56 protein-coding genes and 2 tRNA genes (2 of these 58 running past the window's edge) are annotated in these 57,671 nt (G+C 36.9%); 28 read left to right on the top strand and 30 right to left on the bottom strand.

Going from position 1 to position 57,671, the window contains the following annotated elements:
• A protein-coding gene (locus B0I22_RS09490) for a M1 family metallopeptidase (RefSeq protein WP_133944420.1) crosses the window boundary here: on the top strand, positions 1 to 296 show its end. 1,564 nt of this gene lie to the left of the window's left edge; the window shows 296 of its 1,860 coding nt (coding positions 1,565-1,860); its start codon lies beyond the left edge, outside the window; it ends in the stop codon at positions 294 to 296.
• A 109-nt stretch (positions 297 to 405) separates the two neighbouring features.
• Positions 406 to 1,164 carry a type III pantothenate kinase gene (locus tag B0I22_RS09485; protein WP_133944419.1) on the top strand — a complete coding sequence of 253 codons (759 nt, stop codon included), beginning with the start codon at positions 406 to 408 and terminating at the stop codon, positions 1,162 to 1,164.
• Here the strand turns inward: B0I22_RS09485 and B0I22_RS09480 are convergent, their stop codons facing one another.
• The 4 genes from B0I22_RS09480 to B0I22_RS09465 form a co-directional block, all read right to left on the bottom strand.
• Complete coding sequence (locus tag B0I22_RS09480) at positions 1,165 to 1,596, bottom strand: nucleoside deaminase (protein ID WP_133944418.1); 432 nt, start codon at positions 1,594 to 1,596, stop codon at positions 1,165 to 1,167.
• A 2-nt stretch (positions 1,597 to 1,598) separates the two neighbouring features.
• Entirely contained in the window at positions 1,599 to 2,024 is a 426-nt protein-coding gene (locus tag B0I22_RS09475; RefSeq protein ID WP_133944417.1) for an RrF2 family transcriptional regulator, read from the bottom strand.
• Positions 2,025 to 2,134: 110 nt separating this feature from the next.
• The gene (locus tag B0I22_RS09470) at positions 2,135 to 3,688 is read right to left on the bottom strand and encodes an SGNH/GDSL hydrolase family protein (RefSeq protein WP_133944416.1); all 1,554 of its coding nucleotides are present in this window, start codon (positions 3,686 to 3,688) and stop codon (positions 2,135 to 2,137) included.
• Positions 3,689 to 3,703: 15 nt separating this feature from the next.
• Positions 3,704 to 4,939: an OmpP1/FadL family transporter gene (locus tag B0I22_RS09465; protein ID WP_133944415.1), complete on the bottom strand. Its 1,236-nt coding sequence runs from the start codon at positions 4,937 to 4,939 to the stop codon at positions 3,704 to 3,706.
• Between the two features lie 449 nt (positions 4,940 to 5,388).
• Here B0I22_RS09465 and B0I22_RS09460 point away from each other — a divergent pair, with 449 nt between their 5' ends.
• The 6 genes from B0I22_RS09460 to B0I22_RS09435 all read left to right on the top strand — a co-directional run bounded on the left by B0I22_RS09460 (position 5,389) and on the right by B0I22_RS09435 (position 14,407).
• Positions 5,389 to 6,849, top strand: a complete 1,461-nt coding sequence (locus B0I22_RS09460; protein WP_133944414.1) for a PSP1 domain-containing protein — start codon at positions 5,389 to 5,391, stop codon at positions 6,847 to 6,849.
• Entirely contained in the window at positions 6,842 to 7,303 is a 462-nt protein-coding gene (locus B0I22_RS09455) for a gliding motility lipoprotein GldH (RefSeq protein WP_246022182.1), read from the top strand. Before B0I22_RS09460 ends, B0I22_RS09455 begins: the two co-directional genes overlap by 8 nt.
• 7 nt (positions 7,304 to 7,310) lie before the next feature.
• Complete coding sequence (locus B0I22_RS09450; protein WP_133944412.1) at positions 7,311 to 9,668, top strand: penicillin-binding protein 1A; 2,358 nt, start codon at positions 7,311 to 7,313, stop codon at positions 9,666 to 9,668.
• A gap of 40 nt (positions 9,669 to 9,708) precedes the next feature.
• On the top strand, positions 9,709 to 11,250 hold the full coding sequence (locus tag B0I22_RS09445) for a protein adenylyltransferase SelO (RefSeq protein WP_133944411.1): 1,542 nt from the start codon (positions 9,709 to 9,711) through the stop codon (positions 11,248 to 11,250).
• Between the two features lie 105 nt (positions 11,251 to 11,355).
• Positions 11,356 to 13,038 carry a T9SS type A sorting domain-containing protein gene (locus B0I22_RS09440; protein ID WP_133944410.1) on the top strand — a complete coding sequence of 561 codons (1,683 nt, stop codon included), beginning with the start codon at positions 11,356 to 11,358 and terminating at the stop codon, positions 13,036 to 13,038.
• A 91-nt stretch (positions 13,039 to 13,129) separates the two neighbouring features.
• Positions 13,130 to 14,407, top strand: a complete 1,278-nt coding sequence (locus B0I22_RS09435; protein ID WP_246022181.1) for a DUF6080 domain-containing protein — start codon at positions 13,130 to 13,132, stop codon at positions 14,405 to 14,407.
• A 56-nt stretch (positions 14,408 to 14,463) separates the two neighbouring features.
• On the opposite strand, the gene B0I22_RS09430 is transcribed toward B0I22_RS09435, so the two are convergent.
• From B0I22_RS09430 to B0I22_RS09420, 3 genes are all read right to left on the bottom strand, one after another.
• On the bottom strand, positions 14,464 to 16,791 hold the full coding sequence (locus B0I22_RS09430) for a T9SS type A sorting domain-containing protein (protein ID WP_133944409.1): 2,328 nt from the start codon (positions 16,789 to 16,791) through the stop codon (positions 14,464 to 14,466).
• A 125-nt stretch (positions 16,792 to 16,916) separates the two neighbouring features.
• Entirely contained in the window at positions 16,917 to 18,509 is a 1,593-nt protein-coding gene (locus tag B0I22_RS09425) for a tetratricopeptide repeat protein (protein WP_133944408.1), read from the bottom strand.
• A gap of 121 nt (positions 18,510 to 18,630) precedes the next feature.
• Positions 18,631 to 19,140 carry an SPOR domain-containing protein gene (locus B0I22_RS09420; RefSeq protein WP_133944407.1) on the bottom strand — a complete coding sequence of 170 codons (510 nt, stop codon included), beginning with the start codon at positions 19,138 to 19,140 and terminating at the stop codon, positions 18,631 to 18,633.
• Between the two features lie 188 nt (positions 19,141 to 19,328).
• Between B0I22_RS09420 and B0I22_RS09415 the strand changes: the two genes are divergently transcribed.
• The 9 genes from B0I22_RS09415 (at position 19,329) to B0I22_RS09375 (ending at position 29,621) form a co-directional block, all read left to right on the top strand.
• The gene (locus B0I22_RS09415) at positions 19,329 to 20,699 is read left to right on the top strand and encodes a c-type cytochrome (RefSeq protein ID WP_133944406.1); all 1,371 of its coding nucleotides are present in this window, start codon (positions 19,329 to 19,331) and stop codon (positions 20,697 to 20,699) included.
• A gap of 21 nt (positions 20,700 to 20,720) precedes the next feature.
• Positions 20,721 to 23,780, top strand: coding sequence for a TAT-variant-translocated molybdopterin oxidoreductase (locus B0I22_RS09410; RefSeq protein ID WP_133944405.1), 3,060 nt, complete (start codon positions 20,721 to 20,723; stop codon positions 23,778 to 23,780).
• A gap of 7 nt (positions 23,781 to 23,787) precedes the next feature.
• Positions 23,788 to 25,185, top strand: coding sequence for an NrfD/PsrC family molybdoenzyme membrane anchor subunit (gene nrfD, locus B0I22_RS09405; RefSeq protein ID WP_133944404.1), 1,398 nt, complete (start codon positions 23,788 to 23,790; stop codon positions 25,183 to 25,185).
• Positions 25,172 to 25,693, top strand: coding sequence for a DUF3341 domain-containing protein (locus tag B0I22_RS09400; protein ID WP_133944403.1), 522 nt, complete (start codon positions 25,172 to 25,174; stop codon positions 25,691 to 25,693). Before nrfD ends, B0I22_RS09400 begins: the two co-directional genes overlap by 14 nt.
• Entirely contained in the window at positions 25,686 to 26,420 is a 735-nt protein-coding gene (locus B0I22_RS09395; protein WP_133944402.1) for a c-type cytochrome, read from the top strand. Before B0I22_RS09400 ends, B0I22_RS09395 begins: the two co-directional genes overlap by 8 nt.
• A gap of 12 nt (positions 26,421 to 26,432) precedes the next feature.
• On the top strand, positions 26,433 to 27,767 hold the full coding sequence (locus B0I22_RS09390; protein WP_133944401.1) for a quinol:cytochrome C oxidoreductase: 1,335 nt from the start codon (positions 26,433 to 26,435) through the stop codon (positions 27,765 to 27,767).
• Between the two features lie 75 nt (positions 27,768 to 27,842).
• On the top strand, positions 27,843 to 28,535 hold the full coding sequence (locus B0I22_RS09385; protein ID WP_133944400.1) for a 3'-5' exonuclease: 693 nt from the start codon (positions 27,843 to 27,845) through the stop codon (positions 28,533 to 28,535).
• 28 nt (positions 28,536 to 28,563) lie between these two features.
• Positions 28,564 to 29,286, top strand: a complete 723-nt coding sequence (locus B0I22_RS09380; protein WP_133944399.1) for a vWA domain-containing protein — start codon at positions 28,564 to 28,566, stop codon at positions 29,284 to 29,286.
• Between the two features lie 8 nt (positions 29,287 to 29,294).
• A complete protein-coding gene (locus tag B0I22_RS09375) occupies positions 29,295 to 29,621 on the top strand; it encodes an SUF system Fe-S cluster assembly protein (protein WP_133944398.1) in 327 nt (108 codons plus the stop codon).
• Between the two features lie 30 nt (positions 29,622 to 29,651).
• On the opposite strand, the gene B0I22_RS09370 is transcribed toward B0I22_RS09375, so the two are convergent.
• Positions 29,652 to 30,056, bottom strand: a complete 405-nt coding sequence (locus B0I22_RS09370) for an OsmC family protein (RefSeq protein WP_133944397.1) — start codon at positions 30,054 to 30,056, stop codon at positions 29,652 to 29,654.
• A gap of 116 nt (positions 30,057 to 30,172) precedes the next feature.
• Positions 30,173 to 31,021 (bottom strand): hydroxymethylglutaryl-CoA lyase, encoded by an 849-nt coding sequence (locus B0I22_RS09365; protein ID WP_133944396.1) that lies wholly within the window; start codon positions 31,019 to 31,021, stop codon positions 30,173 to 30,175.
• Between the two features lie 238 nt (positions 31,022 to 31,259).
• Between B0I22_RS09365 and pepT the strand changes: the two genes are divergently transcribed.
• From pepT to B0I22_RS09345, 4 genes are read left to right on the top strand one after another with little or no spacing between them, the layout of a single operon-like run.
• The gene (pepT, locus tag B0I22_RS09360) at positions 31,260 to 32,510 is read left to right on the top strand and encodes a peptidase T (RefSeq protein ID WP_133944395.1); all 1,251 of its coding nucleotides are present in this window, start codon (positions 31,260 to 31,262) and stop codon (positions 32,508 to 32,510) included.
• A 30-nt stretch (positions 32,511 to 32,540) separates the two neighbouring features.
• The gene (locus B0I22_RS09355) at positions 32,541 to 32,960 is read left to right on the top strand and encodes a SufE family protein (RefSeq protein ID WP_133944394.1); all 420 of its coding nucleotides are present in this window, start codon (positions 32,541 to 32,543) and stop codon (positions 32,958 to 32,960) included.
• The gene (locus B0I22_RS09350) at positions 32,961 to 33,926 is read left to right on the top strand and encodes a glycosyltransferase family 9 protein (protein ID WP_246022180.1); all 966 of its coding nucleotides are present in this window, start codon (positions 32,961 to 32,963) and stop codon (positions 33,924 to 33,926) included.
• The gene (locus B0I22_RS09345; RefSeq protein WP_133944393.1) at positions 33,923 to 34,825 is read left to right on the top strand and encodes a glycosyltransferase family 2 protein; all 903 of its coding nucleotides are present in this window, start codon (positions 33,923 to 33,925) and stop codon (positions 34,823 to 34,825) included. The genes B0I22_RS09350 and B0I22_RS09345 overlap by 4 nt, the downstream gene beginning before the upstream one ends.
• On the opposite strand, the gene B0I22_RS09340 is transcribed toward B0I22_RS09345, so the two are convergent.
• The 9 genes from B0I22_RS09340 to B0I22_RS09300 form a co-directional block, all read right to left on the bottom strand.
• Positions 34,800 to 35,264 (bottom strand): VanZ family protein, encoded by a 465-nt coding sequence (locus B0I22_RS09340; protein WP_133944392.1) that lies wholly within the window; start codon positions 35,262 to 35,264, stop codon positions 34,800 to 34,802. The two genes, B0I22_RS09345 and B0I22_RS09340, sit on opposite strands and share 26 nt — an antisense overlap.
• Before the next feature lie 296 nt (positions 35,265 to 35,560).
• Positions 35,561 to 35,635: transfer RNA gene (locus B0I22_RS09335), tRNA-Val, on the bottom strand.
• 34 nt (positions 35,636 to 35,669) lie between these two features.
• Positions 35,670 to 35,744: transfer RNA gene (locus B0I22_RS09330), tRNA-Val, on the bottom strand.
• A 44-nt stretch (positions 35,745 to 35,788) separates the two neighbouring features.
• Positions 35,789 to 37,027: a bifunctional folylpolyglutamate synthase/dihydrofolate synthase gene (locus B0I22_RS09325; protein WP_133944391.1), complete on the bottom strand. Its 1,239-nt coding sequence runs from the start codon at positions 37,025 to 37,027 to the stop codon at positions 35,789 to 35,791.
• Positions 37,028 to 37,077: 50 nt separating this feature from the next.
• On the bottom strand, positions 37,078 to 37,320 hold the full coding sequence (locus tag B0I22_RS09320; RefSeq protein ID WP_133944390.1) for a hypothetical protein: 243 nt from the start codon (positions 37,318 to 37,320) through the stop codon (positions 37,078 to 37,080).
• Positions 37,321 to 37,340: 20 nt separating this feature from the next.
• The gene (locus tag B0I22_RS09315) at positions 37,341 to 37,970 is read right to left on the bottom strand and encodes a hypothetical protein (RefSeq protein ID WP_133944389.1); all 630 of its coding nucleotides are present in this window, start codon (positions 37,968 to 37,970) and stop codon (positions 37,341 to 37,343) included.
• A 1-nt stretch (position 37,971) separates the two neighbouring features.
• Positions 37,972 to 38,613 (bottom strand): MotA/TolQ/ExbB proton channel family protein, encoded by a 642-nt coding sequence (locus B0I22_RS09310; protein WP_133944388.1) that lies wholly within the window; start codon positions 38,611 to 38,613, stop codon positions 37,972 to 37,974.
• 101 nt (positions 38,614 to 38,714) lie between these two features.
• Positions 38,715 to 39,644: a ferric siderophore ABC transporter substrate-binding protein gene (locus B0I22_RS09305; protein ID WP_246022179.1), complete on the bottom strand. Its 930-nt coding sequence runs from the start codon at positions 39,642 to 39,644 to the stop codon at positions 38,715 to 38,717.
• A 72-nt stretch (positions 39,645 to 39,716) separates the two neighbouring features.
• The gene (locus B0I22_RS09300) at positions 39,717 to 40,175 is read right to left on the bottom strand and encodes a hypothetical protein (protein ID WP_133944387.1); all 459 of its coding nucleotides are present in this window, start codon (positions 40,173 to 40,175) and stop codon (positions 39,717 to 39,719) included.
• A 223-nt stretch (positions 40,176 to 40,398) separates the two neighbouring features.
• Here B0I22_RS09300 and B0I22_RS09295 point away from each other — a divergent pair, with 223 nt between their 5' ends.
• Together B0I22_RS09295 and B0I22_RS09290 are read left to right on the top strand one after the other, a co-directional pair.
• Entirely contained in the window at positions 40,399 to 42,198 is a 1,800-nt protein-coding gene (locus tag B0I22_RS09295) for a DUF885 domain-containing protein (RefSeq protein WP_133944386.1), read from the top strand.
• A 4-nt stretch (positions 42,199 to 42,202) separates the two neighbouring features.
• On the top strand, positions 42,203 to 42,799 hold the full coding sequence (locus tag B0I22_RS09290) for an HPP family protein (RefSeq protein ID WP_133944385.1): 597 nt from the start codon (positions 42,203 to 42,205) through the stop codon (positions 42,797 to 42,799).
• Here B0I22_RS09290 and B0I22_RS09285 read toward each other — a convergent pair.
• The gene (locus B0I22_RS09285; RefSeq protein ID WP_133944384.1) at positions 42,796 to 43,422 is read right to left on the bottom strand and encodes an endonuclease III domain-containing protein; all 627 of its coding nucleotides are present in this window, start codon (positions 43,420 to 43,422) and stop codon (positions 42,796 to 42,798) included. The two genes, B0I22_RS09290 and B0I22_RS09285, sit on opposite strands and share 4 nt — an antisense overlap.
• Before the next feature lie 35 nt (positions 43,423 to 43,457).
• Here B0I22_RS09285 and bcp point away from each other — a divergent pair, with 35 nt between their 5' ends.
• The gene (gene bcp, locus B0I22_RS09280) at positions 43,458 to 43,904 is read left to right on the top strand and encodes a thioredoxin-dependent thiol peroxidase (protein WP_133944383.1); all 447 of its coding nucleotides are present in this window, start codon (positions 43,458 to 43,460) and stop codon (positions 43,902 to 43,904) included.
• Between the two features lie 3 nt (positions 43,905 to 43,907).
• Here bcp and B0I22_RS09275 read toward each other — a convergent pair whose 3' ends face one another.
• The 4 genes from B0I22_RS09275 to B0I22_RS09260 all read right to left on the bottom strand — a co-directional run bounded on the left by B0I22_RS09275 (position 43,908) and on the right by B0I22_RS09260 (position 48,344).
• On the bottom strand, positions 43,908 to 44,381 hold the full coding sequence (locus tag B0I22_RS09275) for a GyrI-like domain-containing protein (protein WP_133944382.1): 474 nt from the start codon (positions 44,379 to 44,381) through the stop codon (positions 43,908 to 43,910).
• Positions 44,371 to 44,874: a GNAT family N-acetyltransferase gene (locus tag B0I22_RS09270; protein WP_133944381.1), complete on the bottom strand. Its 504-nt coding sequence runs from the start codon at positions 44,872 to 44,874 to the stop codon at positions 44,371 to 44,373. Before B0I22_RS09270 ends, B0I22_RS09275 begins: the two co-directional genes overlap by 11 nt.
• Before the next feature lie 144 nt (positions 44,875 to 45,018).
• Positions 45,019 to 46,089 (bottom strand): calcium:cation antiporter, encoded by a 1,071-nt coding sequence (locus B0I22_RS09265; RefSeq protein WP_133944380.1) that lies wholly within the window; start codon positions 46,087 to 46,089, stop codon positions 45,019 to 45,021.
• A gap of 122 nt (positions 46,090 to 46,211) precedes the next feature.
• Positions 46,212 to 48,344 (bottom strand): S46 family peptidase, encoded by a 2,133-nt coding sequence (locus B0I22_RS09260; protein ID WP_133944379.1) that lies wholly within the window; start codon positions 48,342 to 48,344, stop codon positions 46,212 to 46,214.
• 165 nt (positions 48,345 to 48,509) lie between these two features.
• Between B0I22_RS09260 and B0I22_RS09255 the strand changes: the two genes are divergently transcribed.
• Entirely contained in the window at positions 48,510 to 48,947 is a 438-nt protein-coding gene (locus B0I22_RS09255; protein WP_166668212.1) for an META domain-containing protein, read from the top strand.
• A 72-nt stretch (positions 48,948 to 49,019) separates the two neighbouring features.
• Positions 49,020 to 49,436 (top strand): OsmC family protein, encoded by a 417-nt coding sequence (locus B0I22_RS09250; protein WP_133944377.1) that lies wholly within the window; start codon positions 49,020 to 49,022, stop codon positions 49,434 to 49,436.
• A 62-nt stretch (positions 49,437 to 49,498) separates the two neighbouring features.
• Here B0I22_RS09250 and B0I22_RS09245 read toward each other — a convergent pair whose 3' ends face one another.
• The 7 genes from B0I22_RS09245 to B0I22_RS09215 all read right to left on the bottom strand — a co-directional run bounded on the left by B0I22_RS09245 (position 49,499) and on the right by B0I22_RS09215 (position 56,360).
• Positions 49,499 to 50,086 carry a hypothetical protein gene (locus B0I22_RS09245; protein WP_246022178.1) on the bottom strand — a complete coding sequence of 196 codons (588 nt, stop codon included), beginning with the start codon at positions 50,084 to 50,086 and terminating at the stop codon, positions 49,499 to 49,501.
• Positions 50,087 to 50,114: 28 nt separating this feature from the next.
• Complete coding sequence (locus B0I22_RS09240; RefSeq protein WP_133944376.1) at positions 50,115 to 50,759, bottom strand: HD domain-containing protein; 645 nt, start codon at positions 50,757 to 50,759, stop codon at positions 50,115 to 50,117.
• Entirely contained in the window at positions 50,759 to 51,598 is an 840-nt protein-coding gene (locus B0I22_RS09235; protein ID WP_133944375.1) for an alpha/beta hydrolase family protein, read from the bottom strand. Before B0I22_RS09235 ends, B0I22_RS09240 begins: the two co-directional genes overlap by 1 nt.
• 56 nt (positions 51,599 to 51,654) lie before the next feature.
• Complete coding sequence (locus B0I22_RS09230; RefSeq protein WP_133944374.1) at positions 51,655 to 52,563, bottom strand: PfkB family carbohydrate kinase; 909 nt, start codon at positions 52,561 to 52,563, stop codon at positions 51,655 to 51,657.
• A 73-nt stretch (positions 52,564 to 52,636) separates the two neighbouring features.
• A complete protein-coding gene (locus tag B0I22_RS09225; protein WP_133944373.1) occupies positions 52,637 to 53,281 on the bottom strand; it encodes a DUF4241 domain-containing protein in 645 nt (214 codons plus the stop codon).
• 14 nt (positions 53,282 to 53,295) lie between these two features.
• Positions 53,296 to 53,715, bottom strand: a complete 420-nt coding sequence (locus B0I22_RS09220) for a GNAT family N-acetyltransferase (RefSeq protein ID WP_133944372.1) — start codon at positions 53,713 to 53,715, stop codon at positions 53,296 to 53,298.
• A 26-nt stretch (positions 53,716 to 53,741) separates the two neighbouring features.
• Positions 53,742 to 56,360, bottom strand: coding sequence for a valine--tRNA ligase (locus tag B0I22_RS09215; protein ID WP_133944371.1), 2,619 nt, complete (start codon positions 56,358 to 56,360; stop codon positions 53,742 to 53,744).
• Between the two features lie 123 nt (positions 56,361 to 56,483).
• On the opposite strand from B0I22_RS09215, the gene B0I22_RS09210 reads away from it, so the two are divergent.
• Together B0I22_RS09210 and B0I22_RS09205 are read left to right on the top strand one after the other, a co-directional pair.
• Positions 56,484 to 56,999: a DUF1573 domain-containing protein gene (locus B0I22_RS09210; RefSeq protein ID WP_133944370.1), complete on the top strand. Its 516-nt coding sequence runs from the start codon at positions 56,484 to 56,486 to the stop codon at positions 56,997 to 56,999.
• Between the two features lie 77 nt (positions 57,000 to 57,076).
• Positions 57,077 to 57,671, top strand: partial view of a polyphosphate kinase 2 family protein gene (locus B0I22_RS09205; RefSeq protein WP_133944369.1) — the 5' portion only. Its footprint extends 284 nt past the window's final position; 595 of the gene's 879 nt are visible here — the first part of the coding sequence; it begins with the start codon at positions 57,077 to 57,079; its stop codon lies off the right edge, out of view.

Here is a 57,671-nt window from a genome sequence, read left to right as displayed (position 1 = left end):
AATCTACCACAATCACTTTGGTAAACAAAGGTGGTGTTCCAATGCCCATCGACTTTAGTATTTTGACGAAAGACAAGAAGGTCATTAATTATAATATTCCATCAAGTCTTACCAGAACTTGGAAATCGAAAGATATTTATGGACCGTTCAAAACGTTGCCTTATTGGGCTTGGACGCAACAGGAATACAGCTTCACAATTCCTTACACCAAATCTCAATTGTCAGCGATGGGAATTGATTTCAGCCAGCGTTTGGCAGATGTAAGTCCGGAAGATAATTATCTGGAAGTAAAGTAGTAGAAGCTGGATGTCAGAAGTTGGAAGATTTAACTTCGATAACATAACAATTAAAGCAATTTTAAAAACTTCCGTCTTCCAGCATCGGACTTCGGACAAAAAATAAGAAATGAACAGTATCGTAATCAACATAGGAAACACCAATATCCGCTTCGGCTTGTTTGATGATGACAATTGTGACATCTCGTGGGTCATCAATACAAAACCTTACAAAACCACCGACGAACTGTATGTTCAGATTTTGATGTTGTATCAAACCTATAAAATTGATATTGATAAAATTGAAAAAATCATCATCGGTTCTGTGGTGCCTCAATTGACGAAGGTGATTGCAAGTGCGGTTAGGAAAATCCATCAGAAACCGCCTGTCATCGTGGACAGAAATACGCCTTCCGGTGTGATTCCGAAATCCAAACAAATGGGAACGGATATCTACGCGAATCTTGTCGCCGCACACAATCTTTATCCGAAACAGAAGAAAATTATTCTGGATTTTGGAACGGCGCTTACCGCAAGTTGTTTGGATGAAAATGGTGAAACGCTGGGCGTGATTATCGCTCCGGGAATCATTACTTCACTCAATAGTTTGATTCAAGGAACAGCACAATTGCCGGAAATAGAACTGGTAAAACCGAAAACTGTTTTGGGATTGGACACCATCAGTTGTATGCAAAGTGGAATGGTTTACGGGTTTCTCGGAATGGTAGAAGGTTTTATTGATAGGATTAATGATGAGGTTGAGGATAATTGTTTCGTCATCGCAACCGGCGGAGTGAGCCACGTTTACAAACCTTTGACAGATAAAATCAATATCGCAGACAGACTTCACACTTTGAAAGGATTGTATTTTTTAGGGAAAGATTTGTAACTATCTTTTGTTTCGGAAAAAATCTTTTACAATCGTTGAACATTCATTTTCCATAATTCCGGTCACAACTTCCGTTTTTGGATGAAGCGATAAACCTTTGTTAATGAAACCGCGTTGTTCATCTCTCGCACCAATTACAACCTTCGTGATTTGGGACCAACTGAGCGCACCAGCACACATCACACAAGGTTCCAGAGTGACATACATCGTACAATTCTGAAGATATTTTCCACCGAGATAATTCGCTCCGGAAGTGATGGCCTGCATTTCGGCGTGGGCGGTGACATCATTCAGCGTTTCTGTGAGATTATGAGATTTTGCAATGATTCTGTCATTTGAAACAATGACGCAACCAATCGGAACTTCATCTTTTTCAAAGGCCAGTTGAGCTTCCTGGAAAGCCATTCTCATAAAATATTCGTCGTTGAACATATTTAAATAGGGAAATTCTCAGATTTTGTCATATCTGCGATGCTAGTATCCAAGATTGGAAGCATACTGTCACGAACGTTGATTAATAATTTTCTGATGCCACAAGTCGCTTCGTCTGTGCAGTCTGCACATTTTTCATAGAAATTGAGAGAAGCACAAGGCAACATTGCGACAGGCCCATCCACGATTCTGATGACATCCAAAACCTTGATGTCTGCCGGATCTTTCATAAAAGTATAACCACCTTCTGCGCCTCGTTCGCTTTTGAGAATTTTGTTTTGCTTTAGTTCTCTCAAGATTTGCTCTAGAAATTTGAGCGGAATACGCTCGTTCTCCGATATTTTTTTGGCAGAAAATAAAGAAGCATTGTCTTTCCTGTTGAGGAAAAGCAAAGTTTTGATCGCGTATTTGACTCTTTTTGAAAGCATAGTGTAAAAATAATCAAAATTTTAGATTTTGGAAATATTATTTGATGCAATAAAAAAACCGTCCCAAAATTGACTTTGAGACGGTTTGAAAATTATTATTAAATTCCTAATTAAGGAAACTTAACTCCGGAATAAGAATTAGGACTTACCATAGGGAGATTTGATCTGTATTTGTTATTAATAGCTTTAAGGAACTCGTTAGCAATGATTGCGTAACCACGTCCTAGAGGATGGACGCCATCAAGAGAGAATGCACCACCAGTTACAAATTTCGCAGTGTATTTCACACCATCCCATTGGATTCCTGATGCTGAGTTTAACTCTTTCATTTTAGCATTAGCATCTACGAAAGCTAATCCATAAGAATCAGCTAAACCTTTGATAGCCGTGTTGTATGCTTCTGTTGCTGCTTGTACTTTTGCTGCTTCTGTTTTCGTCAAAACCAACTGATCTGCAAGTGGAATGGTAACACCTCCAATCATTTGTGAAGTTGGAGCTGGCGGTAATCCTGTTGTAGGGTCTATCCCAATGATTGATGACGCGGGTAGCAAAATTAAATCCTCTGCAGTGGCATGTCTTGCCTGTCCGTACATTGCATATTGTGGAGGAAGGAAAGTTGAAATATCCAATAAACTCTTGTCCACAATTAGCACAGGATTATTAGCTGATGCAGTTAAAGTCATAAATCTTTTTGGCTGTCCAGCGCTTGCTAATGCGCCGTTTATCATAGCAAAGTTTCCATTGAGGGTAGCTGCAGATGCTGCGGCAAGTGGAACCGGATTGTAAGGAACCGTCGTGAAGTATGGAATAGATGTTACGTAAGGAATATTAGCAATAACGCCTTTTGTAGCACCTTTGCTTTTTAATCCATCTAAAACAGTCTTTATTGCAACTGTAACCAGTCCAGGATCTGAGATGTCATTAGACCTGTAAGTTGCAGGATTAGGATTGTCTTTTTGATCCGTCGCTTGAGTGTAAGTTGTTACGCCACCTACTGTCTGAGAATTGGTTCCACCATTGGTAGAATAAGACAATACATCATTCGCACCAATCCAAAGTGAGAAAAATGTTGGAGATTGCGCCATTGCATCTGCTAAAACAGTTGTAGAAGGAGAAGTCGCAAATCTCACGAAGTAAGGGTTTGCAGCAGCAATTGGCAGATTGGCAACATTTCCATAGCCTGGAGTGATTAAATGGAAAGATTTAGCTCCCGGAACACCCATATTACTAAAAGATTTTCCAGCACCTCCAATTACATCCAGAGTTGCGGCTGCAGGAGCCTGAACAGGTGATAAACTTTGACTTACAACTGTTCCCGTATGGTCTTTTTTATCTACTAATTGAAGATTGTATCTCCCTCCAAAGCCTGGAAGTCCGATGAATCCACCGACATCATTTGGCATCAAAGGTTGAGAGAATTCTCCGCCGCCTGCCAATTTCATTTGTCCCGCAAGCATCGATGGATATGATTCTGCTTGTCCGCTGGAATATAATGCACCATCTCTATATCCTGCGGTCAAAGAGTTACCTAATGCTACATATTTTGAGAAATCTGCCTCACCAGAAGTTACAACCACATCCTCTGTACTGTTTTCGAAATCATTCTGGCAACTCACCGTAAACAAAAGCGAAGCTGCTATACTTGATAAAAATATCTTTTTCATAATTAATTCTGATTTTTAAAATGCGTTATAAGATAATCCTAAACCAAAGTAAAATGCTTTAGCCTTAGCCTGTCCTGCAAAGTTGTAATAAGGATTGTTGAATGTTCTGCTTTGTGGCATTGCATAGGCACCTGAAACATCCACACCCAATTTGTTGAATTTGAATCCAAGACCTGCTGTGATCACATAAGAATCAAAAGAAGGTGTTTCTGGGATGAAGTCTTTGTCCTCATAAGGAGACTCGTCATAGTACCAACCGAGTCTTGCAGCAATCATATCTGTAACCATATATTGTGTTCCCAATCGGAAAGTCTTAGCATTTTTAAAGTTTTTCGGAGACACCAATACTGTTGGATCAGCTTGGTTCCCAACTGGAGCATTATCAAAATCCAAAGTCAATCTGCTGTATCTTTCCCATCCGTGATAGTTGAAATCTGCAGAGACTTGCCATTTTGGAGTTACTTTATATGTTGCCCCCAAAGTGATTTCATCTACCAAAGGCAATGTCGCTTTGAAACGGTCTACACCACCAGTTGCAGCCAAACCAATATTAGGATATAGTGCAGAAGAAATATTGAAAGTAGCTTTTCCGTTTTCAGCTTTCATATCCACAGGAGAACGGTAAGCAACACTCACGTCCCACTTGCTGTCCGGTTGGAAGTAGAATCCAAAACCAAAACCGTGTCCTGTAGCTTCATCATCTAATAGATTAAGAGATCCGCCAAGTTGAGTCACGCCTTTTGTCCAATCTACTTTTCCTTTTGCATAGATGTAGCTTGCTCCAAAAGATGCCCAAGGTGCCAATTTCACAGAGACCATTGGTTGGAAATAGTAACTTTTCAATTCTAATTTTTGAACCATCTCTGCGCCTTCCCAAGTCGTTGGCCATTCAATAGTACTACCAAAAGGCGTAGTAAAACTGAAACCTAATGATACATTGTCCAAAACTTTGTAGGCAACTGCTGCATAGATTGGTGTTCCTAGTGGGTTGTCAGTTTCTGCTTGTTGCAATGTGCTTGTATTTTGGTACGTCACCTTGTTAGATGCGCCAAAACCTCCGGCTACTACACTCAGTTTTGAAGGAATAAAAGAAATACCGGCAGGATTGAAAAATGCAACACTCGCATCCTCTGCGTGAGCACTGGTGTGAGCCATTGCCAACTGCTTTACACCCTGTAGCGATACTCGGAATCCTCCTGCGTATGCCATTACTCCGGCAGTTAATGCCGCGGTCATTAAAATTCTTTTCATATGTCGATTTTATTGTTTTAAAGTTGATATGTCATCGCAAATATCTGTCTTGCCAGCCAAAGCGATTTCATACAATGATTATTAATGTTCCAAATTTATAATTATTTCAATAACAATTATAAAAAATCGTAAAAAAAGTTAAACATTGCTATTCTAAGAATAATTGTTTAATTACCATAATTATTTATTCGATTGATAATATTGTAGTTATAATTTTTAAATTAAATTATTTTGAAGGAGTTTAATTTTAAACGAATTGGTTTAAACCTACTTAAAATGCAACTTTTAATTTTAAGCATATCATAAAGTATTGGTGTTTGTATTGGTTATTTATCAATATTAACATAGTATTAACTAAAAATCAATAAAAAAATATTTTTAAAAAAGATATTCATCAAGCTCTAATAAAATTTATATTAACTTTGCATTCGACATAAAAAAATTAAAATATGAGTTGTGGATGTAAAACATCCGGCGATTCTTCCCACTCTTGCGGTACGAAGAGTGCCAGTGGGTGCAGTAGTGTAGATACTTGTGGCAATAGTTATAAATTAAGTGTTTTTGACTGGCTTTCCGATGTTAATCCTTCGGGTTCAAAAAGTTCAGAATATGTGGAAGTTCGTTTTAAAAACGAACGTAAATTATATTATAGAAACGTCAACAACCTGCCTTTACATATAGGAAGTATTATCGCTGTAGAATCTAGTCCGGGTCACGATATAGGTGTAGTAAGTCTTTCTGGAGAATTAGTAAAAATCCAGATGAAAAAGAAAAATGTGCACCAAGATAGCTTGCAAAAAGTCTATCGTTTGGCAAATCAAAAAGATGTAGAAACGTGGCAAGACCTTAGAAATAAGGAAAATGCGCTCAAGGTAGAAGCGCGTAAAATTGCTTACGGATTGAATCTTGAAATGAAGATCACAGATGTTGAATATCAAGGTGATGGCTCAAAAGTTACATTTTATTATACGGCCGACAACCGAATTGATTTCCGACAATTGATCAAAGAATACGCTTCTCTTTTCAGAACCAAGATTGATATGAAGCAAATTGGCTTCCGTCAAGAATCTGCAAAAGTTGGTGGAATCGGGTCTTGTGGCCGTGAACTTTGTTGTTCTACTTGGTTGACGGATTTCCGTTCTGTGAATACCAATGCGGCGCGTTACCAGCAGTTGAGCATCAATCCTCAAAAATTAGCTGGACAATGCGGAAAATTGAAATGTTGTCTTAATTATGAATTGGACACTTATCTTGATGTATTAAGAGATTTCCCATCGTCAAGTACAGTTTTGAATACCGAAAAAGGAAGAGCATTCTGCATCAAAATCGATGTTTTCAAAAAGAAAATGTGGTTTGCGTATGTAGAAAACTCAATGGCGTGGTATGACATCGATATTTACGAAGTTCAGAAGATGATTATCCTTAATAAAAAAGGTGAGAAATCTAAGGCTTTGGAAGATGTGAAAGTGATTGAAAACCGTATGGTAACTTCTGATTTGATTCAGGAAAACAGCGTTGACCGCTTCGAAAAGAAAAATAGAAAGTCAAGACCAAACAACAACCGCGATAGAAATCCGAAACCACAGGAAAACAGACCTGCCAGACCACAATCTGACAACAAAAATCCAAGACAATCGGATAACAGAAACCGTCCGAACGAGCAAAAACCTGCGGAAAACAAAGATGGCGCACCAAAAGCTCAACCGAATGGAAATCAGCCAAGACAAAATAAAAATCCGAGACAAGGTGACAACAGAAATCGCCAAAACGAGCAAAAACCTGTAGAAAATAAAGCGACTGCGCCGATAGCTCAGTCAGCAGATAATCCGTCAGCGGAAAATAAAACGCAGAAAAAACCGTTCAAGAAACCGAAAAAGAAATTTCCGCCGAAAAATGAAGGTAATGCTTAGATTTATAGTCGTTTTTATCCTATTTTTATCTGTGAGTTCTTGTCAAAACGGAGATGATCAAGTTTTGATGAAAGAAGTTGGTAATCAATGGAAAAAGAAAACGGCTCAAACATTTGATTTTGATGTGAAAGATGCTCAAAATCAGAAAAACTTAATGTTTGTTGTTCGGAATAATAATGATTATCCGTACAGCAATCTTAGACTGATCGCCAGTATCGAACAGAATAAGAAGAATATCTCAACAGATACGCTTAATTTTATATTAGCAAAACCAAATGGAGAATGGATTGGAACAGGTTTCGGAGATACGAAAGAAATTATTTTTCAGTACAAACTCAATTATAAATTTCCAAAAAATGGGAAATATTCTGTCAAAGTTGTCCAGGCAATGAGAAAGGATATTTTGCCGGGAATAGAAGATTTAGGAATTAAAATTCAAAACTTAAAGCCATAATTTATTAATGGAAAATAAGAAAACTGAACATAAAACTTTTCCTCTGCCAGACAAGAAGAAAGCAAAATCCGGAATCAGAAAATGGATCAAGTTCATTTGGATAGCGTTTTTTGCTGTGGTTTTAGGAATTTCTGGATTGTTTTTTGCCGTTTCGCAAGGTTTTGTAGGCGATATGCCCGATGTGAAGGAGCTGGAAAATCCAGATATTTACGTCGCATCGGAGATTTATTCTTCTGATAATGTGCTTCTTGGAAAATTCGAAAAAGAAAAAACCAAACCAGTGACTTACAAACAGTTACCGCCATATTTGGTTTATGCTTTGCAGGCAAAAGAAGATGAGCGTTTCAAAGAACATTCCGGGATTGATTTAAAATCTATCGCAAGAGCAATCCGATTTGGAGGCGAAAGAGGTGGAGGTTCTACCATTACGCAACAGCTTGCAAAACTATTGTTTACAGGAAATGCTTCTCAAAATAAAATTGAAAGAGCATTCCAAAAACTGAAAGAATGGAGTGTTGCTGTAAGTTTGGAAAAACGCTACACGAAGGAAGAAATCATTGCATTATATTTCAACAAAATGGATTTCCTTTTCAATGCAAAAGGAATTGAAATGGCTTCCAGAGTTTATTTTAATAAATCTGTAAACCAATTGACTTTGCCGGAAGCGGCGACGTTTGTAGCAATGCTGGAGGCGCCAAGAAGAAATAATCCGTACAGAAATCCTGAAAAGGCGAAAGTGAGAAGAGATGTGGTTTTGAAGCAAATGTTAGAAACCGGATATATTGATAATTCTACTTATGAAAAAGCTGTAAGTGAGCCAATTGTCGTAGATTTCCACGAGATAGAATCTGTTGAAGAAGGTTACTCTGCTTATTACAAATTTTACCTAAGAAAAGAGATTCAACAATATCTCGAGGCTTACGAAAAAGAGACAGGAAAAGAACTCAATCTTTACAAAAATGGATTGAAAATCTATGTGACATTGGATTCCAGAATGCAAAGATATGCTGAGGAGGCAATCAAAGAACACTTGACAGCATTACAGAAAAATTTTGATAATGAGATGAGACGAAATCCAAACCGTCCTTATTATAATCTTAATAAAACTCAAATCAATGGTTTGATGATGTCCGCAGTCAAAAGAACAGGGCGTTACAAACAATTGAAAGCAGAAGGGATGTCTGAAGATTCTATTATGCTTGATTTCCACGAGCCGACAAAAATGACCAGATTTACTTGGCAAGGCGAAGAAGAAGTTGAAATGTCACCTTGGGATTCTATCCGTTATCACAAGCAGATTGCACAAGCTGGTTTGATGTCTATGGAACCTGCGACGGGCGATATCAAAGCTTGGGTTGGGGGAATCAACTGGCAACATTTCCAGTACGATCACGTGAAACAAGGGAAACGTCAGGTAGGATCTACTTTCAAACCATTTGTATATGCAACAGCAATTATGCATCTTGGGATGACGCCTTGTTCAGCAGTCTCCAATGCGTCTTATTCTAAAGGAAGTTGGCACGTGAAAGGTGGGGGAGGAAGCGTCACAATGAAAGAAGGTATTGCAAAATCTTTAAACCCTGTGGCAATTAGATTGGCAGAAATGTCAGGAACGGAAAATGTCATCCAGCTTGCACGAGATTTAGGTGTGACAAGTCCTATCGATAAACATTTGCCAATGGCTTTGGGTACTTCTGATATTACAATTTATGAAATGTTAGGAGCGTTCAGTACGTTCGCCAATTTCGGAAACTATACAAAACCGGAAATGATTTGGAGGATCGAAGATGCCAACGGACGCGTTATAAAAGAAGTGAAACCTGTCGTGAAAGAAGTAATGAACGAAATGTACGCTTATACAATGCTCGATTTGATGAAAGGCGTAACGGAATTCGGGACAGCTTCCGGAGAATTGAGAAGACGAGGAATTCCTGCAAGTGTAGAAATCGCAGGTAAAACCGGAACAACGCAGAAAAACTCAGATGGATGGTTTGTAGGAATTGTTCCAAAACTAGCGACTGACGTTTGGGTTGGTTGGGAAGACAGAGCAACACACTTTTGGAGCACAGGCGAAGGACAAGGAGCGAAAATGGGACTTCCAATTTGGGCCATTTATATGAAAAAGGTTTTTGCTGATAAAGCTTTGAATATTCTTCCTGAGGATAAATTCATCAAGCCAGCCAACTGGACAGGAAGTTGTTCAGATTTGAATAACCTAAGAAATGGATACGGCGACGAAGGCGGATTACAATCCATCGACGAACTGAAAAATCCAACACAAATTGTCCCAGAAAAACCCGTGAAGAAAGAAGAAAATTCTAACGAAACACTCAATTCTGGAGAAGATATAGATTTTAATAAATAAAAAATATAACCCGCATTTCTGATGCGGGTTTTTTGTAAATATGAAGCTCAATCTCATTACTCAAAAATATACGAAATTGTTTCCAGGTGATTTCTCTGGAAATATGATGCAAAGACAAACGCCCGACGTGATGTTTTGCACAGTCGAACCAGCCGATTTTGAAAAGACAGAATTAATTGATTTTAATGAAAATCTTGCTGAAGAAATCGGACTTGGGGAAATTGAAAATCAAAACGATAAAGATTTTCTCTCAGCTCAAAATCTTCCAGAAAACGTAAAAACTTATGCAACAGCTTATGCGGGACATCAGTTTGGGAATTGGGCTGGACAATTGGGAGACGGAAGAGCCATCTACGCTGGAGAAATCCAAAATGGAAATCATCAAACCGAAATCCAATGGAAAGGTGCTGGCGCAACACCTTACTCCAGAACTGCCGACGGACGAGCTGTTCTCCGTTCCTCGATTCGGGAATATCTGATGAGTGAGGCGATGTTTCATCTCGGCGTTCCAACGACTCGAGCTTTGAGTCTTTCCAAAACTGGCGAAGATGTGATTCGCGATATTCAATATTCTGGGAATCCGCAGAAGGAACAAGGTGCGGTTGTGGTGAGAACCGCTGAATCTTTCCTCAGGTTTGGACATTTTGAATTGTTGTCGGCCAGAAAACAGGAAGATTTGTTGAAGCAATTAGCAGATTATGCGATTGAAAATTTCTTCCCCGAAGTTTCATCAGAAAATAATCCCACAAAATATATCGATTGGTTTCAAGCCATTTGCGACAGAACTTTGAAAATGGTAATCGATTGGTATCGCGTCGGGTTTGTTCACGGTGTGATGAATACGGATAATATGTCAATTCTTGGTTTGACGATAGATTACGGACCTTATTCTATGATGGATGGTTATGATTTGGAATTTACACCAAACACAACCGATTTGCCGGGAAGACGATACGCGTTTGGGAAACAAGGTCAGATTTCACATTGGAACTTGGCGACTTTGGCGAATGCGATTTTTCCTTTGATTGATGATGCTGAGGTTTTAGAAAAAATCTTAGATAATTTCGGAAAGCAGTTTTGGGTGAAACACGATAAAATGTTGGCGGATAAATTTGGTTTTGATGAGGTTCTAGCAGAAGATGAAAAGTTTTTCACCGAATGGCAACAGACGATGCAGGATTTAAATCTGGATTACACCATATTTTTCCAACAACTTGAAAAACCAATTTCTGACATTAAAGCAGAAGATTTTAAAGATTCTTTTTACCGAAATATGAGTGAAACTGAATTAAAAAAATTATCGGATTTCATCGAAAAATATATGGCAAGAAAATTTAAAAATAAAATCTCAGAAACCGAATCTCTGAAATTAATGTCCAAAACAAATCCGAAATTTATTCTAAGAAATTATCTCTTGTTCGAAGCCATTCAGGATGCGGAAAATGGAAATTATGAAATATTCTTCAAACTGAAAAAAGCTTTGGAAAATCCTTACGAAAATCTATTTCCAGAATTCAATAAAAAGCGACCTTCGAAGTATGATAATCAGACGGGAAGCAGTCAGTTGTCTTGTAGTTCGTAAAATAAAGTGATTTGTTATGATTTAACATAATATTAATTTGATTTACGGTTTCCCGTAAGGAAAAGTTGTTGGTTTAAAATACCTTTGGCAAATAAACTAATATCTATGAGAAAACAATTATTCATTCTTGCAGGCATATTGTCTTGCCTATTTTCTTTTGCGCAAATTGTAAATATTCCTGACGCTAATTTCAAAGCTTATCTTGTTGGCAATCCTGCTATCAATACTAATGGCGATAATGAAATTCAAGTTTCTGAAGCGATTGCTTTTACGGGTGAAATTGATTGTTCCAATAAAGGAATTTCACTATTGTTGGGAATTGAATATTTTACAGAAATCACGGGTTTAAATTGTAGTTTGAATTCTATTCAACAATTAGATTTGTCAAATAATAAAAAATTAATTAATCTCAATTGTAGTGGAATTACTGTTGATGAATATGGTTATAATGAAGCTCCAGATGGACAAATTGAGATTTTGAATTTAAATCAAAACACAAATTTGAAAAAGTTGATTTGTTCGGGTAATAGATTAACAAATCTTGATATTTCAAAGAATCTGCAACTACAGTATTTAGATTGTAGCTATAACCGTAATTATAATTATAATAATGGGAATGAAGAAATTTATATAAGAAATTTAGATACATCAAAGAATACTAATTTGAGACATTTAGATGTTCACAATAATCAAATATCAACATTAGACATATCTAAAAATATTGAGTTAGAATTTTTGAATTGTAATTATAATAAATTGAGCAATTTAAATCTTTCATACAATTATAAGCTGAAAAATTTACAATGTAAAAATTATTCCTGGGTAGAAGGATCAAATTTAATTTCTTCACTTGATCTTACAAATAATGTAAATTTGGAAACATTAAATTGTTCTGGTAATAATTTAACAAATCTAGATATTTCGCGAAATTCCAACTTGAAGTTTTTGGATTGTAAAGAAAATAAATTAGTTAGTATAAATATTTTTTATAATTCAAAATTATTACATTTGGATTGTGGATCTAATGAGATATCATCTCTAAATTTAATATATAGTCCTCAATTGGAGTATGTAAATTGTAGCTATAACCAATTAACTAGTATCAATCTGTCTCAAAATATTAATTTAAAAAATTTTGGTTGTCACGGAAATCAGCTAAGTCAATTAAATGTTACTGCTAACACTAAGTTAGAAGGTTTATATTGCACATATAATAATCTTACTGAACTTGACGTCAGTAAAAATATTCTTTTAAAATCAGATGGCTTATATTGTTATGGTAATAAATTAACTAAGTTAGATGTCAGTCATAACCCACAGCTTGTACAGGTTTGGGCGATACCTAATTATGATTTAAAAGAACTTAATTTAAAGAATGGAAATCAAGTGAGGGTTAATTTTTGGATTGTTCCCGATACCCTACATGCTTTAGCTCCCAAACTGTTTTGTGTTGAAGTAGATGATGTAAATTGGTATTATCAAAATGCTCCATATCTGCTAGACTATATTGGTCAGGAAGCTGTTTATTCTACAAATTGTAATCTAACGTTGGCAACAAACCAAACTCAAAAATCCCAAACCAAAATCTACCCAAATCCTGTAAAAAATATTCTCACAATCCAAACAGAAGATAAACTTCAAAAAGTTGAAATCTTTTCCACAACTGGGCAATTGCTAAAAACATCTTTCGTAAAAGAAACCAATGTTGCAAATCTGCCAAAAGGCAATTATGTTGCTAAGATAACAACGGATAAAGGTGTTCAAACAGAAAAGATAATCAAAGAGTAAAATTAATTTTCAAAATTTAAAATCATAAAAACCCTTTCTGAATTTCAAATTCTGAAAGGGTTTTCTCTATTTTTGCAAAAATATCTCAAGTTTGAAACTCCTGAACAAATTTTTATCCTTCCTGAAGATCGTTTTTCCATCCACAAAAACAGAAGCTTTCATTTTTCTGTTTTTCGTGGTAGTTTATGGTGCTAATGCGTGGTTTATCGCGGATAATTTCAGTATTATTTACGACGATAGAATTCCTTGGGATGGCTATTTCAGTTTTGATAATCGGGCGATTGTGCAGACTGGAGGCGGTTTTGAGAGACATCCGCTTTCCAATTATTTTTTTGATGTTGTGCGGGATTTTGCTTTGTGGATTTCTGGGAATCGATATGATTCAGTTTTTCGGTTGGTACTGGCTTTACTTTCAACATTAATTATAAGTTTAGCCAACGTTCAGATTTTCAAATATTTGAATAACATCATCCAACTTCCGCTGAAAATCAGTTTGTTGATTTTGGCTTTTTATGGCTTATTTGTGACCAATATTTTGTTGAGTTTCACGCCGGAAACTTATACTTACACTTTGCTTTTTCTTTCAGTTTTCAATTATTACTCAGCTAGAAAAATTAATGAAGATAAAACGATTTCATTCGGCGCATCCATTTTGGGTTCGGTTTTCATCGGTGGTTTGACGATTACGAATATTGTCAAAGTTTACATTCCGTTTCTATTCGAGAAAAAAATCTTCTGGAATTGGAAAAAAATCGGAATTGCAGTTTCGAAAATGGCAGTTTCGGCAGGCGTTTTCATTTTTCTGTTTTTGTTGAGATTGGATTTTAATGTTCAGAATTTCTTCAACAAAACCGGCGAGCAATACGACAAATTCTCAAAACCGAAAGTCACGCCACTTTGGGATATGATATCTTCTTGGTTTCTCGGCGGGAATATTTTGTTCTCCAATTTTGAGATTCGCGATTATCACAACAAGGACAAAACCTTTTACTACAAAGCGTTGTTTATGGATGTTTACTCGTCCGTTGTTCCTTATCTTTTCGTTACAATTATTTTATTAATGACAATTTGGGCTGTTTTCAAAAATCACAAAAACAAATTGGTTTGGATGCTCGTCATCACGTTTTTTTTTGATGTTTTGATTCATTGCGTTTTGAAATTCGGGCTTCATACATCTTACATTTATGGTGGACATTTCGTTTTCGTTTATCCTTTGTTGATTGGCTGGCTGTTTTTCAGTTTTAAGGAAAAGAAACTTCCGCTCACATTTTTGTACGGCTCATTATTAATTCTGACCGTTTATCTTGGCTTCACAAACTTTTACAGAATGTCCGAGTTTTATCAATTTCTCGAAACTTATTACAGATAAAAAAAGCGACCCAGAATATCTGAATCGCTTTTGAATATAAATTAAAATTAAGAAAATTAGTTCTTAATGATTTTCTTGGTAATCGCTTTTCCGTTTTCCGGTTGGATAGTCAAGAAGTAGATTCCTGTGTTCAAGTTTGAAATATTGATGCTGGATCTGTTCTCTGTCGATAACAACATTTGTCCAGAGGCATTGTACAAGCTCGCTTTGAACTTCGAAATGCTTTTGTCCAATTTAATATTAATGAAATCTTTAGTCGGATTTGGATAAACATTGATTCCGGATTTAAGATTCTCAAGGTCAGAATTTCCTAAAACTTCAAGGCTGATTTGGTCTTTCAAAATTCCAAGAGATTGAGAAGTCAAATAAACTTCCGCATTCAAATTATCAACGAAACGAACAGCTCCAGAAATCACAATCGTATTGAAATAGTTTGTTGAAGCCTTTTCTGTCCAAGTGTTTCCGTTGTCGTTTGAATAGATCACTTTTGGAAACGTATCTAAATAAGTGTATCCAACTGCTACGATCTGTCCATTTTGCTTTGTAGAATGCTCAACTTTATGAACCATTCCTGTGTAAATCTTCGTCCAGTTGTTTCCACCGTCGAGAGATGTGTAGATTCCATTGGATGCAGAGATGGTGTATTGATTCAAATTTAATGGGTTTTGAGTCAATCCCAAAGCGATGTTTGGCAGAGTCAAATCTTGTAATCCGTTGGTGATTTCTGTCCAAGATGTTCCGCCGTTTGTGGTTTTGAAGATTTTGTTTCCGACGGTTACCAAAACTTCGTTAGGATTATTCTGGCTGGATTTGATTCCATAAATAAAATCTTCGTTGTAAGGTAACTCGATGAACTCCAGTTGAACATCGTCTGGATTTGCAAAATCAGCTTTGATCAATGTCGCATTTACTCCGTTAAAAGTTGCCAACCAAGCGATATTTGGATTTGCAGAATCAGTTTCTGCCGATGTGAATCCGTTGTCAAAAGTTGAATGGATTGGAATTGTTGTCGCGCCATAATCATTACTTACATTGATTGTGCTTCCCATAAAAGAAGAATTAAAAGTGTAAACTCTTCCCGGGTAATCTTTGTCTGTGTGCACCAATCCGATTTGAGCTCCCATCGGAGTTTCGTTCAAAGGGTAAACACTGATTGGCGTTTCTTCATTGGTTTCAAGATTCTTGATGGTGTAGCCATATTGAACACCGTACATCAACTTGTCTGTTCCGTTGTCATTGATGATATTCAGATTTCCCATTCCTTCAAAGAACGGATTTTTAAGCGTCGATAAGGTTACACCTTTGTCGGTTGAGATTTTCGGATAACGATTGCTGGCAATCAGAACTTCATTAAGATTGAAAGGATTGAAGTCCGCTCCAATTCCGTAGAAATAGGATTGTCCGTCCGTTAAGCCGGCGTGTTCTGTCGTTGTCCAAGTGGTTCCGCTATTGGTTGTAACAGCAATTCTGTCGTCAGCCAATATTAAAACGTGATTGCTGTCATTTGGGTTGATGTGGATTTTCGGAACGTTTTTAAGTCCCATCTCATCTGTAGACCAAGTGATTTGTGTTTGCTCAGTCCAAGTATTTCCGCCGTCAACAGATTTGTAAACGGCCTGATGCTGATCCAAATAACTCCAACGAACACCTGATCCAACATAGATAATGTTATTGTCAACTGGATCTACTTCCACAGATTGAAGAATTAATCCATTCAAAGATTCTGTCCAGGTTGTTCCGCCATCAATCGATTTGAAAAAACCACCATCTTCATCTCCAGGTCCGCCGTTGCGAACAATGTACAACGTCTGTGGATTTTTCGGATCCATAATTGCGTCATTCAAGATGACACTTTCGTGATCGGTCGCGTCATAAACTTTGTTCCAGCTAAGTCCGCCGTCAGTCGTTGTGAAAAATTTGTCTTCGTCTCCTTTTGTAAACATCGTCGCAGTATTCATATTTCCGTCATCAAAAAGAGAATAATTTTCGATGGAGAAAATAGATTCATTTTCTGGAATATTGATTTCCTTGATGATTGCAGATGATCGCAAATCGTAAACCGCAACTTTGTTAAAAGTACTTCCGCCACCAAAATATTCGATGAAGCTTAATGCGGTTCCGTTGTTCGTAAGACGCATTTCCAAAATGTTGGGCGCATATTCTGGATAAGGCAAAGTGTAAAGAACATTCCAAGTGATTCCGTTATCATTTGAAACTAAAATATGCTTTCCGATTAGCGATGTGGCGTAGATTTTATTTGGCGTCGTCTTGTCATAAACGAAATTTCTCAGACGACCATAATCTGGGTTTCCAACAAAACTGACTTGTGAAAAGCAGAATTGTGCAATCAGAATAAAAAATAAAGTAAAGACTGTTTTCTTCATATCAATTAGATTTAAATGTTTCGCAAATATATTTTCGTATCCGCGAGAACAATTATATATGACAAGAATAAACAAGACTTAATAAGAAAAAACGTGACATTTCTCTATATGCTTGATAAATAAGCCTATAAATCGTTGGAATTTTCGAGATTCAGTTTTTTGGAGATTCTTTCTTTTCGTTTTCTGCACGCTTCTATCGTGATGTTGAAGTTGGATGCAATCTCTTTTGTCGAAAGATTCATATAGATGTAGGAAATATATCGGATGTCATTCAAAGTCAAGTCGTTATGTTTTTCTTTTAATGATGTGATGAATTTGCTGTTGATTTCTTGAAAGTGATTGAGGAAATCATCGCTGTTGTCTTCTTTGGAGAGAACTTCTTTCAATTGATCGAGTTGTTTTGCGAGCAAAGGATTTGTCAACATTTCCGGACGCTCCTTCAACCGTTGAATGTAATCTTCAATCTTGTCATTTCTCTGAGCAAGATGAATGGCGTTGGCCACTATTTTACGATTTTTATTTTCAAGTTCGTTTTTCAGTTTTTCTTTTTCCAGAAGGGCGTCGGTTTCTTTCTCCTTGATTTGTTTTTCAAGGAGCAAAGTGTAGTTTTCCTTATTCTTAAGTTCCAATGCAATGATTTTCTCATTGCTCTCAGCAAGTCTTCTTTTTTGTCTGTTTTTCAAAAGGTAACCTCGGAACAGCCAAAGAATCAAAGCAACAACGGCAATCCAAAATCCGAGGATGTAGAACTTTAATTTTTTCTCATTCGTCAATTCTTTTTGAGAATCTTGAAGTTTCATTTTGATCTCACTGTTTTGATACATTGCTTGGTTCTGTATCGCATTCAGAGAATCTTTCACAGCAAAAATGGAATCTTTGTATTCAATGGCTTTTTGAAAATTTCCTTTAGAAAAATAACTGTCAGAATATCTATTGAAAATCTCCGGAAGATTGCTGTAATTGAGGTTTTCTTTCTGAGCTTGTTTCAGTAATGAAAGTCCCAATTCAGGATTTTTCTGTTCTTCGTAAACTTTGGACAACATTAGCAATGCCGAGATTTTGTGGTCGTTGTATTCTGGTGTGTTTAGCTTGTCGAGCAGGGGATTTAGAATATTGATGGTTTTGTCGTAATCCTTTTTTGCGAAGAAATTTTTTGCATCAGCAACGTCCAGCGTTCTTTGAACATAAACGTTATCCTTTGCCATTGGTCTTGCCACAGAAATGTAGTAAGACGACTTCTCCAAATTATTTTCAAGGTTGAAAAGGTCGGTGAGATTTCCTGCATACAAAGCAATCCGAACGCTGTCTTTGTTTGCAACCGCCAAATCGTAAGCTCTTTTTTGATGTTTTTGCGATTCTTTGCGTTTGCCTTGTCTTAGATATACGAGCGAAATGTTGTTCAGAACCGTCATTTCTCGGTCGCTGTTCAGATGTTTCAAAGCAATGGTGTAAGCTTCCAAGTAATAATCCAGAGCTTCGCTGTAATCCAGCATTTGATAATAATTAAGACCAATGCAATTCGTGGCGATGAATTGCTGTTCGTACCAATTATTCTGCTCAGATAGTTTCTTGGCTTCAGTGAGAAGTTTCAGTGACGTGGTGTGTTCCTTCTTGTGCAAAGCGTCGATTCCTTTTGCTATCAGCTCATCACAATGTTTTGTGGAAGTATCACTTTGTAATACCGAAAGAAGCGTAATGAGAGCAAACAGAAACTTCATAAGAATATAAGCGAGGAATAATTATAAAGTAAAATTAATTTAAATAATTGATTTGATGAAGCGTTGTATTTCCATTTGGGCATAAAAAAACCGGAACTGAATCCGGTTGATGTATTGTTTTCTATTTCGCCTCCACACAGAACACAGCGTAAGGAATGACTCTGGCAGATGGATAAACTTTTTTGATGTTTCGAAGATCGTCCGACGCACTTTGGGAAGAGAAGTAACTTCCGGCTAATATTTTATAATTTGGTCTTAGCGACGCATCTTTCTCCACTTTCAGGTTTCGGAAATTATTTCTGAACTCTGTGCTTATTTTGGTTGCCTCCTCATTGCTTTTTACAATGACAACTTGAATCTTGTAGCCCATAATTTTGGGGTTTTTCCTGCAAATCTCAGCATTTGTAAGCTCTCGGTTGGCGACCAAAACCTTTGGCGGAACTTTTACCGGAGCACTGGCATTTCTGTCGCATTTGTCTTCTATCTTTTCTAATGCGTCATTTACACGTTCGTCTAAGGCGAAGGAAAGCTCGGTTCCAGAGAGCGTGTCTTTCTTTACAACGTATTGAGCATCAATTTGGTAAAAAGAGAACACCGTTGCGATTATGAAAAGCTTAAGCAAATTATTCATTTAATATTTATTTTTAGCAAATTTAAAATAAATTGGATGAAACGCAAACGATGTTATTTAGAACAATTACAAATTAATTAGAATTGACAAAAACCACCCGATAAGGTCGTCTTAATTTTTGTTAAAGTGCTATTTTTGCGGAATTGAATGTATAGTCAATACAATTTTACTAACCCAAGATTATATAAATGATTAGTTGGAGAAAGCATTACAAAAAGGGTCTGATAGCAATTAGTTTATTGCTGTCAACCGGCGCTTCTGTTTATGCACAAGGCGATCCAAAGAAGGGGCAAGAGTTGTTCAAAGCAAATTGTACAGCTTGTCACACACTGGATAAACAGGTTATTGGACCGGCGCTTGGTGGCGTTGTCGACAGATTGAAAACAGAGCAAAATCTTGATACAGATTGGCTTCACAAATGGATTAAAGACAACAAGGCTTTAAGAGAATCTGGAGATAAGTATGCAAACGAGGTTTTTGAGAAATTCAACAAAACCGAAATGCTTGCGTTTCCAAATTTATCGGATACGGATATCGATGATATCTTGGCTTACACCACAGATCCACCTGCAGAAGAAGTAGTTGCCGATGCTGCCTCTGGTGATGCAGGAGCAAACAGTACTGCAGCTATCGAGGCTCAAAAAGCACAAGAACTTAATTCTAAAATCGTAATTGCAGCATTGATTGCAATTGCTGGTTTGTTGTTTTGGTTGTTGTTGAAAATTCGACAATTAGTAAAATTGCAGCAAACTCCAGAGTTGTCAGAGCTTAATACAACTAGAGTTACTAATTTCTCTGCGATGTACGAGAAGTACAGCTATGTAGGAAAAGGTGTTGTGGCATTATTGGCATTGTTTGCATTATACGGCGTTTGGAACTGGCTGATGTGGGTTGGTGTTTACAAAGGATATGCTCCTGAGCAGCCAATTTATTTCTCTCATAAGATTCACGCTGGTGAAAACAAAATCGACTGTCAGCTTTGTCACTCCGGTGCGAAGTATGGTAAAGTATCCGAAATTCCTTCTCTCAACGTTTGTATGAACTGTCATAGATCTATTTCTGAATATAAAGGTAAATACATCGAGCCTGGAAAAGACAGAGAATTCTATACAAATCAAATCAAAACGCTTTACGCTCACGCAGGATGGGATGAGTCCAAGCAGGCTTATACTGGTAAAACAGAACCTGTAGAGTGGACGAGGATTCACAATATGCCAGATTTCGTATATTTCAATCACTCTCAACACGTTGTTGCTGGCGAGCAGACAATCATCAACGGATTCAATGCGAAGCAGAAAGATCCGGCTAATAAGATTGATGTGGTTTGTAAAGCTTGTCACGGAAAAATTGATACAATGAACGTGGTTCAGATGGCAAACAACTTCACAATGGGTTGGTGTATAGACTGTCACAGAACTACAGAAGTAGATATGAACAACGGTTATAATAAAGAATACTTCAAAAATCTGCATGATAAGTTGAAAAAACAATACGGTGAAGGAAGTAAGATCACTGTAGATGCAATTGGAGGTCTTGAGTGTGGTAAATGTCATTATTAATAACAAAAATTAGAAGTATAAATGGCTTCAAATAAAATACAATTCAGAAGTATTCACGAACTAAAAGATCCAAGCCTGAATGGGAAGTTGGCTCTGAAAGAGTTCCAGAATGAAATTCCGGTTGAAGAATTCTTAGATGATTCTAATAAAGAAGGAACGTCTCGTAGAGATTTCCTTAAGATATTAGGTTTCTCTACGGCGGCTGTTACATTAGCAGCTTGTGAAGCTCCGGTTATCAAAACAATTCCTTATGTTGTAAAACCTCACGATATCATTCCTGGTATCCCAAATTTTTACGCATCTTCATATTTTGATGGATTCGATTTCTCAAGTGTTTTAGTTAAAACAAGAGAGGGTCGTCCTATCAGAATCGATCCGAATCCTGCTGCTGGTTCCTTAGGAACTACCAATGCTAGAGCTCAGGCAAGTGTACTTTCTCTTTATGATAATGATAAAGTAAAGTATCCAGCTTTGAACGGAGAGGAGCAAAAAGATTCTTTTGATAAAGTCGATGATTTTGTTTTAAAAGGTTTAGCAGAATCTCAAGCGGGTGGTAAAAAGATTGTAGTATTGTCTCACTCTTTCCCAAGCCCAACTTTCAAAAAGTTGTTTGGAGATTTCAAAGCAAAATATCCTTCTGCTGAATTGATTACTTATGATGCAATTCCTTACGCTGCGGCTTTAGATGCAGCTCAGGAAGTTTTCGGACAAAGAGCATTACCAGTTTATGATCTTAGCAGTTCTCAGTTAGTGGTTTCTTTCAATGCAGATTTCTTAGGAGAATATAATGCTGCAAGTTTAGAAGTTTCTTATGCTGCGGCTAGAAAACCGGGTCCTGATATGTTGAGACACATTCAGGTAGAATCAAACTTAAGCTTGACTGGTGCTAATGCCGATTCAAGATACAGATTGAAACCAAGTGCAGTTTTCAAAACTTTGGTTGAAGTTTATAACGGGTTAAACGGAGGAACGTCTGATAAAGTAGCAACTGAAATCGTAAAAGAACTTCAGGCAAAAGGTGATAAAGCAGTTGTTTTGGCGGATGGTTCAAAAGCAGCTTATGTTCTTGCTCATTTAATCAATCAAAAATTAGGATCTAAAGCTTTTACTGGTAAAGCTAATTTCCTTAAAGAATACGACAACGCTAGATTCAACGAGTTTTTATCGTGGTTGAATGGCGGTCAAGTTGGTGTTTTGATTACCAATAACATCAACCCAATTTATTCTCATGCAAAAGGTGAAGCTTTAAAAGCAGCGATATCAAAAGTGCCTTACTCTGTGGCAATCACAGATAAGAAAAATGATATCTACAAAGCTTCCAAAGCAGTTGTCCCATCGACACATTGGTTGGAATCTTGGGGAGATATCACACCAGAAACTGGCGCTTACTCATTGATGCAGCCTACAATTCAAAAGATTTTCAAATCAAGACAGCTTGAGGAGTCTCTTTTGGTTTGGATCAATGGGAAAAACAGCCCTGCAAACAATTACTACGATTATCTTAAAGTTAATGCTTTAACGCTTAATGGTGGTAAAACTTTCAACAAAACACTTTATAACGGTTTTACTAATGGCGGTCTTGCTACAGGATTGTCTTACAGTGGAGGAAATGCAGCTCAGGCTGTCGCTGAATTATCAGCTTTCAAATCCAACCAGTTTGAAGTACAATTATATACCAAATCTGCAATAGGAGACGGAACGCAATCTAACAACCCTTGGTTGATGGAGATGCCAGATCCAATCTCTAGATTGTCTTGGGATAACTATCTAACTATTTCTCCAAAAGATGCAGAGACTTTAGGTCTTGAAAATAGCTTAAATGCTAGAATGCAGTTGGATGGTGATTTGGTTAGCTTAACAGTGAATGGCGTTACATTGAAAGATGTTCCAGTATTCATTCAACCAGGACAGGCAGAAGGATCTTTAGGTCTAGCTTTAGGGTATGGTAAAAAAGATTCTGGAAAAGTAGCGGATACAGGTATCAACGCTTATCCAATCTTTGACGGATACAACACAGTTCTTACCAATGTAAAAATTGAAAAAACAGGAAGTAATTATGAATTTGCAGGAATGCAGCTTCAAAACACTTTGATGGGTCGTTATGAGATTGCTAAAGAAGTTTCTCTTGAGGATTTCATCAACAAACCTGTAGATGAGTGGAATAAACCATTGTCTATGCACACCATCGGAGGTGAACTTCCAATTGGGAAGATTGATCTTTGGGATGCTTATGATGATACAGATGGTCCTCACTTCAACTTGTCAGTCGATCTTAACTCTTGTACGGGTTGCGGGGCGTGTGTAATTGCTTGTCAAGCTGAGAACAACGTTGCTGTAGTTGGTAAAGAAGAGATCAGAATGTCCAGAGATATGTACTGGTTAAGAATTGACCGTTATTACTCTGCCATAGAAAAAGTTGAAACAAAAGAACAAATCGATAGAGGCCTTAATGCGGCTCAGCTTTATGGAGGTCCTTTCACAGAAGGTATTTTGAATCACCCAGCGGATAATCCAGATGTGATTTTCCAACCGGTTATGTGTCAGCACTGTAACCACGCTCCTTGTGAAACTGTTTGTCCGGTTGCGGCAACATCTCACGGTAAACAAGGTCAAAACCAAATGGCTTACAACAGATGTATCGGTACTAGATATTGTGCGAACAACTGTCCTTATAAAGTAAGAAGATTCAACTGGTTCAATTATGCATTGAACGACAGATTTGACTTCAATATGAATAATGACCTTGGAAGAATGGTTCTTAACCCAGATGTTGTTACAAGAACAAGAGGGGTAATGGAGAAATGTTCACTTTGTATCCAAGAAACTCAGTTAACTATCTTGAATGCTAAGAAGGATGGTAGAAAAGTAACTGATGCGGAGTTCCAGGCATCTTGTGCTTGTGCTGCTGCTTGTTCTACAGGAGCTATGAAATTTGGAGATATGAATGATGTAGAATCAGAAGTTCGTAGCTTGTTCAACAGCGACAGAAAGTACGTATTGTTAGAAGAAATTGGTACAAAACCAAATGTGTTCTATCATACAAAAATTAGAAACAGAAAAGAAAGTTTAAATAATAAATAGGTAAAAAATGTCAGGACATTACGAAGCTCCGATAAGGGAACCTTTAATTATTGGTCACAAGACTTATCACGATATCACAGAGGATATCGCAAGACCTATCGAAGAACGCGCAGGAAAGTTATGGTGGGCATCATTGTATGCATCATTGATTCTGTTTGTTTATGGATTTGGTTGTATTGCATACACCATCGGAACCGGAATCGGTGCATGGGGTCTAAACAGAACGATCAACTGGGGTTGGGATATTACCAATTTCGTTTGGTGGGTAGGTATTGGTCACGCCGGAACATTGATTTCTGCCGTACTATTATTATTTAGACAAAGATGGAGAATGTCCGTTAACCGTTCTGCAGAAGCGATGACGATCTTCGCGGTTTGTCAGGCAGCTATCTTCCCTGTGATTCACATGGGTAGAGTTTGGGTTGGATATTGGGTTTTCCCTTTGCCAAACCAATTCGGAACACTTTGGGTAAACTTCAACTCACCATTGCTTTGGGACGTATTTGCAATCTCGACTTATTTCTCAGTATCAGTTGTATTCTGGTTTATGGGATTGATTCCTGACTTTGCAATGATCAGAGATAGAGCAAAGACGCCATTTAATAAAAAGATTTACACGCTTCTTGCATTCGGATGGGGAGGAAAAGCTAAACACTGGCAGAGATTCGAAGAGCTATCTTTGGTTCTTGCAGGTTTGGCAACGCCACTTGTATTCTCGGTTCACACCACGGTATCATTTGACTTTGCGACGTCGGTAATTAAAGGATGGCACTCAACCATTTATCCACCTTACTTCGTAGCAGGAGCTATTTTCTCAGGATTTGCAATGGTACAAACGCTATTGTTGGTTGCTAGAAAAGTTTGTCACTTGGAAGATTACATCACAATGTATCATATCGAAATTATGAACATCGTAATCGTTGTAACTGGAGGGATGGTAACGGTAGCTTACGCAACAGAATATTTTATCGGATGGTATTCCGGATCAAGATATGAAGATTTTACCTATCTATCTCCAGGAGCAGCAACTGGTCCTTACTGGTGGGCATTCTGGGCATTGATTATTTGTAACTTAGTTGTGCCAGCAGCATTCTGGTTCAAGAAAGTGAGAACTAATATCTTCTGGACATTCATTATTGCATTGATTATCAACATCGGGATGTGGTTTGAGCGTTTTGACATTATCGTAATCAACTTGTCAAGAGATTATTTACCATCTTCTTGGACGATGTTTAAACCGACAATTATTGATGTGGGAGTATATCTTGGAACAATTGGATTCTTCGGAGTATTATTCCTTTTATATGCAAGAACTTTCCCTGTAATTGCACAGGCGGAATTGAAGAGTATTTTGAAAATCTCAGGTGAAACTTATAAAGCAAAAGAAGGAGATGAGCACCACTAAAATTATATATGGACTTTACGGCGACGACGATGATTTGATGCACGGCGTGAAAGCCTTTACGGATAAAGGAATCAGTATAAACGAAGTGTATACGCCTTTCCCTGTTCACGGATTAGATAAAGCACTTGGCTTGAAAAAAACCAGAATTTCGGATGCAGCATTCATCTATGCTTGCTACGGAGTTACTATTGGAATTACTTTGACAGCTTATATTATGAATCACGACTGGCCTCAGAACATCGGAGGTAAACCTTCATTCAGTTGGATTAATAACTTCCCGGCTTTCATCGATCCAATGTTTGAATTGATGGTTTTCTGTTCTGCGCATTTGATGTCTCTTACTTTTCTTGTAAGAAACAAAATGTATCCGGGAGCAAAACCTCAGAATCCAGATCCTAGAACTACGGATGACAAGTTTATGATGGAGTTTGTTTCTGACGATGTTGAAACTATTAAACAACTGTTGATTGATACAGGTGTTGAAGAAATAACAGTTAAAGATGCTTAAGATGAAGAATAGTATATTAAAAATTACGGCAATCTTTGGTTTAACTACTGTTTTACTGAATTCTTGCGGTGGTCCAAAAGACAATCCACCTTTGGTATATTTTCCGGATATGTATTTTCCTGTAGCTTATGATCCTTTGATGAAAGCTAAGGATGCTTATTCCGATCATGAAAATGAAATTCCTGCATTCGTTGCTCACAATGGTGCAACTGGACTTTCTCCTGTACAAGGAACTGTACCTCAAAATTATGATGGAATCGTAAGTGAGGAGTCTTTACCAAAAAATATAGATGAGTACAATGCTGGTTATGAAGCTTCAAAAGCGATGACTGCTTCACCTTTGAAAGCTGAGAACCTTGAGAAAGATTTAGCTAGAGGTAAGTCTTTGTATGATAAAACTTGTTCAGCTTGTCACGGTACTGGCGGAGACGGGCAAGGTCCTATCGTGCTGAGCGGTGCTTATTCTGGAGTTCCTAAATATGCAGACAGAGAAATCACAATTGGTTCTATCCACTATGTTTTAACAAATGGTAGAAATGCGATGGGATCGTATGCAGGACAATTGACTGTAGGAGACAGATGGAGAGTGGCTTTGTATGTTTATAATACTTTCAAAGCGCCAAGTGCAGCTACGGCAGCAGCGGCAACTCCAGCTACTGATGCTACAGCGACGACAGAGAAAACTTCTAATGCCTCTGCAACGGAAGCTAAAACCAATGCTAAATAAAAAAAGAAAAAAATGTATAGTTTTTCACCTAAATTAAAATTGTATTCTATCATACTGATTGTTGTAGGAGTTGTTTTATTCGGGATTGGTTATGCTCTTAACCACGGGTTAGATGATGCTACAATTAATCATTGGATGGAGTCTGTTCATTCCAACGGTCACGAAACGCCTTCTCACTCCAGCGAGTTAGTAGGACCTCAGGATCACAATGCTCATTTGGAGCACGCAAAACATCAAATTCACAATGCGCCATTAGCATCCATTCACACATTTGCAGTATTCTTTTTTGGAATCAGCTGTTGTGCTTTGTTTTTCTACAGTATTCAGCATGCGGCTCACGCAGGTTGGTCTATAATTGTAACAAGAGTGATGGAGGCTGTAGCTTCATTCATACCTTATGCAGGAGGATTGTTGGTAATCATTATGATTCTTAATATTACTCACGCAGGACATCTTTTCCATTGGATGGATCCAGAATTGACAGATCCAAATTCTCCGGAATTCGATGTGATTTTGTACGAGAAGAAAAAATTCTTGAATATTCCTTTCTATGCTGTTAGAACGCTTATCTATGTTATTGGAGCTTCTTTCTTTGTTTGGAAATTGAAAAGTCTATCTAGAAAAGTAGATGAGAACAAAGGAAACAGAAAGATCTACGCTAGCCTTTACAGCTGGAATATTGGTTACATCGCATTCTTTGGGTTTGCATCTGCAGCTTGGGCTTGGGATTGGTTGATGTCTATTGATCCACACTGGTATTCTACACTTTACATTTGGTATTCAATGGTTAGTTGTTTGTCATCTGCTGTGGCTTGTATCATTTTAGTAAGTGTTTATATTAAGAAAAAAGGCGTTTATCCTCAGTTTAATAATAACCACCTACACGATCTTGGTAAGTTCTTGTTTGCCACCAGCTTATTATGGAGTTACCTTTGGTTCTCTCAGTTTATGCTATATTGGTATGCAAACGTTCCAGAGGAAGTTAACTACTTCTTTGGTAGATTTGAGTATTATGGACCGGTATTTTTACCAATGTTGATTATCAACTTCCTTGTACCATTGTTGGTATTGGTAAGTAGTAGCATCAAGAGAAATTACAAAGTCGTTACATTTATGGCTTGTCTTGTAATTTTGGGTCACGCTCTAGATTACTTCAATATGGTAATGCCTGGAACAGTTGGTCCTTACTGGAACAATCTACCAATGGCTTTGCTCGTAACAGGATCTTTTATCTTCATTGTAGGTGCATTTGTTTTAGTTGTTATGACAACTTTGTCAAAACTGAAATTGATGCCAACTGGAAATCCATTCTACCACGAGTCAGAGATTTACGAATATCCATTCTAATTAATATTAGAATCAATAAATATAAAACCCAGCAGCAATGTTGGGTTTTTTATTAATTTTAAAGAAAAAAAACAAATGATCCACAAACTTCCAATTGAAAATATTCTTTTCCTCGATATAGAAACGGTTCCACAAATTGACACTTGGAACAATCTTGATCCAACCACCCAATATCTTTGGGATAAGAAAACCAAATCTCAAAGAAAAGATGAAATTGAAGCTTCCGAGTTTTACGAACAACGAGCTGGCATAATGGCAGAATTCGGAATGATTATTTGCATTTCCATCGGAATGATTGATAGCAATTCTGGAAAGCTTAAAATCAAAACATTTTCAGGAGAAGAAAAGAGCTTGTTAATAGAATTTTGTGAATTGTTCAATGCGCCTAGAATGAACAATGTAATTCTTTGCGCGCACAACGGAAAAGAATTCGATTTCCCTTACATCGCAAGGCGACTTTTGGTTCACGGGATTCAACCACCGATTCCATTTCAAATGTTCGGTAAGAAACCTTGGGAAATTCCGCATATCGATACGATGGAACTTTGGAAATTTGGCGATTGGAAAAGTTATGTCTCGCTTGAATTACTGGCTCACATTTTCGGAATCCCAACACCGAAAGACGATATCGATGGAAGTATGGTTGCCGATATATACTACAAAGACGGCGATATAGACAGAATCATTCATTATTGTGAAAAAGATGTCTTAACTTTGGCAAATATTTTCAGGCGGATGCGTCAGGAAGATTTATTACAGAGATATTGATTTTTACTTTCGAGATTTGAACATAAAAATGAATAAATTTATCTTTTTAATTTTGTTGATTTTAACTTTAGGTTGTAAAGAAAAGCTGACACTTGCAAAGGAAGTGCAGCGAAAAATAGAACCCGCATCAAATTCTGTTTTTATAATTGATGCTTCGGCCTCAATGTTATCAATAGAATTCAAACCAAATAGACTTGAGCGAATAAAGAAAATGGTAGATGCAATCATTAATTCTAAAAAAGAGAATGATTATATCTCAATAATCGTTTATTCCAAAAACTCAATGGTGGTTTCGCCACTTACAAATGATAGAAATAAATTACTTGCAGGCCTTAAAAATGTAAATGAAAAGACCTATGAAAAACTTGGCGATGGAACGAGCTTCAATGGTGCCTTTCAAAAGGGAATTGAAGTTCTGGGAAAAGTAAAAAGTAAATCTATTTTCTTGTTTACAGATGGAACTTATAATGAGGTTGATTCAAAAAAAGAGAACAGAGTACCTATTGAAACTCTACAAGAGAAGAGCCTTAAGACCAATGTGTTAATCCTTGCGAAGGATGATTTGTACAATCCACCGGTTAATAAAGACAAAAATGGAAACTTATTGTTTGTTGAATTGAAATCTCCAAAAGTTGATACTATTTTCTCACAATTAGCACAAAAAACAAAGGGTGCATTTAAAAGAATATATAACAATAATGAGTTAAATGAATTTAATATAGTGTCTTTTTACAACAATAATAAATCTTAAAAATTAAAATGAAATATACAGACGACCAAATTGCAGATATTGGTGAAGAAATTATCAAAGAATTAAAAACAATTTTTGACCCGGAGATTCCCGTTGACATCTACGAATTAGGGTTGATTTACGATGTTCAAATCTCCGAAGAAGGAGAAGTATTAGTGATAATGACTTTGACGTCTCCAAACTGCCCAGTTGCAGAATCCTTGCCAATGGAAGTGGAGGAGAAGGTACGAAGCGTAGAAGGTGTGAAATCTGCGAAGATAGACCTCACCTTTGAGCCAACCTGGACCAAAGAAATGATGAGCGAAGAAGCCAAGTTCGAGCTTGGTATGTTATAAAAAAATCCTGCAACTCGCAGGATTTTTGTTTTAGTTTTGATATTCGAAAATAAATATTTTCTTGATGTCTGGATGTAAACTGAGGTAAACCGGAGAATTTTTAGCCGTTTCTTCTATGAAAGCAGTTTCCTCTTGAGTATAAGAATGTGGAAATTTGAAAATACAGAAAAGCTCACCAATTCTTCTTGGTTCGAAGTACATTGTTTTTTTCAAATCGCAAGTCGCACCCGTGATGTCAATATTTCTATCTTTCGCCAATACAAACAAATGAGCAAAAATACTTTGTGCTAAAGCTGTAGCAAAAATGTCCGTTGGAGAAAAGTGTTCGCGCACACTGAAATCATTGGTAGGAATATATGATGTGAAAATATCACCAGAGCTTTCGTGCAAAGAATCAATCCTATTTTCTCCTACATAAGTCGTTTTTGAAGTCATAACCGATAGTTTTTATTTGTTTTTTCTGTAATAAATTTACATCATTTTTTTGATTTTTAAATTTCTTACATTAATAATTATTAAAATATGATAAAAAATAGGCGTAATAAAGGAATTTAAAAATGAAAAATATCCTTCGCCATATTGTAAGCACTTTCAAAATGAAGCAGATTCTGATGAATATCAATCTTTTCCGATGACATAAAAGTAAAAACCTTCTCCGTCGGCATATTTCCAACCAAATCATCCTTCGCCATCGGACAACCGCCAATTCCTTTTATCGCGCTATCAAATCTTCTGCAACCTTCATCATAAGCCGCTTTCAGTTTGATGTAAGAATCCTCGTATCGGTTATGAAAATGCGCCCCAAAATTGATTTCGGGATATTTTGAAGGAATTTTGTTGAACAAAAGCGAAATCTTCTCCACATTTCCAACCCCAGTTGTATCAGAAAGTAAAATATCCTTGATTCCAACCTCTTCAAAACGTTTCGCCCAAAAATCCACATCTTCCCATTTCCAGCTTTCACCATAAGGATTCCCAAACGCCATAGAGAAATAAAGATTCAGTTGTCGGCTTTCAGACTTTGCCAATTCGTAGATTTTCACCACTTCTGAGAAAGCTTCTTCACGACTTTTATTGGTATTCCGATGCTGAAAAGTTTCCGAAATAGAAAATGGAAAACCTACAATATCCACTTGTTCGTGGCTCAAAGCTTTTTCGGCACCACGCAGATTCGCAACCACCACAGACAGTTTTGTGTTGGAAAGCGATTTGTCAATCTCGTCCAGCACAGTTCCAGAATCCGCCATTTGAGGCATCGTTTTCGGGTTCACAAAGCTTCCGCAATCCAGCACATCAAAACCGACTTCCATCAGCCTGTTGATGTAATCTATTTTCGTTTGCGTAGGAATCATTTCTCCCCAGCCTTGCATCGCGTCTCTAGGACATTCGGTTAAGAACATTTATGTATTTTTAAATTTAATTTGGGCAGCTTTTCCGCCTTCCACTCCCAATCTTTTTGCCTAGCTTTTCCAGCCACAAAAAAGGATTTCCGTTCAAGTCGGGCTGCGGTGACGATTTGCTACATCTTTCAACAATCAATCATCATTTATCAGTTATCAATCATAGATTAACTCTAACCCCGAATTGTTTGTTGTTCACTCCATAAATATATAACTTTGCGCAGATATAGCAAATTATATGGAAAACATCCAATTGGACGGAGTTTGGAAAGAAAAACTCCTAAGCAGATTCATCACGTACATCAAGATATTTTCAACCAGCGACGCAGAAAGTGAGACTACGCCTTCAACAGAAAGACAGTGGGACATTGCGAATTACCTTCACAAAGAATTGCAGGAACTCGGTTTGGAAGATGTTAGTATTGATGAAAAGGGCTATGTTTTTGGATTCATTCCTTCCAATATTGAGGAAACAGTTCCACAAGTTGGATTCATTGCGCATTACGATTCTTCACCAGATTTCAACGGCGAGAACGTAAATCCTCAGATTTGGGAAAATTATGACGGCGAAGATTTGTTATTGAACAAAGAAACAGGATTTACTTTATCTTCAACCAAATTCGAAGCTTTAAAAAAATACATAGGACAAACCATCATCACAACAGATGGGACAACATTATTGAGTGCTGACGACAAAGCTGGCGTTGCAGAAATTGTAACCGCAGCAGAATTTCTTTTAGCAAATCCTCAAATCAAACACGGACGAATTTCTATCGGTTTCAATCCAGATGAGGAAATTGGAAGAGGCGCTCATCATTTCGATGTAGAAAAATTCGGTGCAGAATGGGCTTACACAATGGACGGTGGCGAAATTGGCGAGTTAGAATATGAAAACTTTAACGCTGCTGGAGCAGTAATTAAAATTCACGGATTGTCTGTTCATCCAGGTTATTCATTCGGTAAAATGCTAAATGCAGGATTGGTGGCTTCAGAGTTCATCAATTCACTTCCGGAAAATGAAACGCCAGCAACCACAAAAGGTTTCGAAGGTTTCTTCCATCTAACAGATTTTGAAGGTGATGTTTCCGAAGCTAAACTGCAGTACATCATCCGTGACCACGACGACCAGAAATTTGAAGATAGAAAAAAACTGATTGCTGAAAAAGTAGAAGCAATCAACCAAAAATATGGAGAGAATACGGCTGAGATAGAAATCAAACCGCAATATCTCAATATGAAAAAACAATTTGAAGGCAAAATGCACATCGTTGATATTGCTGAACAAGCAATGAAAAACGCAGGAATAGCTCCGAAAATAAAAGCCATCCGTGGCGGAACAGACGGCGCACAGCTATCTTATATGGGATTGCCTTGCCCGAATATCTTCGCTGGCGGACACAATTTCCACGGTCCGTACGAATTTGTACCTTTGGAAAGTATGATCGCTGCCGTGAGCGTAATTGTTCATATTTCACAATTGGTAAAGTAATTGATTCATTAAATCAAATAAAATCTCTGAATGACAATCAAAGAAAATCAACAAGAATTAATCGAAGAATTTGCCTTCCTGGAAGATTGGGAACAGAAGTACGAGTACATCATCGATCTCGGAAAAGAGTTGGAAGGACTTCCCGATGATAAAAAAACGGACGAAAATCTCATACGTGGTTGTCAATCAAAAGTTTGGATTGATGCTGAGCACAAGGATGGGAAATTGTTCTTCAATGCAGATTCTGACGGGATTCTGCCCAAAGGAATTGCTTCACTGTTGGTGAGAATTTACAGTGGACATTCGACGCAGGAGATTTTGGATTCTGATTTTGATTTCATTTCAAAGATCGGTTTGCAGGAATTCCTTTCGCCTTCACGAGCAAACGGTTTGATGGCGATGACCAAGCAAATCAAATTTTACGCAGTCGCATTTCAACTAAAGAAGTAGGTGAAGACTATTTTAGCATATCGTTTTTCCGCATTTGGCGACGTTGCAATGACTGTTCCTGTCTGTGTCGAGTTTCTGGAGCAGAATCCGGATGTGCAAATTATTTTCATAAGTCGTGATAATTTCAAAGATCTTTTTGACAAACATCCCCGTTTGAAGTTCCACGGAATTAATTTTGATGATTACAAAGGCGTTTTTGGAATTAGAAAACTAACGAGACAGCTCATCAGAAATTTCAATCCGGATTATGTTGCTGATCTTCATGATGTTATCCGAACGAAAATGGTGAATTCAATCTTTTTCCGCCACGGTTTCAAAGTTTTTCAGATTGATAAAGGAAAAGAGGAGAAGGAGAAACTTACCAACGTCTGGAATCTCGACAAATTTCCTCTCAAAAGAACCGTAGAAAGATATGCCGATGTTTTCCGGAGAATGGGATTTAGGCTGGAATTGTCACATCAATTAAGAACTCAATACAACAATAAGAAAGATATTGGATTTGCGCCTTTTGCCCAGCACAAAGGTAAAATGATGCCCTTAGAAAAGTCATTTGAATTGGCTCGCATTCTCGCCAGAACTCATAAAGTTTATTTCTTTGGAGGCGGAAAAGAAGAGAATGAAATTCTAAACAATTGGGAAAAACAAATCCCAAACACACAAAGTTTGTCAGGAAAATTGTCCTTGAAAGAAGAACTTACTAAAATATCAGAACTTGAACTGATGATTTCTATGGATTCCGCGAATATGCATTTGGCAAGTTTGATGGGAACTCGATGCGTTTCGGTTTGGGGTTCCACGCATCATTTTGCGGGCTTTTTAGGTTATGGACAAAGTGAAGATGACATTGTCCACGTCAAAGATCTGTCTTGCAGACCTTGCTCTGTTTTCGGCGATAAGGAATGTTTTCGAGGCGATTATGCTTGTTTGGAAGAATTGAACATCCAGAAAATTATCGACAGAATATGAAGCTGAGTATTTGTATTCCTGTTTTTAATTTTGATGTCAATGAATTGGTAAATGACCTTCAAAGTCAAATTAGTTCCGAAAATTTAGATGCGGAAATCATTTTAATCGATGATGCTTCTAATCGGGAGTTTATTAGTATTAATGAAAATCTACAGGCAAAAGTCAGCCGATTTATTTTCCTTGATAAAAATATCGGACGATCCAAAATCAGAAACCTATTTTTAAAATATGCTCAATCCGAATATTTACTTTTCCTAGATTGCGATGGGAAAATCATTAGCAAAATTTTTCTCAAAAATTACATAGATTTTATTAAAACTAAAAATCCCGATGTCATATTTGGCGGAAGAAAAGTGAGTGAAGAGAAGCCAGATTCTGAATACGGACTTAGATGGAAGTTTGCCACTGAGAGAGAAAATTTGCCAGTCAGTCAGCGTTTGAAAGCGCCTTACTTGGATTTTCAGACCAATAATTTCGTTGTTAAGAAATCTATTCTTGAAAAAGTTCCTTTCAATGAGGGAATTACGCAGTACGGCTACGAAGATTTGGTTTTCTCAAAAGATTTACAAGACTGTCAAATCAAAATCGACCATATTGACAATCCGATTTTCAATAATGATGTAGAAACAAATGTAGTTTTTCTTTCCAAGGCTGATCAATCGGCAAAAAGCTTAGCCCAACTCATTAAAAATGATAATAATTTCCAGAGAGTTTCTCAGATCAGATTGGCAAAAGCTTATTTAATTCTAAAAAAAACCGGTGGAATTTTCATTTATAATTTGATTTATAAATGGTCAAAATCTTATATAACGAAAAAGCTTTTAGGAGGAAATGCCTCTCTAAAAGCTCTTGATTTTTATAAATTGGGGCAACTTATCTATTATATGAATAAGTCTTAAAAGGCTCATAATTCAGTTCCAATCGGATATTGGCGACATTCAGCCAAGTTGCAATTTTCAGTAGAGAATATCCAATCAGCATCCCAAACGTGTTAAGAAAAACATCATCTACATCGGCAGTTCCACGAGCTGTGTAATATTGTGTAAGTTCTATCGCAGAAATCCACGAGATAAACAGAAAGCAAAGCACTGGCAAATTGCCAAGACGCTTGTCCAGAATTCCCAGCCAACCAAATGGAATAAATACCAAAATATTTCCAACAATATTTACCAGAAATTTATGAGAAAAAAACTGATGATAATTTAAAAAATATTTGATGCTTTGAAATGGATTAAGTTGCAAAAAACCATATTCCGGGTGCCTTCCACAGCCATAGAACATCATGTAAAGTAAGAAAAAAGTGTAAAAAGCAATCAACACCGCATAATATCTTTTCATAGGTTTCCTTTTTGAGGATTAGTAATAAAAAAGAGTTTTCCAAGCCATAGAGTATGATTAAAAATTTTTTTATCACGAACTCACATCAAAAACCTTTCCTTAATTGAATAATTAAACAAGTGATTAACTTTATTATAAAAACTTTAACTATTATGTTAAATAGGAGTTAATTAATTAAGAAAATTTTAAGAGTTATATGTTTGAAAATGTACAAAATTCTCAAAGGAGTAACAGTTTAAGAAAACTGAATAGTGTTTTTAAACAAAAAAATCTCCCAGTTTCCTGAGAGATTTTTGTGGGCCCTGAGGGATTCGAACCCCCGACCCTCTGGGTGTAAACCAGATGCTCTGAACCAACTGAGCTAAGAGCCCTGAAATTTTTTTAAAGGCTTCAGTATCCTTTTTGTGGGCCCTGAGGGATTCGAACCCCCGACCCTCTGGGTGTAAACCAGATGCTCTGAACCAACTGAGCTAAGAGCCCGCAACGTGTTACCGTTTTGAGTGGTGCAAATATACAACTTATTACTAAATCAACAAATTTTTTTCTAAAAAATCTCCAACCACAAAGTTACTTCCGCCAATAAAAATCATTTCGCCCACTTTACAATTCTGTCTTGCAGAAAGATAACCATCCTGGACGTTTTGAAAAATTTTGTAATTAATTTCACTTTTTTTCAACTGTTCCTCGTAAGTTTCCGGATTTCGACCTCGGTTGACGTTTGGTTTCACAAAATAATAGTTTTCATTTTTGGACAAAATTTCCAAAACTTCATCAATTTTTTTCTCATTTACAAAACCAAGAACGATATGTTTATGTTGAGAATAATCTTTTAATTGATTGAAAACCTCTTCCAAACCAGCTTTGTTGTGGCCAGTATCACAAATCGTCAAAGGATTCTGTGAAAACTCAAACCAACGTCCGATGAAGTTTGTGTTTTTATAGACATTCAAAAGTCCTGATTTTATATTTTCCTCCGTTATTTTTAAACCTTGCTTTTTCAATTCATCTACCAAAGCCAAAACCACTCGGATGTTTTTCTTTTGATATTTTCCCTTAAGATCAGATTCTAAAAAACTTTCAATTGTTGTTGCATCAATGAAATTAGCATTCTGTTGTTTTGCTTTATTGATGATGATTTCCTTTACCGCATCTTTTTCATCTCCAGAAATTATAGGAATGTTTTCCTTAATGATTCCAGCTTTTTCAAATGCAATTTCTTCAATCGTTTCTCCCAAAAGGTCTTGATGGTCAAGCTGAACATTCGTAATCGCTGAAACTAACGGTTTGATGATATTGGTAGAATCCAATCTTCCTCCCAGACCAACTTCGATGATTGCATAATCAACATTTTTTTGATAAAAATATTCAAAAGCCATTATGGTTGTGAATTCAAAAAAAGAAGGCTGGATTTCGCTCGGTAATTCTTTTAATTTCTGGATGAAATTGTAAACAAATTCTTTGTCACAATTCTCACCATTCACTTTGATTCGTTCCGTGAAATCAACCAAATGCGGCGAATTATAAAGCCCGATTTTGTAACCCGATTCTTGAAGAACCGAAGCCAACATATTGCTCGTAGAACCTTTTCCGTTGGTTCCGCCAATATGGATTGTTTTGATTTTGTCCTGCGGATTCCCGAATAAAGCACAGAGCTTTTTAATGTTTTCAAGTCCGGGTTTATATGCCGAAGATCCGTCTCTTTGGTAATTAGGCGCCTGGGCGAAAAGCCATTCTACGGCTTCGTTATAATCTTGTGAAGTCATAGGCAATTATTACAAATATTCTGGAAATAGAATTTTCATTATCATCAAAATTAAGAATCATGCTTGGTTTTGAAATTCAATAATTTTTTATATCCTAACCAAATTAACAAAGGAATGCTAATGATTCCACAAAACCAACCTGCTAACATTTGAAATATTGGCATTATTGGATGCCCCTCGCTGTCCCTTGATGGAATTATTGTCAATAAAATAATAATTACAAGACTACCAATCAGTATGGCTCCTATTAAAGAAAGGATAATTAAAATGAAAATTTTCTTGAATTTTTTCATCAATAATTAAGTCTGAATCATTAAAAAACAATCGTGTAAGTTCCCTGAGAAATGTTCTGAGATTTTTTTGCCTTCACATATTTCTTTGTCCAGATCACAGCTGCAGTCACATTACAAGCATCTTTGATGCCGCTGCTTCTTCCTGCGGAAGTTACGTTTCCAGCTTTGTCAACCGTTATGAACATTACGAGCTGGCCTTTGGCTTTGCAATTGTGAGTAGGCAATTTTCCAGCTTTTCCCATCGTTCCAGGAATGAATCCCGTTAAGATTCTGTCTTTGCCTATTTTGGTAATTTTGTCGTCCTTGGAATCTGTGGTTGCAGCTTCTTTTTTCTCGTCTTTTTTGGCGATTTTTTTATCTTCAGCTGTTTCCTTTTTTTCTTCTTTCAGAGGTGTTGATTCCTTGGCAATTGAAGCCGTGTCTGCTGGTAAAACTTCAACATCAGGAACGTATATTTCTGGTTTTACAACGGAGTCTGTTTTAGGTTCAACTTTTATTTCTGGAACTTCTGCAATAACAGGCTTCGGTTGTTCTGGAACTTTGAAGTAAGCCGAATTAAACGAAAATAAAAGCACAAAAAACAACAGCACAACGGCATAAAACGCAATTGGCAACCCAGACAATTTTTTCGTTCTTCTTCGGAATTCCATCTTAAGAAGGTTTGTTGATAATGTCTAAAAATTCATTGGTGTGGTACTGAATTTTCATTAAAAGATAATCTACTTTTGCGACCAAAATATTATGAAAAACATAAGATAAAAACCCCACAATCAATCCAACTGCAGACGGCGCCAAAGCTTTGTAGAAGTCTCCAGCCAAAAGATTTTGAGAAGTTGCAACATCCGTTTTTGACAAGGTTCCAAACGTCGAAGCCAAAATCAAAATACCACCCAGAAGTCCTAGCATTGGCGCTGCTCCAGAAAGTGTGGCGAGATAGCTAATGTTTTTTTCAGCTTTGTTGAGTTCTATCTGTGCGTGGGTTTCCATGGCGTTGGAGATTTCGCTCACTGGTCTTCCCAGTCGTGAAAGCCCTTTTTCTACGCTTCTGGATTCTGGAGAGTTATCTCTTCTGCAAAAATCTACGGCAGATTGTATTCTACCGTCATTCAGCAAGTCATTCACATTTTTAAGTAAATAAGGATCAACTCTATTTTCTTTGTTGAGGGCAAGTAATTTCTGAGCAAAGAAAACGATGGCCGCAATTCCTGAGAATATTAAGATGATGATAAGAGAAACGCTTAGTAAGCCTCCACCAAAAAGGAATTCCCAAACAGAAATATTTTGATTTGCCATAGTTTTATTAATTATTTACAGGTTCAAATTTATGAATTACAAAAGTATTTATCAGGACAGATTTCGAAAAAAAATCCTGAAAATTATTATTAAAAGGAGTTTTAAAAAGTTATTTTATAAGTTCCTTTGGATGCCACATTCGCAGCTTCCGCTTTTACATATTGCTTTACCCAGCTTACGGCTGTGCTGCTGAGGCAAGGGTCGGAGTTTCCGCTTTGTCGTCTGGCAGATGTTACTTTTCCGGATTTGTCGACTGTGTAAGAAATGGTGATGCTTCCGCTGGCTTGGCAGTCGTGGTTGGGTTGTGCGCCACCTCTTCCCATTGTTCCGGGGATAAAGCCAGTTAACTTTCTATCGATTCCAATTAAGCTGTTTCCGTCGCCATCGCCACCAAGTGGATCGCCATAATTTCCAGGTCCAGTTCCGTTGCCTTGAGAACCGGATTTAGTTCCTCGTCCTTTCAGTAGATTTCCAATCGCTGCGTTTCCTCGTCCGTCGCCTGTTGCATTTTCTTTTTTGATGTCACCTTTTGCAGTGGTTTTTGCAGTGGTTGTTTTTGTAGAATTTGCAACGGCAGTTGAATTAGATTTTTCAGTAGATTTTTTTGTGGCTACTGGCGGATTTTTTGTTCGGGTTGGGATAGGAACTGTATTTTCAGGAATGTCTTTTTCTGCTTTTTCTTTAGACGCTTTTGCAACTTCTGCCACCACTTCTTTTTCCTCTTTCTTTTCTACGATTGGCGCAGGACTACCTTCTTCCTCTTTTGGTTCTTCCAAGCCTTTGCCGTTTGTGTTGTCACCATAGTTGATACGCATTTCTGTCATATCAATCGGGATGATTTTTTCGCTATTGACTGCGGTTTGTTTTGTTGGTTTGATGAAGGACGTTGGAAGAAAAAATAGAACCGAGAAAATAAAAATTCCCACCACCAAAGCTTTGGTAAGCGTGAACTCATAATGCTTGCGGAATTCATAAGCACCATAAGCCTTATGTCGGTCTTCGAAAATAATATCATCCAGATCCTGATACATAGGAAAAACTTGTTTGCGTTATAAATTAATTTTATAACGATTCGTAAATATAAATATTATTTCCTGAAAAAATTAGTCGTCAACTTCTATCTCGTCCGGACGGAAGTGGCATTTTAATTTGAAAGGGATTGGATTTTCGGATCCGGTGTAGAAATCTGTGATGTTTCCTTTCCAACATAGCTGGAGGTCGCCCGATTCATTTTTATCGAAGGTCAATTCGTTTTCAAACAAGAAAGCATCCTCGTCATCAAAAAGGTCAACTTCTGTAAAAACCTCATCGTCTGTGTCTTCTACAAGAAAAGTTTGCCCTTCCAACTCAGAAGTCGTTACAGGAAACTCGATAACATCCAATGATAATTGGGGGAAGTTGTATTGTAAAGAATCATCGTCCACGTGATCCAAAGCGTCATCTGTGATGATTTCTACTTCCAAAAAGTTCTGCGAATTGATGTAAACAGATTTGCAGTATGTGCTCTTGATAAAATACTTCAGAGTTTCCTCTGGATGGTAAATCTTTAATATTCCTTTCATTATAAGGATAATAAATTATGAAGTGATAATTTTAAATTGATTAACAAAGATAAAAAATAGAATGAAGTACAGAAATATTTGTACATTATTTTTAATTATTATCACAGATTTTGATACAATTGTTGATATTGTGTTAATCTAAAATAATGACTCCTCTTAAAAATTGGGGTCAATCATTTATAAACATTAAAATATTATCTTTACACTGCTTAAAATTTTCACAATGAAATCTTTTTACACCATTATAGCTTTTGTTGCCCTTCTTCTCACGAGTTCTTGCAAAAAAGGCGATTCTCCAATGATGAAAGTGACAGAATCATCCACTGCAAATCTGGACACCATTGCTTCAAAATATTATGAAGAATATTTGAAATTATATCCTCTGGAAGCTACTTCACAAGGCGATGAAAGATACAATGACCTTTTGCCAAATAATCTAAGTCAAGATTTTATTCAAAAGGAAATTGCGTTTTACAATTCGGTACAAACTCAATTAAAATCAATCGATTATGATGCTTTGGATGATAATCAAAAAGTGATTTTCGATGTTTTAGAATATACATTGATAGATAAGCAGGAACGCTACGCCTATCATCCGGAATACATTCCTTTTACACAGTTCGAAGGTTTGCCATTGACTTTTCCGATGTTGGGAAGCGGAACAGGGATTCAACCATTCAAAACCGAAAAAGATTATGACAATTGGTTGAAAAGGGTAGATGAATTTCCTGTTTGGATGGATTCTGCAATCGAGAATTTCAAATTAGGAATCAAAAATAATGTCGTTCTGCCAAAATCATTAGTGATAAAAATGATTCCCCAAATGAAAGCGGAAGAAATAACGACTTTCGAAATCGAGAAAAATATTTTTTATGGTCCGATAAAAACGCTTCCCAAAACTTTCAATCCTGTAACAGCCAACAAATATTCTAAGTTATATCAAGACGCTATTAAAAATAAATTGATTCCAGCTTATCTCAAGATGGCAGAATTTTTAGAAAAGGAATATTTGCCAAAATCCAGAATGACAAATGGTTACAATGCTTTACCAAATGGCAGTAATATTTACAATTATTATGTAAAAAGCTGGACAACTACAAGCAAAACGCCAGACGAAATCCACAAAACAGGACTTGCCGAAGTGGAAAGACTGAGAAGTGATATGGAAAAAGTGAAGAATCAAGTTGGTTTCAAAGGTTCTTTGGAAGAATTTTTAAACTTCGTAAAAACCGATTCCAAAGCTATGCCCTACAAAACCTCGAAAGAAGTGTTGGCTGGTTTTCAATCCATATTAGATAAAATCACGCCGAAGTTGAAAACAATGTTCAACGTGACGCCTAAAAGTCCTTTCGAAATCCGACAAACCGAAAAGTACCGCGAAGCAAGTGCCAGCGCAGAATACGTGCAAGGAAGTCCAGATGGGAAACGTCCCGGGATTTTCTATATGCCAATTCCAGACCCATCAAAATTCAATGTCACTTCTGGGATGGAATCTCTGTTTCTTCACGAAGCGATTCCCGGTCATCATTATCAAATCTCGCTTCAACAGGAAAATTTGAAATTGCCTAAGTTTATGAGATTCAGTTGGATTGGCGCTTATGGTGAAGGCTGGGCTTTGTACTGCGAATCGCTCGGGCAAGAGTTCGGACTTTACACCGATCCGTATCAAAAAATGGGTTCTTTGAGTGATGAGATGTTGCGTGCTGTTCGTTTAGTCATCGATACAGGAATTCACACTGGTCAAATGTCTCGCGAGGAAGCCATCAAATATTTCCTGAGCAATGTCGCTTATGACGAAGCCGGAGCAACGGCAGAAGTGGAGCGCTATATGGCAATGCCTGGACAAGCGTTGAGTTACAAAACTGGTGCGATGAAAATCAGAGAATTAAGAAACAAGTATCAAAAAGAACAAGGTAAAAAATTCAATCTCGCATCTTTCCACGACGAAGTTTTGAGCCAAGGTTGTCTGCCTTTGGAAGTTTTGGAAAGAAAAATGGATCTTTGGGCAAAAAATGTGAAATAATCTAATGAAGAAGCAATTAAAAAGAAGACTCAAGCGAACTCAGTATATTTTTTATCAAGAAACTCTTGTTGATTTCAAAGACCATCTTTGGTCATTTCTTGGGGCTTTTTTCGGAATTGGATTGATTGCTTTTTTACAGTCTCAACATTTTTCAGAGATTGAAAATGTTTTTCTAATTGGTTCATTCGGAGCATCCAGTGTTTTGATTTATGGCGCGGTGAACAGTCCTTTAGCCCAACCACGAAATCTGATTGGCGGACACGTTTTTTCAGCTTTGGTCGGCGTTACAGCGTATAAATTTTTACCAGATATTCTTTGGTTAAGCGCTTCTATTGCAGTTGCTTCATCGATAGTTGTAATGCAAATCACAAAAACAATGCATCCACCAGGCGGTGCAACAGCTTTGATTGCGGTTCTTCCAGCACAGAAAATTCAGGAATTGGGATATTGGTATGCGTTGTCGCCGGTTTTGAGTGGCGCATTGATTTTATTAATTGTGGCTTTGATTTTCAATAACATTCCAAAAGGGAGAAAATATCCGCATCAAATTCGTCAATCCAAATATGTTCATATGAGACGGATGTTGAAAAAGAAAGATTAAACTTTCTCTGGAAACAATAATTTAGGAATGAAATCTCTTTCCTTATTTCCTCGTGCTGGTGAATATTCTCGTCCGTAAAAGATGATTTGAAGATGCAATTTGTTCCACACACTTTCGTCCCAAAGATTTTTTGCATCGCGTTCGGTTTCGGCAACATTTTTCCCTGATGTCAATTTCCATTGTGTCATCAATCTATGGATATGCGTGTCAACCGGAAAAGCGGGAAAACCAAATCCCTGACTCATCACAACAGAAGCCGTTTTGTGACCAACACCAGCCAAACCTTCCAATTCTTCATAAGTCTGAGGAACAACCGAATTATATTTTTCGACCAGCACTTCCGCCATTTTTTTCAGATTTTTCGCTTTAGAATTGGTTAATCCTATTTCTTTAATCAATTCTCGGATTTCTTCAAAGCTCAACTTTGCCATTTTTTCAGGCGTGTCAGCGACTGCAAAAAGTTTTGGCGTGATTTGATTCACTTTTTTGTCTGTCGTTTGGGCAGAAAGCGCCACCGCAACCATCAAAGTATAAACGTCTTTGTGCTCCAGCGGAATCGGAACTTCGGGGTATAATTTTTCTAATTCTTCCTGAACAATCTGGGCTCTTTGCTTTTTCGTCATTTTGATGGTAACTTTGTCGTACAAAAATAGAAATTATGTTGAAGCTTGGCGATTCTTTACCGGAATTTATCGGAACAAATCAAAACGGAGAACCAGTCGATTCTCAAAATTTGAGAGGCAAAAAACTCGTTGTTTTCTTTTATCCAAAAGCGAGGACGCCAGGTTGTACGGCGGAGGCTTGTAATTTGAGAGATAATTATTCGGTGTTGAAAAAGAAAGGTTTTCAGTTACTTGGGATAAGTGCAGATTCTGTAAAACGTCAAAAGAATTTCGCCGTGAAAAATGAATTGCCTTTTGATATGATTGCCGATGAAAACCACGATGTGATTAACAAATTCGGAGTTTGGCAGTTGAAAAAATTTATGGGAAGAGAATTTATGGGAATCGTAAGAACAACTTTTGTTTTTGATGAAAACGGAATTTGTATTCAGGTTATCGATAAAGTGAAGACGAAAGACCACGCTTCGCAGATTTTGGACTAATAATTACTTTATCGGAATCCAAATCTCTTCTTCAGCAGAATCGCTTTGTGGATTATAATCATCATCGAAAATCTCAAAATGTGGTCTGTCATCAACCTCAAATTGATTTTCTGGAATGAAATTTTGAAAAATATATCCGAAAATTTCTGGTCCATTTTCCGCTTTTCCTGTGTAATTAAAAACTAAATATTTTCCACTCTTTAATTCAAGTGTTTCAAATTCTTCGGAAAGATTATCGAAATCAGAAACTTCAGCCAAAGCATATTTTTTGAAAGATTGATTAGGCGTAAAATTCTTAGGATAAATTTGAAGGGAAATTAGTTGGTCAGAAATTCGATTGGTAATTTCATTTTTTCTCATCATAAATTTTCGCCAGACAATTGGTGTTTTGTCGTCTTGGAAAGAAGTTATAATACTAAATCCAATCAATTTTTTTGATTCGATGATTTCGATTCGATGAGGTAAATTAATTTTCATAATATCTCAATTCCTCATTGTCATCAGGGAAAATCACATATTTTTGGAACTTTAATCCCAATCTTTCAATCAATTTCTGAGAAGAAGTATTTTCATTGGTAGTCATTGCAGAGATTTTTGTCAATCCAAAATTCTCAGCTACTAATTCTTTCAGTTTCGAAGCTGATTCATAAGCAAAACCTTTTCCTTCAAAATCTGGAAAGAAAGAAAATCCAATATCTGGAACTTCAATCCCGTCTCGAACAAATACGCCAACTGCACCAATTTTTTTATTGAGTTCTTTGTGAATCACAACATAATTTCCATAGCCTAATTTTTCAATGTGAGGTCGGAATTTGGTTTTGATGTATTGTTCCGCATCTTCTTTTGTGCGAATATTTCTGTCCCCAATATGTTTGATAAATGACGGCATATTGTATAATTCCAAGAAGAAATCTGCATCTTCCAAATCTGCAAGTTTCATTGTCAATCTTTCGGTTTCGAAGGTCTTCATATCGGTTTTAATTTACAAGGGTAAAAATCTGAAGATTTTTGAATTTTTATATGTTTTCGAGAACCTCAGACTGACAATGCGACATATTAAAATGCCACAGTTTTTGTCTTAGATTCAAGATTTTATTAATCAAAAATAAAAATTTTATGGAACAATAACGGTGAAAATATAGGCGAAAAGATTTACCAACAAAACTACGCCGTAGAGAACATTCGTCTTACCCCGATTCAGAGAGAGCATTACTGTGTAAAGAGATAAGGCAAGGAGAATCATAGATTTGATGTCAAGTCCCAAAACCAAAGGCATTTCATAAATAATAGAAACAACTGCAACACATGGAATCGTCAATCCAATACTCGCAATCGCCGAGCCTAAAGCCAAATTGAGACTGGTCTGGAATTGGTTTCTTCTGGCCGCTTTTATCGCCGCCATTCCTTCGGGTAAAAGTACTACTGCCGCAATGATGACACCTACCAAAGCCTGTGGCGCCCCCAAATTGTGAACCACGCTTTCAATAGTTGGTGACAATGCTTTTGCCATCACGACCACTACCGCAAGACAAACAATCAGAAAAATAAGACTCATCGTACTGATGAAATTACTGGGTGGATCGGCGTGTGGTTCATCATCACTTTCCGGGAGGAAGTAATTTCTGTGACGCACGGTTTGAACCATTAGAAATGTACTGTAAATAACGAGAGATGCAATGGAGAAAAATATCAATTGCGCTTTGCTGAATGTAGCGGAAAGTTCTGTGGTGGTGTAGTTTGGTAAAATTAATGTCATTACAACAATGGCGACAAGACTTATGAGAGCCATATTTCCAGAGGTTCTGGCGAAGAATTGTTCCTTAAATTTGATTCCACCAACTAGAAGACAAGCACCTAGAATTCCGTTTAGAATCAACATTACTGCGGCGAAAACTGTGTCTCTTGCTAGTGTGTTGGTTTCTTTCCCGCCGGCTACCATCAATGAAACAATCAATCCAACTTCCAGGACTGTAATGGCGATTGCCAAGATAATGGTTCCGAAAGGTTCGCCGACTTTGTGTGCCACAACTTCTGCGTGATGCACCGCAGCTAAAACAGATGAGATTAATAATAAACTACCCAAGCCTGCAAGCCAAGAATTGTCATCCACAATTCCAAATAAATAATAAACTAAGGATAAGATTGGAAAAATATACGACCAATGAAGCAGCGATTTCAAATTCATAAATAACGATTTCTCTAATTTACAAAAAAAATATTAAAAAGAAAGTCAATAAGCGACATTCCTAAATTTTGAACAACAAAAAAGCCACCAAAAATGGTGGCTTTTGAAAATTTGATAAAAAATTATTTTACCAAGGTCAACTCGCTGATGAGTCTAGTTGCACCAGCATATTTGTCGATAACCCAAAGTACATATCTGATATCTACGTTGATGGTTCTCTGTAGTTTTGGTTCGAAAACAATATCACCGCTCAAAGCTTCACTGTTACCGTCGAATGCAATTCCTATCAAATGTCCGTTTCCATCTATGATTGGAGATCCCGAGTTACCTCCAGTGATGTCATTATTAGAAAGGAAGTTGATTGGCATGTATCCGTTTTTGTCCGCGTATTGTCCATAATCTTTTTTCTTAGCAAGGTCTAGAACTTTCTTAGGCAGGTCAAATTCCTCGTCGCCTTTTTTGTATTTGGCAACCATTCCGTTGATATCTGTGTAGAAATTTTCTTTTATTCCTTTATAGTTTCTGTCCTCTCTTACAGGAAGGGTTTCAATGTTTCCGTAAGTCAATCTCATTGTAGAGTTAGCATCCGGATAGAATTTTTTCTCTGGTTGAGATTTTCTAAGTCCGTCTAAGAAAAGTCTGCTGTTTTTAGCGAAATTTTCATCCACTTTAGCATATTTTTCTGCACCCAGTTTTTGATCTTCAACAATTCCGTTTGCGAATTGTCTCAATTTATCCCCATCAATTTTCAATCTGTCCGGATTTTCAACGAAAGCCAAAGCAGATTTTTTATTAGCAAAAATAGAAGCATATGCCAAAGTTGAAAGACTATTCACATCTGCTGCCAAAATGGTTGGCGATGCAAATTCTTTGTTCACTTTCGCTTTGTAAAGAGAAGATAGGGCAACTAGCATATCGCCTTCCACGTTGTCGTGGAAACCATCGTAAGCTTTTTCTACAGCATCAAGAACTTTTTGTTTCATCGCTGTTTTTCCAGCGTCATCTTGGTCAGCATAAGTTTTGAAAAGACTTCCCAATTGATAAGCTGTTGCAATGTAATGCGCATTTCTTTGAAGAAGAGAAGCGTAATTTCTTTCTACATTTCTTCCCGAAATTTGACTGTAATAAGCTTTAATTTCTGGCAACACACCATAGTAAGTTTGTTCGTTTGGCGATTGTGCTGCCCATTGGTTGTAAACTTCTTCCAGTTTTTGTTTTTCAGCCACAGTTCCGTTTTTCTTCACAGCGTCAATAGTTCCAGCTCTGTTTTTCCAGTAGTTGGCAACACTTGCGTATTGAGAAGCATAATCCAATTGAGTCGCTTTGTCTTTATCCATATATTTTTTCAGAACATCCATCGTTACTTTAGATGCTTCTACCCAAGCCGGATAATCTTTGTCCACCATTTGCTCGATTCCAAAAGACGTCAAATAACGGTTTGTTCTTCCTGGATATCCAAGAATCATTGTGAAGTCTCCAGGTTTGAAACCTTTAAGAGAAACTGGTAAATGGTGTTTTGGTTTCAATGGAACGTTGGCTTCAGAATATTCTGCTGGATTTCCATTAGCATCACCATAAGCACGGAAAACTGCAAAATCTGCCGTGTGTCTTGGCCATTCCCAGTTGTCTGTATCACCACCAAATTTCCCTAGAGATGAAGGTGGTGCGCCAACCAATCTGATGTCTTTATAGTCTTGATAAACAAAATAATAGAACTCATTTCCGTTGAAGAAATCTCTTACAACCACGGTGTATTTTCCGTTTTCAGAATTTTCTGTTTGGATGGCTTTGTATTCTGCATCGATTGCCGCTTTTCTCTCAGCTGCAGACATATTGTTGTTCAATTTTGCGTTGATTCTTTCAGAAACGTCATCCATTCTTACAAGGAATCTTACGTAAAGTCCTTTTGCGTTGAACTCCTCGTTTTGTTTCATTGCCCAGAATCCGTTCTTTAGATAATCTTTTTCTGGTGTAGAAGCGGAGGCAACTGCATCGTAACCACAGTGGTGATTGGTAAAAATCAAACCTTGGTTAGAAACAATCTCACCTGTACAGAAACCACCGAAACTTACAATCGCATCTTTCAAACTGGAATTGTTTACAGAGTAGATTTCTTCTGGCGTCAGTCGCAGACCATCTTTCTGCATATCAACACCGTTCAGACGTTTTACAAGCATTAGAAGCCACATTCCTTCATCTGCTTTCACCTGCGCATAACCTAAAATCAAGGTAAGTGCTAGTAATATTTTTTTCATAAGTAAAAATTTATTTGTTTTTAAAGCTCTTATGCAATCATCAAAAGCTTGATTCCTAGTTCAAGTTGTCAGACGTCATAATGAATTATTTTAAAGGGCTAATTTAATGATTATTTTAAATCTATTGGTATGAATTTGGTTAAGAGATTCAGTAAAATTTTTAGAATGAAAATCTTTAGGATTATTACGCTTTCATCATTAATAATGATGTTAATAGTTTCTTGTAAATCAACAAATAAAATATCTGGAACGATGGAAAATATCAACCGAAAATGGATGTTGGTTGAATATCAGGATTTCACCAAAGCAGAACTTACAAAGTTGGAAGCTTATATGGATCTTACAAAAAATCCGGATTCTGAGAACCGTTACACTGCCAAAATGGGTTGCAATGGGATGTTTTTCACAGCAGAATTGAGCAAGGGGAAAGCAAAATTCTCTGGAGTTGGTTCTACGATGATGTATTGCGATGGTAGAATGAAATTGGAAGATTCCTTTGGGAAACAATTGCCAAATATGAATCAATATAAAATCGAAGGACATTTCTTAACTTTATCCGATGGAAAATCGATAATGAAATTTGTTGCCGCAGATTGGGATTAAAATAAGATTCAAGGAAAAAGGCAAAAAATTTAGGAATATCAATAATAAATTTAACCAATAAAATAATTACATATGAAAAGAAGTGCAAAAGCTGTCTGGAAAGGCACAGTGAAAGAGGGAAGTGGCGTATTAACCACTCAAAGTACAACGCTTAATGAAACTCAATATTCCTTCAAAAGCAGATTCGAAGAAGGCGTTGGAACCAATCCGGAAGAATTGTTGGCAGCAGCGCACGCTGGTTGTTTTACGATGAAAACTTCGGCATTGTTGTCGGAAGCAGGATTTACACCAGAAAGTTTGGAAACGGATTGCAAAATTAGTTTTATAGACGGAAAAGTGACTTTATCAGAATTGACACTCAATGCAAAAGTGCCAGGAATCTCAGAAGAAGATTTCCAGAAAATAGCAACAGAAGCTAAAGAAACTTGCCCAATAAGTGTGGCTTTTAGCTTTGATAAAACTTTGACAGCTAATTTGTTATCAAAATAAAATTTTACCTCCAAAAAAGTAATCACAACGCTTAGGAATTTTCTTGAGCGTTTTTTATTTAATTAAGCTCGTCTTCTGAAAAGTAAAACAGAATTAAGGAAAATCAAAAGCATATCGAGAGTCACCCAAATGCTGAGTTTGATGTTTTCGTATTTCAAATCTTCCACTTTTTCCGAGGCTATGGCAGAAAGTTTTTGGCTGTGGTTGATGTAGTTTTTGACCTCGATTATTTTGTCTTCATTGATGTTTGGAACAGCCACTTGCGAAAAATAAACCAAGTTTCCTTTTCCAATGAAACCCACAACCCAAAACTCGTTGGATTTTTGCATATTGATATATTCTATGCGGAAATGCTCTGTCCTGATTTGCCCAACATGCTTGGAGCTGAATTTTCTAACGTCATTTTCATCCTGAATTCTGATGATATAAAAATCCACAGGCTGAGGTAAATAATTTATCACTTGAACTGCCAAAGAGTTTTCCAAAAACTGTGATAGACTACGCTCTACAAACCAAAATGTAAAATATGCCGCCGCAGAAATGGTAATAATTGTCCGGGCGAGTTTGTTCCAAAGATTCCATTTTTCTGACCGGAAACCGGAAAGAAACAGAGCTATTATGAGGAAAATCAGGATTAAAATGATAATCATTAAAGCAAAGATAATGGTTTATCGCCAATTAAAAAGTCACATTCCATTCTTTGTAAAACTGATCCAAAAACTGAAGCATAAATTGGTGTCTCTGTTCAGCAATTTCTTTAGCCGTTTCTGTGTTCAAAAGATCTTTCAGAAGCAACAATTTTTCGTAAAAATGATTGATTGTAGTTCCGTTTGATTTTTTGTATTCTTCCTTTGTTTGATTCAGTTTTGGATGGATGTCCGGGTGGTACATCAAATTGTTTTTGTACCCACCGAAGTTGAACGTTCTGGCAATTCCGATAGCGCCGATGGCGTCTATTCTATCTGCATCTTGAACGATTTTCAATTCTAAAGGAAGATTTTCCGGCGCGTCATTTCTATTTTTAAATGACATATTTTCTATAATGAAAATAACCTTTTCGATGGTTCCAGAATCAACTTTTTCATGATTCAGAAATTCCGTAACTATTTTTGTAGCAATAGTTTCGTCGCCATTGTGGAACTTTGGATCGGCAATATCGTGCAGTAGTGCAGCCAGTTCTATTACCAATTTGTCGCCACCTTCTTTTTCATGAATTTTCAAACTCAAATTCCAAACCCGTTCTATGTGAAACCAGTCGTGTCCAGATTCTGTGCCTTTTAATTTTTCTTTTACTAATTCTATAGTTTTATTAATCAATTCCATTAATTCAATTCTTTTAAAATGATATGCCAAAGCTTCCTGTTGTAACTTCGAAAAAAGTTGATATGTCCAATTTCGTTCTTTTCAGATTCTGAAGTTTTGATAATTCTATAAGTTGGTCTCAGATTAGGATAAGTGTTTTCTAAGAGAGATTTCACGCCTTTTTCTGTTAGCCAAACATCGTCTTCCGCCCGAATTACAAAAACTTTCTGAGCCAAATTTCGGGAAAAATCTTTTGTTTTCTCTAATAATTTGTTGGTAGATTTTTTATTAAGAATCAAAGTGCGCCAATCAAAAGCACTTCCCGATGGCAAACTTTCTCCAAGTCCAAACCAATTAGCAGGAAAATAACCTAAAAATTTAGTTGATATGGGTTGGATGATTCCAAAACCTAGATACGCTTCGATTTTAGTTTTAAATTTCAGATTTCCCACAAAAGCATTCTGAGTTCCTACAAATATAAATTCTTCAAACATTTCCGAATCTGGATTCATTCCCAAAATCAATGCACCAACGGAATGTCCGAGACAGAATTTCTGATGATTGGGAAAATTGGTCTTAATAAAATCTGTTACGGCTTTATAATCTTTAGTTCCCCAAATTCGCATTGAAGCATTAAAGCCTTTCATCTTTTTAGGCTTGGAAAGTCCAATCCCACGATAATCATAGGTGATTACCGTAAACCCTTGCTCCGAAAAATATTGCGCAAAAGAAAAGTAAATATGCTGCTTTACACCCGTCGCTGAGTTGATGAGCAACAATTTGTTTCTTGATTTTTCTGGCTCGAAAAGATGGGCAGACAATGTGTAATTAACGTCTGTCATTAGATCAATACTTTTCATTAAAATCGATTAGACTTCAGTAAAAGTAGAAAAAAATGTGGATGGATTATGGGATTTTAATATGCTTTAGATATTAATTCTTTCATCTCTTTCAGGTAAGGCAAACCTTTTTGAGAACCTCGGTAGTCAGCCGCTTTCAAAGCCACTTCATTTCCAAATTTCACACAATCTTCAATAGAATTCCCGTGAAGCAGTGCGATAGAAAATCCGGATGTAAAGGCGTCTCCCAATCCCATACTGTGCGCTTCTGTGCTGGGGTTTTTTCGGAAATACTTCATCTCGGAACCGTCAAAATAGCTGGTGCTGTTGGCGCCGTCTCGTACAAATAATTTATTCGGAAGATGCTTCATAATATCTTCGTGGTTGCCCTTTCCAAAGATGGTCTCCAAATCTGTACTTTTTGCAACGACAAAGGATGCGTAATTGATTACTTCATCTGAAAGTCTGCTGGCTGGAGCAGCGTAAATCCCGATTTTTTTATTCAGTTTTTTAGCTTTTTTGAAAAGATATTCTACCGTTTTGGAAGGGATTTCCATTTGTGTGAGAATCAAGTCTGCAGTTGCCAGATATTTCTCGGCTTCGTCTATATTTTCGGAGGATAAACTATAATTGGCTGCAGGAACTACGGTGATTGCATTTCCTTCTTCGGAAGCTGTCACGTAGGCTGTTCCTGTGGCTTCGTCTTCATCTTCGAAAACGTAGGCGACATTCACTTCCTCATCATCCAAGTTTCTCAAAACCTGTTGTCCGTACGGATCCATCCCAACGCGACTCACAAATGAGGTGTGCGCTCCCAAACGGGACGTTGCGATAGCTTGATTGGCTCCTTTTCCTCCCAAAAAGCTGGTGAGATTTTGGGCAAGAACGGTGTTGTTTGCAGTTGGGATTTTGGAAGTTTTCAGAATCAAATCTATGGAAGAACTTCCTACAACTACTATTTGTGGTTTTGTGTTACTAAGTTTCATTTGTATTATGGATAGATTTCAAAGATCAAATGGAAAAAGCAAATCGCCATTTCATTTTAGCTAAAGTAATCATTTAATCTGTACCGATTTCTATAAATTCTGTAATTAATTTAACTACTTGATTGTCTTTAGAATAACCTATGTATGAGGCATAAAAACCTTCACCATAACCTGTCTCAAAAGCAACCAGGTTTTCGGTCTCCTTATCATATGGTTTCAGGATCGCAAATTGATCGATTGCACCTTTTTCATCAAAAAAATGTGGATGGAAAAACTCCTCGTAGATTCCCATAAAATCGGCACCTTTTTTATGAAAAAGTTCTTGTTCCAATTTGTTCAAGGCTGTTTGAGAATCTTTGTCCATCAAACTTCCCATTCCGGATTCTACCAAATAGCCGTAGATTTCTTCGTCTTTTAGATCCTTCAAATTTTGATTATCACACAAAGCCAAGCTCCAGTTTTCGGCAATTTGATTCTTATCAAAAACAATTTCTGCGTAAGCAATGCAATTGGACTCTCTTTCCTTATGAAGCAGAACAGGAAAATCACCTTTTGGAAACTCTTGCGTGAAAGCCGAATGGTCTGGCGAAATCAACGGATCGCTAGCTACGATGAAACCTGATGAAATATGAATGTTTCCAACTTCATAAGTTTCCAAAAGTGGGTTTTCTACAAAATTTTTGGAGAATAGTTTTTTGATATTATCGATGTGGTTCATTGTTGTGAGTTGGATTATTCTGTTTCATTTCGTTTAAAAATCATAAACCGATTTTTATTTTCCTCGGAAAATCTTTTGAAACCAAATTTTTCATATAAAGTGTGCGCATCTTTTGTTGCCAAAAGCATTCCTGGAAGTTGCTTGATGTCTTCATCTTCGAAAACGTGTTGTATCAACAATTTTCCGTAACCTTTTCCTTGTAATTTTGGCTCAATAAAAACATCCATCAAATAAGAAAACCGCACAAAATCTGTCAAAACTCTGGCGTAACCAATTTGTTTTCGATCATCGAATAGTCCAAAATTCAAACTATTATCAACACATTTTTGAACTTTTTCTAATGAAATTCCTTTATTCCAATAGCTTTCGGTAAGATAGGCATGAATGTATTTCACATCCATTTCTTCTCTTTTTTTTGAAAAGACGATGTTCATTTTTGATGTTTTACACTTTGAAAATCTTACAAAGTTTTCAATTTCTCTTCCAAAAGAACAATTTTATCCTGAGCGTCTTTTTGTTTTTTGCGCTCAACCTCTACAATTTCTGGTTTTGCGTTGGCAACAAATTTTTCATTTGATAATTTCTTATCAACAGAAATTAAGAAACCTTTCAGATATTTGATTTCTTCTTCGGTTTTGATTTTTTCTTCTCCCAGATCGAGATTTTCACTTAATGGAATGGAGAATTCATTGGAACCAACTAAAAATGTGAAACTAGGTTTATCGGTTTTTTGAGCAAAATTGATTTCTGAAATATTGGATAATTTCTGGATCACCTCAGCATCTTTCAGTTCCGTTGCATTGGTGAAAACTTCCACCGATTCTCTTGGCGAAATTCCTTTTGACTGGCGGTAATTTCTAACGCCGGAGATTACTTCTTTAGCAAAATCAAAATCTTTGATGGTCTGCTCGTTATAAGTTTCAGATTTTTTCTGTTGCGTGATGATCAAAGCTTCATCGATCTTTCTATCAGAAATCGATTGCCAAAGTTCTTCTGACAAGAACGGCATAAATGGATGCAACAATTTCATCAATTCCTCAAAATAAGCAATTGTTTTTTGATAAACATCTTCACTGATTGCTTCGCCAAAATTCGGTTTCACCGCTTCCAAATACCAAGAACAGAAATCGTCCCAGATTAATTTGTAAACCAAATGCAATCCGTCAGAAATTCTGAATTTTGAGAATTGATCTTCAATTTCACCGATTGTTTTATTCAATTGTTCACCGAACCATTCGATAGTTTGAAGGTCGTGGTTTTGCGCTTTGATAGATTCGTCGCGTTTCCAACCTTGAATCAATTTGTAAGCATTCCAGATCTTAGTGGCAAAATTTCTTCCTTGCAACATCAAATCTTCATCAAACAAAAGATCATTTCCTGCCGCTGAACTCAGCAAACTTCCTACACGAACGCCGTCTGCTCCATATTTTTCAATCAAATCAATTGGATCTGGTGAGTTTCCAAGTTGTTTGGACATTTTTCGTCTCTGCTTATCACGAACAATTCCTGTAAAATAAACATTTTTGAAAGGCACTTCTTGTCGATATTCCAATCCAGCCATGATCATCCTGGCAACCCAGAAGAAAATAATATCCGGACCAGTTACCAAATCTGCTGTTGGATAATAATAATTGATGTCCTTATTTTCCGGATCCAAAATCCCTTCAAAAACCGACATTGGCCACAACCAAGAGGAGAACCAAGTATCTAACGCATCTTCATCCTGTTTCAAATCAGAAGCTTGAAGTTGGAAGTTGGAAGTTTTTTCTTGTGCTAATTTTACAGCATCGTCAATATTTTCAGCTACAACAAATTCATTTTCGCCCGTTCCATAGTAGAATGCCGGAATCTGTTGTCCCCACCAAAGCTGACGGGAAATGTTCCAGTCGTGAACATTCTCCATCCAATGGCGGTAGGTGTTTTTGAATTTTTCCGGATGGAATTTGATCTTGTCATCCATCACCACATCCAATGCTGGTTTTGCCATTTCTGACATTTTAAGGAACCATTGAACAGAAATTTTTGGCTCAATCACGGCGCCAGTTCTTTCAGAAGTTCCAACTTTATTCACGTAATCTTCCGCTTTCAGAAGAAGGTCATTTTTCTCTAATTCTTTAGCAATTTCTTTTCTTACGGTAAATCTTCCCTGACCTTGGTAATGCATTCCGTGTTCGTTCAGAACCGCATCATTGTCCATGGAATCGATGATTGGCAAGCCGTGTCTTTGTCCAATTTCGTAGTCATTGATGTCGTGAGCCGGCGTGATTTTCAACGCTCCAGTCCCGAATTCAATATCAACATAATCGTCCTCGATGATAGGAACTACTCTACCAACAATTGGAACAATCACGTTTTTACCTTTCAAATGAGCATATCTCTCATCATTTGGATTGACGCAAACGGCAACATCACCAAAAATGGTTTCAGGACGCGTTGTAGCAACAGTTAAGAAATCCTCAGTTCCTTCAATTTTATATTTTAAATAATAAAGCTTTCCGTTTTGCTCTTTGAAAATCACCTCTTCGTCAGAAATATTGGTTTGAGCTTCCGGATCCCAGTTTACAACTTTGTAACCTCTGTATATCAATCCTTTGTTATAAAGATCAACAAAAACCTTGATCACGGATTTGGAAAGATTTTCCTCCATCGTGAATCTCGTTCTGTCCCAATCGCAAGAACAACCCAATTTTTTTAATTGTTCAAGGATAGTTCCGCCGTATTTTTCTTTCCATTCCCAAGCATGCTTAAGGAATTCTTCTCTGGTAATATCTTTTTTATTGATGCCTTCCGCTTTCAATTTTGCTACAACTTTCGCCTCTGTTGCGATAGATGCGTGATCCGTCCCCGGAACCCAACAAGCGTTGAAGCCTTGCATTCTCGCTCTTCTGACCAAAACATCCTGAATCGTATTGTTCAACATATGCCCCATATGAAGAATTCCCGTCACGTTTGGTGGTGGAATTACAATTGTATAAGGCGGTCTGTCATCCGGCGTTGAGTGGAAATATTTGTTTTCCAACCAGAAGTCATACCATTTTTGCTCAGTTTCTTGTGGATTATATTTATCTGCGATCTGCATTTTGAAGTTTGTTTTATCTTAGTAATCTGCAAAAATAAGACAATGTAAAAAAATTTGAAGCACTTATTTAAATTATTTATAACTTTGTTATTCAAAAATTTAATTATCTAAAACAAAAAAAATATGAAAAAGATTCTTGCAGGATTATTTATGACAGGAGCTATCGCTTTTGCATCTGCACAAACAATCTCATTTGATAAAACAACTTTCGATTATGGAAATGTGAAAGCTGGATCAGACGGACACAGATTTTTCACTGTTAAAAATACAGGTGACAAGCCACTTATTCTTACAGAAGTAAAACCTTCTTGCGGATGTACAACTCCGGAATGGAGCAAAGATCCAATCTTGCCAGGAAAAGAAACCAAAATTAAAGTTGGATATAACACGGGAATCAAAGGGCCTTTCAATAAGTTAATTGAAGTTTATTCTAATGATCCTGCAAACAACAGATCTGTAATCTACATCAAAGGTAATGTAGAAGATTTGGCTGGAGCTACAAAAGCACTTGCAACTGATTCTAAAGCGGTAGTTGCAAATCCTGCACAAGTTTCCACTGCAGAAAATGTGAAAACTTCTTCTAAGGGAAAAAAGCCTATGAAAAAAGCATCATTTCAAAAAGTAGAAGAAACTAAATAAAGGTTCTTAAAAAAATAAAGACCGTCTTGTTTTTGATAACAAGACGGTTTTTTTATATTTACAAAAAACCAATTATTATGAAATACAACTTTTCCGACGATTTTCTAATAAAAGAAAAATCAAAATTCGGAATCAAAAAACATAAAACCAGTTACAAAGGAAAAATCAATAAAGAGGAAGCCAAGCAACTTCTGGAAACAGAAAAAGAAAAGCTGAGACTGCTGCAGGAAAAATTGTATGCAGATGGAAGCCAATCTCTTCTAATAATTCTCCAGGCGATGGATGCTGCAGGAAAAGATAGTTTGATAGAGCATGTTTTCGGTGGCGTGAATCCACAAGGTTGCGAAGTCACAAGTTTCAAAAGTCCAAGTAGCAAGGAATATTCTCACGATTTCATCTGGCGACATTATCTGTCTTTGCCCGCAAAAGGTAAAATCGGAATTTTCAACCGTTCCCATTACGAAAGTGTGTTGGTTTGCAAAGTGCATCCGGAATATAATCTCAGCGAAAAAACTTGGACCGATGTGAAACAATTCGACAAAAAATTCTGGGAAAACAGATTTGAAAGCATCCGTAATTTTGAAAAACATCTTGCGAACAACGGAACAAAAATCATCAAAATATTCCTGAATGTTTCCAAAGAAGAACAAAAAGAGAGATTTCTGGACAGAA

Source organism: Epilithonimonas xixisoli (assembly GCF_004365655.1).
Classification (GTDB): Bacteria; Bacteroidota; Bacteroidia; order Flavobacteriales; family Weeksellaceae; genus Epilithonimonas; species Epilithonimonas xixisoli.
This window is presented reverse-complemented; position numbering and strand designations above follow the sequence as displayed.

Excerpts from the sequence above, each read along its gene's own strand:
- B0I22_RS09230 (WP_133944374.1), bottom strand. The coding sequence starts at position 52,563 with ATGAAACTTAGTAACACAAAACCACAAATAGTAGTTGTAGGAAGTTCT.
- B0I22_RS09210 (WP_133944370.1), top strand. The coding sequence starts at position 56,484 with ATGAAAAAGATTCTTGCAGGATTATTTATGACAGGAGCTATCGCTTTT.
- B0I22_RS09410 (WP_133944405.1), top strand. The coding sequence starts at position 20,721 with ATGGCTTCAAATAAAATACAATTCAGAAGTATTCACGAACTAAAAGAT.
- B0I22_RS09255 (WP_166668212.1), top strand. The coding sequence starts at position 48,510 with ATGAAAATCTTTAGGATTATTACGCTTTCATCATTAATAATGATGTTA.
- B0I22_RS09450 (WP_133944412.1), top strand. The coding sequence starts at position 7,311 with ATGGAAAATAAGAAAACTGAACATAAAACTTTTCCTCTGCCAGACAAG.
- B0I22_RS09445 (WP_133944411.1), top strand. The coding sequence starts at position 9,709 with ATGAAGCTCAATCTCATTACTCAAAAATATACGAAATTGTTTCCAGGT.
- B0I22_RS09420 (WP_133944407.1), bottom strand. The coding sequence starts at position 19,140 with ATGAATAATTTGCTTAAGCTTTTCATAATCGCAACGGTGTTCTCTTTT.
- B0I22_RS09355 (WP_133944394.1), top strand. The coding sequence starts at position 32,541 with ATGACAATCAAAGAAAATCAACAAGAATTAATCGAAGAATTTGCCTTC.
- B0I22_RS09385 (WP_133944400.1), top strand. The coding sequence starts at position 27,843 with ATGATCCACAAACTTCCAATTGAAAATATTCTTTTCCTCGATATAGAA.
- B0I22_RS09460 (WP_133944414.1), top strand. The coding sequence starts at position 5,389 with ATGAGTTGTGGATGTAAAACATCCGGCGATTCTTCCCACTCTTGCGGT.
- B0I22_RS09220 (WP_133944372.1), bottom strand. The coding sequence starts at position 53,715 with ATGAACATCGTCTTTTCAAAAAAAAGAGAAGAAATGGATGTGAAATAC.
- B0I22_RS09270 (WP_133944381.1), bottom strand. The coding sequence starts at position 44,874 with ATGAAGACCTTCGAAACCGAAAGATTGACAATGAAACTTGCAGATTTG.
- B0I22_RS09345 (WP_133944393.1), top strand. The coding sequence starts at position 33,923 with ATGAAGCTGAGTATTTGTATTCCTGTTTTTAATTTTGATGTCAATGAA.
- B0I22_RS09480 (WP_133944418.1), bottom strand. The coding sequence starts at position 1,596 with ATGTTCAACGACGAATATTTTATGAGAATGGCTTTCCAGGAAGCTCAA.
- nrfD (WP_133944404.1), top strand. The coding sequence starts at position 23,788 with ATGTCAGGACATTACGAAGCTCCGATAAGGGAACCTTTAATTATTGGT.
- B0I22_RS09375 (WP_133944398.1), top strand. The coding sequence starts at position 29,295 with ATGAAATATACAGACGACCAAATTGCAGATATTGGTGAAGAAATTATC.
- B0I22_RS09265 (WP_133944380.1), bottom strand. The coding sequence starts at position 46,089 with ATGAATTTGAAATCGCTGCTTCATTGGTCGTATATTTTTCCAATCTTA.
- B0I22_RS09425 (WP_133944408.1), bottom strand. The coding sequence starts at position 18,509 with ATGAAGTTTCTGTTTGCTCTCATTACGCTTCTTTCGGTATTACAAAGT.
- B0I22_RS09315 (WP_133944389.1), bottom strand. The coding sequence starts at position 37,970 with ATGGAATTCCGAAGAAGAACGAAAAAATTGTCTGGGTTGCCAATTGCG.
- B0I22_RS09275 (WP_133944382.1), bottom strand. The coding sequence starts at position 44,381 with ATGAAAATTAATTTACCTCATCGAATCGAAATCATCGAATCAAAAAAA.
- pepT (WP_133944395.1), top strand. The coding sequence starts at position 31,260 with ATGGAAAACATCCAATTGGACGGAGTTTGGAAAGAAAAACTCCTAAGC.
- B0I22_RS09325 (WP_133944391.1), bottom strand. The coding sequence starts at position 37,027 with ATGACTTCACAAGATTATAACGAAGCCGTAGAATGGCTTTTCGCCCAG.
- B0I22_RS09400 (WP_133944403.1), top strand. The coding sequence starts at position 25,172 with ATGAGCACCACTAAAATTATATATGGACTTTACGGCGACGACGATGAT.
- B0I22_RS09240 (WP_133944376.1), bottom strand. The coding sequence starts at position 50,759 with ATGGAATTGATTAATAAAACTATAGAATTAGTAAAAGAAAAATTAAAA.
- B0I22_RS09305 (WP_246022179.1), bottom strand. The coding sequence starts at position 39,644 with ATGTATCAGGATCTGGATGATATTATTTTCGAAGACCGACATAAGGCT.
- B0I22_RS09470 (WP_133944416.1), bottom strand. The coding sequence starts at position 3,688 with ATGAAAAAGATATTTTTATCAAGTATAGCAGCTTCGCTTTTGTTTACG.
- B0I22_RS09310 (WP_133944388.1), bottom strand. The coding sequence starts at position 38,613 with ATGGCAAATCAAAATATTTCTGTTTGGGAATTCCTTTTTGGTGGAGGC.
- B0I22_RS09290 (WP_133944385.1), top strand. The coding sequence starts at position 42,203 with ATGAAGAAGCAATTAAAAAGAAGACTCAAGCGAACTCAGTATATTTTT.
- B0I22_RS09250 (WP_133944377.1), top strand. The coding sequence starts at position 49,020 with ATGAAAAGAAGTGCAAAAGCTGTCTGGAAAGGCACAGTGAAAGAGGGA.
- B0I22_RS09455 (WP_246022182.1), top strand. The coding sequence starts at position 6,842 with ATGCTTAGATTTATAGTCGTTTTTATCCTATTTTTATCTGTGAGTTCT.
- B0I22_RS09320 (WP_133944390.1), bottom strand. The coding sequence starts at position 37,320 with ATGAAAAAATTCAAGAAAATTTTCATTTTAATTATCCTTTCTTTAATA.
- B0I22_RS09365 (WP_133944396.1), bottom strand. The coding sequence starts at position 31,021 with ATGTTCTTAACCGAATGTCCTAGAGACGCGATGCAAGGCTGGGGAGAA.
- B0I22_RS09485 (WP_133944419.1), top strand. The coding sequence starts at position 406 with ATGAACAGTATCGTAATCAACATAGGAAACACCAATATCCGCTTCGGC.
- B0I22_RS09370 (WP_133944397.1), bottom strand. The coding sequence starts at position 30,056 with ATGACTTCAAAAACGACTTATGTAGGAGAAAATAGGATTGATTCTTTG.
- B0I22_RS09415 (WP_133944406.1), top strand. The coding sequence starts at position 19,329 with ATGATTAGTTGGAGAAAGCATTACAAAAAGGGTCTGATAGCAATTAGT.
- B0I22_RS09300 (WP_133944387.1), bottom strand. The coding sequence starts at position 40,175 with ATGAAAGGAATATTAAAGATTTACCATCCAGAGGAAACTCTGAAGTAT.
- B0I22_RS09430 (WP_133944409.1), bottom strand. The coding sequence starts at position 16,791 with ATGAAGAAAACAGTCTTTACTTTATTTTTTATTCTGATTGCACAATTC.
- B0I22_RS09245 (WP_246022178.1), bottom strand. The coding sequence starts at position 50,086 with ATGATTATCATTTTAATCCTGATTTTCCTCATAATAGCTCTGTTTCTT.
- B0I22_RS09260 (WP_133944379.1), bottom strand. The coding sequence starts at position 48,344 with ATGAAAAAAATATTACTAGCACTTACCTTGATTTTAGGTTATGCGCAG.
- B0I22_RS09215 (WP_133944371.1), bottom strand. The coding sequence starts at position 56,360 with ATGCAGATCGCAGATAAATATAATCCACAAGAAACTGAGCAAAAATGG.
- B0I22_RS09465 (WP_133944415.1), bottom strand. The coding sequence starts at position 4,939 with ATGAAAAGAATTTTAATGACCGCGGCATTAACTGCCGGAGTAATGGCA.
- bcp (WP_133944383.1), top strand. The coding sequence starts at position 43,458 with ATGTTGAAGCTTGGCGATTCTTTACCGGAATTTATCGGAACAAATCAA.
- B0I22_RS09475 (WP_133944417.1), bottom strand. The coding sequence starts at position 2,024 with ATGCTTTCAAAAAGAGTCAAATACGCGATCAAAACTTTGCTTTTCCTC.
- B0I22_RS09295 (WP_133944386.1), top strand. The coding sequence starts at position 40,399 with ATGAAATCTTTTTACACCATTATAGCTTTTGTTGCCCTTCTTCTCACG.
- B0I22_RS09440 (WP_133944410.1), top strand. The coding sequence starts at position 11,356 with ATGAGAAAACAATTATTCATTCTTGCAGGCATATTGTCTTGCCTATTT.
- B0I22_RS09235 (WP_133944375.1), bottom strand. The coding sequence starts at position 51,598 with ATGAAAAGTATTGATCTAATGACAGACGTTAATTACACATTGTCTGCC.
- B0I22_RS09390 (WP_133944401.1), top strand. The coding sequence starts at position 26,433 with ATGTATAGTTTTTCACCTAAATTAAAATTGTATTCTATCATACTGATT.
- B0I22_RS09285 (WP_133944384.1), bottom strand. The coding sequence starts at position 43,422 with ATGACGAAAAAGCAAAGAGCCCAGATTGTTCAGGAAGAATTAGAAAAA.
- B0I22_RS09395 (WP_133944402.1), top strand. The coding sequence starts at position 25,686 with ATGCTTAAGATGAAGAATAGTATATTAAAAATTACGGCAATCTTTGGT.
- B0I22_RS09225 (WP_133944373.1), bottom strand. The coding sequence starts at position 53,281 with ATGAACCACATCGATAATATCAAAAAACTATTCTCCAAAAATTTTGTA.
- B0I22_RS09380 (WP_133944399.1), top strand. The coding sequence starts at position 28,564 with ATGAATAAATTTATCTTTTTAATTTTGTTGATTTTAACTTTAGGTTGT.
- B0I22_RS09340 (WP_133944392.1), bottom strand. The coding sequence starts at position 35,264 with ATGAAAAGATATTATGCGGTGTTGATTGCTTTTTACACTTTTTTCTTA.